59 protein-coding genes (2 of these 59 cut by a window edge) are annotated in these 54,832 nt (G+C 66.7%); 22 read left to right on the top strand and 37 right to left on the bottom strand.

The genetic code is table 11. The features are described 5' to 3' along the window. Nucleotides 1-566, top strand: the 3' portion of a protein-coding gene (locus JYG32_RS32520; protein ID WP_213266345.1) for a DUF2848 domain-containing protein. 136 nt of this gene lie to the left of the window's left edge; only the last 566 of its 702 coding nucleotides appear in the window; the start codon falls outside the window, past its left edge; it ends in the stop codon at nt 564-566. Between the two features lie 97 nt (nt 567-663). Here JYG32_RS32520 and JYG32_RS32515 read toward each other — a convergent pair whose 3' ends face one another. Continuing rightward, a complete protein-coding gene (locus JYG32_RS32515) occupies nt 664-1,644 on the bottom strand; it encodes an NAD-dependent epimerase/dehydratase family protein (RefSeq protein WP_213266344.1) in 981 nt (326 codons plus the stop codon). 98 nt (nt 1,645-1,742) lie between these two features. On the opposite strand from JYG32_RS32515, the gene JYG32_RS32510 reads away from it, so the two are divergent. Beyond that, nucleotides 1,743-2,645 (top strand): LysR family transcriptional regulator, encoded by a 903-nt coding sequence (locus JYG32_RS32510; RefSeq protein ID WP_213266343.1) that lies wholly within the window; start codon nt 1,743-1,745, stop codon nt 2,643-2,645. Between the two features lie 38 nt (nt 2,646-2,683). Here JYG32_RS32510 and JYG32_RS32505 read toward each other — a convergent pair whose 3' ends face one another. Genes JYG32_RS32505 through JYG32_RS32495 form a run of 3 tightly spaced genes read right to left on the bottom strand, consistent with a single transcriptional unit; the run spans nt 2,684 to nt 4,218 of the window. Continuing rightward, nucleotides 2,684-3,004, bottom strand: coding sequence for a DUF7660 family protein (locus tag JYG32_RS32505; RefSeq protein ID WP_213266342.1), 321 nt, complete (start codon nt 3,002-3,004; stop codon nt 2,684-2,686). A gap of 21 nt (nt 3,005-3,025) precedes the next feature. Then, nucleotides 3,026-3,292, bottom strand: coding sequence for a hypothetical protein (locus JYG32_RS32500; protein ID WP_174384103.1), 267 nt, complete (start codon nt 3,290-3,292; stop codon nt 3,026-3,028). 53 nt (nt 3,293-3,345) lie between these two features. After that, a complete protein-coding gene (locus tag JYG32_RS32495) occupies nt 3,346-4,218 on the bottom strand; it encodes a LysR family transcriptional regulator (protein ID WP_174384102.1) in 873 nt (290 codons plus the stop codon). A gap of 147 nt (nt 4,219-4,365) precedes the next feature. Between JYG32_RS32495 and JYG32_RS32490 the strand changes: the two genes are divergently transcribed. Continuing rightward, on the top strand, nt 4,366-5,826 hold the full coding sequence (locus tag JYG32_RS32490) for an MFS transporter (protein WP_213266341.1): 1,461 nt from the start codon (nt 4,366-4,368) through the stop codon (nt 5,824-5,826). Nucleotides 5,827-5,902: 76 nt separating this feature from the next. Here the strand turns inward: JYG32_RS32490 and JYG32_RS32485 are convergent, their stop codons facing one another. From JYG32_RS32485 to JYG32_RS32465, 5 genes are all read right to left on the bottom strand, one after another. Then, nucleotides 5,903-6,100 carry an oxidoreductase-like domain-containing protein gene (locus JYG32_RS32485; protein ID WP_174384107.1) on the bottom strand — a complete coding sequence of 66 codons (198 nt, stop codon included), beginning with the start codon at nt 6,098-6,100 and terminating at the stop codon, nt 5,903-5,905. Between the two features lie 445 nt (nt 6,101-6,545). Then, a complete protein-coding gene (gene creD / locus JYG32_RS32480; protein ID WP_213266340.1) occupies nt 6,546-7,937 on the bottom strand; it encodes a cell envelope integrity protein CreD in 1,392 nt (463 codons plus the stop codon). Between the two features lie 103 nt (nt 7,938-8,040). Continuing rightward, on the bottom strand, nt 8,041-9,492 hold the full coding sequence (gene creC, locus JYG32_RS32475) for a two-component system sensor histidine kinase CreC (RefSeq protein WP_213266339.1): 1,452 nt from the start codon (nt 9,490-9,492) through the stop codon (nt 8,041-8,043). Between the two features lie 14 nt (nt 9,493-9,506). Then, nucleotides 9,507-10,223, bottom strand: a complete 717-nt coding sequence (gene creB, locus JYG32_RS32470) for a two-component system response regulator CreB (RefSeq protein WP_213266338.1) — start codon at nt 10,221-10,223, stop codon at nt 9,507-9,509. Nucleotides 10,224-10,301: 78 nt separating this feature from the next. Next, entirely contained in the window at nt 10,302-11,015 is a 714-nt protein-coding gene (locus tag JYG32_RS32465; protein ID WP_213267526.1) for an SDR family NAD(P)-dependent oxidoreductase, read from the bottom strand. 393 nt (nt 11,016-11,408) lie between these two features. Here JYG32_RS32465 and JYG32_RS32460 point away from each other — a divergent pair, with 393 nt between their 5' ends. After that, a complete protein-coding gene (locus JYG32_RS32460; RefSeq protein ID WP_213266337.1) occupies nt 11,409-12,116 on the top strand; it encodes a dihydrodipicolinate reductase in 708 nt (235 codons plus the stop codon). Between the two features lie 98 nt (nt 12,117-12,214). Here the strand turns inward: JYG32_RS32460 and JYG32_RS32455 are convergent, their stop codons facing one another. Together JYG32_RS32455 and JYG32_RS32450 are read right to left on the bottom strand one after the other, a co-directional pair. Next, entirely contained in the window at nt 12,215-13,024 is an 810-nt protein-coding gene (locus tag JYG32_RS32455; RefSeq protein WP_213266336.1) for an SDR family oxidoreductase, read from the bottom strand. Continuing rightward, complete coding sequence (locus JYG32_RS32450; RefSeq protein ID WP_213266335.1) at nt 13,021-13,854, bottom strand: MoaF C-terminal domain-containing protein; 834 nt, start codon at nt 13,852-13,854, stop codon at nt 13,021-13,023. The genes JYG32_RS32455 and JYG32_RS32450 overlap by 4 nt, the downstream gene beginning before the upstream one ends. Before the next feature lie 170 nt (nt 13,855-14,024). Here JYG32_RS32450 and JYG32_RS32445 point away from each other — a divergent pair, with 170 nt between their 5' ends. From JYG32_RS32445 to JYG32_RS32435, 3 genes are all read left to right on the top strand, one after another. After that, nucleotides 14,025-14,819 carry an AraC family transcriptional regulator gene (locus JYG32_RS32445; protein WP_213266334.1) on the top strand — a complete coding sequence of 265 codons (795 nt, stop codon included), beginning with the start codon at nt 14,025-14,027 and terminating at the stop codon, nt 14,817-14,819. 282 nt (nt 14,820-15,101) lie between these two features. Further along, nucleotides 15,102-16,070, top strand: coding sequence for a DMT family transporter (locus tag JYG32_RS32440; protein ID WP_213266333.1), 969 nt, complete (start codon nt 15,102-15,104; stop codon nt 16,068-16,070). Between the two features lie 199 nt (nt 16,071-16,269). Next, nucleotides 16,270-16,842, top strand: a complete 573-nt coding sequence (locus tag JYG32_RS32435; RefSeq protein WP_213266332.1) for a permease — start codon at nt 16,270-16,272, stop codon at nt 16,840-16,842. Nucleotides 16,843-16,941: 99 nt separating this feature from the next. Here JYG32_RS32435 and JYG32_RS32430 read toward each other — a convergent pair whose 3' ends face one another. Continuing rightward, entirely contained in the window at nt 16,942-17,076 is a 135-nt protein-coding gene (locus JYG32_RS32430; RefSeq protein ID WP_009688930.1) for an entericidin A/B family lipoprotein, read from the bottom strand. Between the two features lie 233 nt (nt 17,077-17,309). Here JYG32_RS32430 and JYG32_RS32425 point away from each other — a divergent pair, with 233 nt between their 5' ends. Next, nucleotides 17,310-18,605: an aspartate carbamoyltransferase gene (locus JYG32_RS32425; protein ID WP_047902815.1), complete on the top strand. Its 1,296-nt coding sequence runs from the start codon at nt 17,310-17,312 to the stop codon at nt 18,603-18,605. A 131-nt stretch (nt 18,606-18,736) separates the two neighbouring features. Here the strand turns inward: JYG32_RS32425 and JYG32_RS32420 are convergent, their stop codons facing one another. Together JYG32_RS32420 and JYG32_RS32415 are read right to left on the bottom strand one after the other, a co-directional pair. Then, a complete protein-coding gene (locus JYG32_RS32420; protein WP_213266331.1) occupies nt 18,737-19,156 on the bottom strand; it encodes a type II toxin-antitoxin system VapC family toxin in 420 nt (139 codons plus the stop codon). Beyond that, complete coding sequence (locus JYG32_RS32415) at nt 19,153-19,392, bottom strand: FitA-like ribbon-helix-helix domain-containing protein (protein ID WP_174381958.1); 240 nt, start codon at nt 19,390-19,392, stop codon at nt 19,153-19,155. Before JYG32_RS32415 ends, JYG32_RS32420 begins: the two co-directional genes overlap by 4 nt. Before the next feature lie 312 nt (nt 19,393-19,704). On the opposite strand from JYG32_RS32415, the gene JYG32_RS32410 reads away from it, so the two are divergent. The 3 genes from JYG32_RS32410 to JYG32_RS32400 are packed head-to-tail and all read left to right on the top strand — an operon-like array spanning nt 19,705 to nt 23,387. After that, nucleotides 19,705-21,948, top strand: coding sequence for a TonB-dependent receptor (locus tag JYG32_RS32410; RefSeq protein ID WP_213266330.1), 2,244 nt, complete (start codon nt 19,705-19,707; stop codon nt 21,946-21,948). 3 nt (nt 21,949-21,951) lie between these two features. After that, nucleotides 21,952-22,707, top strand: coding sequence for a tetratricopeptide repeat protein (locus JYG32_RS32405; RefSeq protein ID WP_213266329.1), 756 nt, complete (start codon nt 21,952-21,954; stop codon nt 22,705-22,707). Then, a complete protein-coding gene (locus JYG32_RS32400) occupies nt 22,704-23,387 on the top strand; it encodes a Fe2+-dependent dioxygenase (RefSeq protein ID WP_213266328.1) in 684 nt (227 codons plus the stop codon). Before JYG32_RS32405 ends, JYG32_RS32400 begins: the two co-directional genes overlap by 4 nt. Before the next feature lie 81 nt (nt 23,388-23,468). Here JYG32_RS32400 and JYG32_RS32395 read toward each other — a convergent pair whose 3' ends face one another. From JYG32_RS32395 to JYG32_RS32375, 5 genes are all read right to left on the bottom strand, one after another. Continuing rightward, nucleotides 23,469-23,891 carry an amino acid-binding protein gene (locus JYG32_RS32395; RefSeq protein WP_174381948.1) on the bottom strand — a complete coding sequence of 141 codons (423 nt, stop codon included), beginning with the start codon at nt 23,889-23,891 and terminating at the stop codon, nt 23,469-23,471. A gap of 76 nt (nt 23,892-23,967) precedes the next feature. Beyond that, complete coding sequence (locus JYG32_RS32390; RefSeq protein WP_174381947.1) at nt 23,968-24,963, bottom strand: NADP-dependent oxidoreductase; 996 nt, start codon at nt 24,961-24,963, stop codon at nt 23,968-23,970. A 100-nt stretch (nt 24,964-25,063) separates the two neighbouring features. Beyond that, nucleotides 25,064-26,038: an SDR family NAD(P)-dependent oxidoreductase gene (locus JYG32_RS32385; RefSeq protein WP_213266327.1), complete on the bottom strand. Its 975-nt coding sequence runs from the start codon at nt 26,036-26,038 to the stop codon at nt 25,064-25,066. Nucleotides 26,039-26,150: 112 nt separating this feature from the next. Further along, nucleotides 26,151-27,095: an alpha/beta hydrolase gene (locus tag JYG32_RS32380; protein WP_213266326.1), complete on the bottom strand. Its 945-nt coding sequence runs from the start codon at nt 27,093-27,095 to the stop codon at nt 26,151-26,153. A 20-nt stretch (nt 27,096-27,115) separates the two neighbouring features. Further along, nucleotides 27,116-28,579, bottom strand: coding sequence for a flavin-containing monooxygenase (locus tag JYG32_RS32375; protein ID WP_213266325.1), 1,464 nt, complete (start codon nt 28,577-28,579; stop codon nt 27,116-27,118). Between the two features lie 130 nt (nt 28,580-28,709). Here JYG32_RS32375 and JYG32_RS32370 point away from each other — a divergent pair, with 130 nt between their 5' ends. From JYG32_RS32370 to JYG32_RS32345, 6 genes are all read left to right on the top strand, one after another. Continuing rightward, nucleotides 28,710-29,639 carry an AraC family transcriptional regulator gene (locus JYG32_RS32370; RefSeq protein ID WP_249744803.1) on the top strand — a complete coding sequence of 310 codons (930 nt, stop codon included), beginning with the start codon at nt 28,710-28,712 and terminating at the stop codon, nt 29,637-29,639. A 190-nt stretch (nt 29,640-29,829) separates the two neighbouring features. Beyond that, a complete protein-coding gene (locus JYG32_RS32365) occupies nt 29,830-30,069 on the top strand; it encodes a type II toxin-antitoxin system Phd/YefM family antitoxin (RefSeq protein WP_174381943.1) in 240 nt (79 codons plus the stop codon). Further along, a complete protein-coding gene (locus JYG32_RS32360; RefSeq protein WP_174381956.1) occupies nt 30,066-30,461 on the top strand; it encodes a type II toxin-antitoxin system VapC family toxin in 396 nt (131 codons plus the stop codon). Before JYG32_RS32365 ends, JYG32_RS32360 begins: the two co-directional genes overlap by 4 nt. A 209-nt stretch (nt 30,462-30,670) precedes the next feature. Then, nucleotides 30,671-31,213, top strand: a complete 543-nt coding sequence (locus tag JYG32_RS32355) for a M15 family metallopeptidase (RefSeq protein ID WP_249744802.1) — start codon at nt 30,671-30,673, stop codon at nt 31,211-31,213. A 197-nt stretch (nt 31,214-31,410) separates the two neighbouring features. Beyond that, nucleotides 31,411-31,995, top strand: a complete 585-nt coding sequence (locus JYG32_RS32350) for a nucleotidyltransferase family protein (RefSeq protein ID WP_174381941.1) — start codon at nt 31,411-31,413, stop codon at nt 31,993-31,995. Between the two features lie 71 nt (nt 31,996-32,066). Continuing rightward, entirely contained in the window at nt 32,067-32,339 is a 273-nt protein-coding gene (locus JYG32_RS32345; protein ID WP_213267537.1) for a hypothetical protein, read from the top strand. 88 nt (nt 32,340-32,427) lie between these two features. Here the strand turns inward: JYG32_RS32345 and JYG32_RS32340 are convergent, their stop codons facing one another. From JYG32_RS32340 to panE, 8 genes are all read right to left on the bottom strand, one after another. Further along, nucleotides 32,428-33,186: an SDR family oxidoreductase gene (locus JYG32_RS32340; RefSeq protein WP_213266324.1), complete on the bottom strand. Its 759-nt coding sequence runs from the start codon at nt 33,184-33,186 to the stop codon at nt 32,428-32,430. Next, on the bottom strand, nt 33,183-34,730 hold the full coding sequence (locus tag JYG32_RS32335) for an FGGY-family carbohydrate kinase (protein ID WP_213266323.1): 1,548 nt from the start codon (nt 34,728-34,730) through the stop codon (nt 33,183-33,185). The genes JYG32_RS32340 and JYG32_RS32335 overlap by 4 nt, the downstream gene beginning before the upstream one ends. Before the next feature lie 29 nt (nt 34,731-34,759). After that, nucleotides 34,760-35,848, bottom strand: coding sequence for an alcohol dehydrogenase catalytic domain-containing protein (locus JYG32_RS32330; RefSeq protein ID WP_213266322.1), 1,089 nt, complete (start codon nt 35,846-35,848; stop codon nt 34,760-34,762). Nucleotides 35,849-35,894: 46 nt separating this feature from the next. Next, the gene (locus JYG32_RS32325) at nt 35,895-36,911 is read right to left on the bottom strand and encodes an ABC transporter permease (protein WP_213266321.1); all 1,017 of its coding nucleotides are present in this window, start codon (nt 36,909-36,911) and stop codon (nt 35,895-35,897) included. After that, entirely contained in the window at nt 36,898-38,418 is a 1,521-nt protein-coding gene (locus JYG32_RS32320; RefSeq protein WP_213266320.1) for a sugar ABC transporter ATP-binding protein, read from the bottom strand. The genes JYG32_RS32325 and JYG32_RS32320 overlap by 14 nt, the downstream gene beginning before the upstream one ends. A gap of 62 nt (nt 38,419-38,480) precedes the next feature. Beyond that, nucleotides 38,481-39,416 carry a substrate-binding domain-containing protein gene (locus tag JYG32_RS32315; protein ID WP_174381935.1) on the bottom strand — a complete coding sequence of 312 codons (936 nt, stop codon included), beginning with the start codon at nt 39,414-39,416 and terminating at the stop codon, nt 38,481-38,483. A gap of 118 nt (nt 39,417-39,534) precedes the next feature. Then, a complete protein-coding gene (locus JYG32_RS32310) occupies nt 39,535-40,494 on the bottom strand; it encodes an AraC family transcriptional regulator (protein ID WP_213266319.1) in 960 nt (319 codons plus the stop codon). Between the two features lie 274 nt (nt 40,495-40,768). Beyond that, nucleotides 40,769-41,716, bottom strand: coding sequence for a 2-dehydropantoate 2-reductase (gene panE, locus JYG32_RS32305; protein ID WP_213266318.1), 948 nt, complete (start codon nt 41,714-41,716; stop codon nt 40,769-40,771). Between the two features lie 264 nt (nt 41,717-41,980). On the opposite strand from panE, the gene JYG32_RS32300 reads away from it, so the two are divergent. Continuing rightward, nucleotides 41,981-43,534 carry a methyl-accepting chemotaxis protein gene (locus JYG32_RS32300; RefSeq protein WP_174381932.1) on the top strand — a complete coding sequence of 518 codons (1,554 nt, stop codon included), beginning with the start codon at nt 41,981-41,983 and terminating at the stop codon, nt 43,532-43,534. Nucleotides 43,535-44,131: 597 nt separating this feature from the next. Here the strand turns inward: JYG32_RS32300 and JYG32_RS32295 are convergent. Next, entirely contained in the window at nt 44,132-44,494 is a 363-nt protein-coding gene (locus JYG32_RS32295; protein WP_249744801.1) for a M35 family metallo-endopeptidase, read from the bottom strand. Between the two features lie 247 nt (nt 44,495-44,741). Beyond that, complete coding sequence (locus JYG32_RS32290; protein ID WP_174381931.1) at nt 44,742-45,419, bottom strand: response regulator transcription factor; 678 nt, start codon at nt 45,417-45,419, stop codon at nt 44,742-44,744. A 372-nt stretch (nt 45,420-45,791) separates the two neighbouring features. Here JYG32_RS32290 and JYG32_RS32285 point away from each other — a divergent pair, with 372 nt between their 5' ends. Beyond that, nucleotides 45,792-46,283: a hypothetical protein gene (locus JYG32_RS32285; RefSeq protein WP_174381930.1), complete on the top strand. Its 492-nt coding sequence runs from the start codon at nt 45,792-45,794 to the stop codon at nt 46,281-46,283. Between the two features lie 18 nt (nt 46,284-46,301). On the opposite strand, the gene JYG32_RS32280 is transcribed toward JYG32_RS32285, so the two are convergent. The 4 genes from JYG32_RS32280 to JYG32_RS32265 all read right to left on the bottom strand — a co-directional run bounded on the left by JYG32_RS32280 (nt 46,302) and on the right by JYG32_RS32265 (nt 50,482). Continuing rightward, nucleotides 46,302-46,808: a hypothetical protein gene (locus JYG32_RS32280; protein WP_213266317.1), complete on the bottom strand. Its 507-nt coding sequence runs from the start codon at nt 46,806-46,808 to the stop codon at nt 46,302-46,304. A 140-nt stretch (nt 46,809-46,948) separates the two neighbouring features. After that, the gene (locus JYG32_RS32275) at nt 46,949-48,370 is read right to left on the bottom strand and encodes a sigma-54 dependent transcriptional regulator (protein ID WP_213266316.1); all 1,422 of its coding nucleotides are present in this window, start codon (nt 48,368-48,370) and stop codon (nt 46,949-46,951) included. Between the two features lie 112 nt (nt 48,371-48,482). Beyond that, nucleotides 48,483-49,067, bottom strand: a complete 585-nt coding sequence (locus JYG32_RS32270; RefSeq protein WP_213266315.1) for a hypothetical protein — start codon at nt 49,065-49,067, stop codon at nt 48,483-48,485. A gap of 155 nt (nt 49,068-49,222) precedes the next feature. Then, nucleotides 49,223-50,482 carry a chemotaxis protein CheA gene (locus JYG32_RS32265; protein ID WP_249744800.1) on the bottom strand — a complete coding sequence of 420 codons (1,260 nt, stop codon included), beginning with the start codon at nt 50,480-50,482 and terminating at the stop codon, nt 49,223-49,225. Between JYG32_RS32265 and JYG32_RS39195 the strand changes: the two genes are divergently transcribed. After that, nucleotides 50,463-50,777: a hypothetical protein gene (locus tag JYG32_RS39195; RefSeq protein ID WP_249744799.1), complete on the top strand. Its 315-nt coding sequence runs from the start codon at nt 50,463-50,465 to the stop codon at nt 50,775-50,777. The genes JYG32_RS32265 and JYG32_RS39195 overlap by 20 nt on opposite strands. Here JYG32_RS39195 and JYG32_RS32260 read toward each other — a convergent pair. The 3 genes from JYG32_RS32260 to JYG32_RS32250 form a co-directional block, all read right to left on the bottom strand. Then, nucleotides 50,761-51,042, bottom strand: a complete 282-nt coding sequence (locus tag JYG32_RS32260; RefSeq protein WP_213266313.1) for a hypothetical protein — start codon at nt 51,040-51,042, stop codon at nt 50,761-50,763. The two genes, JYG32_RS39195 and JYG32_RS32260, sit on opposite strands and share 17 nt — an antisense overlap. A 72-nt stretch (nt 51,043-51,114) precedes the next feature. Continuing rightward, the gene (locus tag JYG32_RS32255) at nt 51,115-51,705 is read right to left on the bottom strand and encodes a hypothetical protein (protein ID WP_213266312.1); all 591 of its coding nucleotides are present in this window, start codon (nt 51,703-51,705) and stop codon (nt 51,115-51,117) included. Nucleotides 51,706-51,815: 110 nt separating this feature from the next. Then, on the bottom strand, nt 51,816-52,139 hold the full coding sequence (locus JYG32_RS32250; RefSeq protein ID WP_213266311.1) for a hypothetical protein: 324 nt from the start codon (nt 52,137-52,139) through the stop codon (nt 51,816-51,818). A gap of 755 nt (nt 52,140-52,894) precedes the next feature. Between JYG32_RS32250 and JYG32_RS32245 the strand changes: the two genes are divergently transcribed. Both JYG32_RS32245 and JYG32_RS32240 read left to right on the top strand, forming a co-directional pair. Beyond that, entirely contained in the window at nt 52,895-53,197 is a 303-nt protein-coding gene (locus JYG32_RS32245) for a hypothetical protein (RefSeq protein WP_213266310.1), read from the top strand. Between the two features lie 145 nt (nt 53,198-53,342). Continuing rightward, nucleotides 53,343-53,879, top strand: a complete 537-nt coding sequence (locus JYG32_RS32240; RefSeq protein ID WP_213267536.1) for a hypothetical protein — start codon at nt 53,343-53,345, stop codon at nt 53,877-53,879. Nucleotides 53,880-54,315: 436 nt separating this feature from the next. Here the strand turns inward: JYG32_RS32240 and JYG32_RS32235 are convergent, their stop codons facing one another. Further along, nucleotides 54,316-54,832, bottom strand: partial view of an AraC family transcriptional regulator gene (locus JYG32_RS32235; RefSeq protein ID WP_174384017.1) — the 3' portion only. It continues 407 nt past the right edge of the window; the window shows 517 of its 924 coding nt (coding positions 408-924); its start codon lies beyond the right edge, outside the window; its stop codon occupies nt 54,316-54,318.

The following is a 54,832-nucleotide window of genomic DNA, read 5'->3' as shown; positions in this document are numbered from 1 at the left end:
CGGCGCTCGGCGTCGCGCCGCCGTCTACCACGCCGTGCTTCTATCGCGTGTCGTCCGCGCTGCTTACGCAGGCGCCGTCGATCGGCGTGCTCGGCGCACGCTCGGGCGGCGAGATCGAATGCGTGCTGGTCGACAGCCCGGCCGGCACGCTGCTCGCGGTCGGCTCCGATCATACGGATCGCGAAGTCGAGGCGTACGGCGTCGCGGTGTCGAAGCAGGTGTGTGCGAAACCGCTCGGGCGCGATGCGTGGCGATATGCGGACGTCGCCGATCACTGGGATGCGATCGAGATGCGTTCGTGGTTGATCACGCGCGGCGGCGAACGGATTGCGTACCAGCACGGCGCGGCCAGCGGCCTGCTCGCGCCGGACGCGCTGTGGCAGCGCTTCGACGCCTGCCGCACGATGCCCGCACGCTGCGCGATGTATGGCGGTACCGTCGCCGTGCATGGCGCGATCGCGGCGATGGGCGACGGCGACGCGTTCGAGATGGAACTGCACGACCCGGTGCTCGGGCGCAGCCTTCGGCACCGGTATGCGGTCGAGGTGTTGCCGGTTGTCGCGTGACGGGGGACGGCGGGCCTGACGGATGCCGGAGTGAAAGGCGTGCACGCATGCTTTCATGCCGGCACGTTCCGTTCGCCTCCGCATCCGGTGCCGCCGTTCACCGCAGACACCCCAGCCCCGCCAGCGTCGCCTCCACCGCCGTATCGAGCGGCGTCAACGGCTCGCGGCCGAGCACTGCCGTCACCCGCGCGTTGTCCATCCTGAGCGGCTCGCGCCACAGGTAGCGCATCTCCAGCATCTCGCGCAGCGTCGTGACGAACGGCGCAGCGGCCCACACGAGCCACCACGGGAATTTGCGCACTGCAGGCCGCATTCCGTGCCGCTGCGCGACGCGACTGATGGCCTCGGCCATCTGCGTGCCGTCCGCGTCCCAATGCCCGCCGAGATGGAAACGCGCAAACGGCTCCAGCGTGTCGCGCCGCTCGATCAGCTCGACCATCGTGCGCGCGACGTCCGGCAGATACGCCCACTGATGGCCGACGCCCGGCCGCCCCGGCACGCTGATGGTCGAGACGGGCCGCCCCGGCTTGATCAGCCCCTGCGCAAACCAGTTGTTGCCGGCACGCACCCCGAAGAAATCGCCCGCGCGCACGATGATCGTCCGGACGCCCTGCGCGGTCGCCTCCTGCAGCCGCCGCTCCAGTTCGACGCGGATCGCGCCCTTGCGGGTCGCCGGATGCTGCGGCGCGTCTTCGCGCAGCACCGGAAACGCGTCGGCGCCGTAGTTGTAGACCGTGCCGGGCAGCACGACGGTCGCCTGCGCCACCGTCGCCGCCGCGATCGTGTTGTCGATCATCGGCAGCACCTGCGTCGGCCAGTTCCGGTAGCCGGGCGGGTTCACCGCGTGCACGATCACGCTGCAGCCACGCGCGGCCCGCACCACCGCGTCGCGATCCAGCGCGTCGCCGCGCATCCACGTCATCCCGTCGCGCTCCACGACATCGGTATCGAGCCCGCGCTTGAGCGCGCGCACCTGCCAGCCGGCATCGCGCAACTGCCGCGCGACTTCCCCGCCGATCCCGCCGCTCGCGCCGAGCACAAGTGCCTGTCGTTGCGTCCCGCCTGCGTTCGTCGCCATTGCCGCTCTCCTTGAATGAACCGTCGTGAGAGGCATTCTGGCGCACGGACGGCTAACAAGGAATTGCTTAACCTGGTCGATCGGCTATACATTTATGCATGGCCACCGATCTGAACTGGGAACGCTACCGCACCTTTCTCGCCGTGCTGACGGAAGGCTCGCTGTCCGGCGCGGCTCGCGCGCTCGGCATTACGCAGCCGACGGCCGGCCGCCACGTCGCGGCGCTCGAAGCCGCCTTCGGCCAGACGCTGTTCACGCGCTCGCCGACGGGCCTGCTGCCGACCGAGGCGGCACTCGCGCTGCGCGGCCATGCGGAGGCGCTGCGCAGCGCGGCGGCCGCGTTCGAGCGCGCGGCCGCGAGCCACGGCGCCGGCGTGCGCGGCACCGTGCGGATTTCAGCCAGCGACGTGATCGCCGTCGAGGTGCTGCCGCCCATGCTCGCGCAATTGCGGCGCGACCATCCGGGGCTCGTCATCGAACTCGTGCCGACCGACCGTATCCAGGACGTGCTGAACCGCGAAGCCGACATCGCGGTGCGGATGGCGCCGCCCGCGCAGGACGCGCTCGTCGCGCGGCGCGTCGGCGCGATCGAAGTCGGGATGTATGCGCGCGACGACTACTTGGCGCGCAACGGTGCGCCCGCGACGATCGACGAACTCGCGCATCACGCGCTGATCGGCTTCGATACCATCACGCCGTTCATCCGCTCGGCGGGGCGCGGAATGCCGCTGTGGAAGCGCGACGCGTTCGCGCTGCGCACCGACAGCAACCTCGCGCAACTCGCGATGATCCGCGCCGGCTACGGTGTCGGCTTCTGCCAGACGGGGCTCGCGAAACGCGACACGCGGCTCGTGCGCGTGTTGCCGGACGGGCCCGCAATGAAGCTGGAAACCTGGGTCGTGATGCACGAGGACCTGCGGACGAGCCCGCGCTGCCGGGCCGTGTTCGATGCGCTGGCGGACGGGCTGCGGGCCTACGTCGACGGAGAAGCCGCCGAGTAGACGGCTCGAAGCGGCATGCGCGAATCGCCCGGACGGTACTACTCGTAGATTTTCCCGGCGAACAGGATGTCGGCCATGCGCCGCCACGGATTGTCCGGCACGTCGTAGAAGCGCAGCCCTTCCTCCGACGCTTCGGCCCAGTCGACCATCGCCTCCAGGTACTCGCCGATCGAGCGGTTTTCCCAGCCGAGCGCGGCACGCGCGTAAGGCGACGGCGGCAGGTCGGCCTCGAGCTGCCGCTCCTTGTTCCAGTCATGGCCGAGCACGCGCAGGAAATGGATCAGCGAGCGCTCGTCGACCACGCGCTCCAGCGCGTCCTGCAGCCTTTCGGCCATCTGGTTTTTCAGTTCGTCGTTCATGCGTAGGCCCCCGCTCTCCGTTCAGAAAGCTTCCAGCGCACACCACCCGGGATAGTTCTCCTCGACGATAAAGAAATCGTCGAAGTAGGTCAGGCCCAGTCCCTCGAGCGATCGCATGCAATCGTCGGCTGCATCGCCGCCAAAGAACGGGCCGAGCGACACCAACCGTTCCGATTCGTCGAAGCAGTGGGTGAAATTGAATTCGAGCAGGATTGTCGAGAGGTCGACACCTTTCTCGGCCAGCGCCGCCCGCCGCACGACAATCCCGAAATCTCTCGCTATTTTCATCGGCACAACCTCCCGTCGAATGCGTGTCGTCGCATCTCACGACCACGCCTGACTCACATCAGCAACTGCCGCGACAGCACCTCCCGCGCCTGCGTGACGGTCTCGCGTTCGCCCGGCATCGGCGGCGTCAGCGAAAACACCGCATCGGGCAGCGCCGGCAGCCGGTATTTCGCACCGAGCCGCATCATGCCGTCGCCGATCGCCGACGCGCACAGGCAGCCGACACCGAGCCCCGCCGCGAGCATCGACTGCAGCCCCGCGACGCCCGACGCACTGTGCACGAGCACGTACGGCGTGTGCTGCTCGTCAAGCGAGCGCACCGCGATCTGATGCATCATGCAGTCGTCCGGCAACAGCACGAGCGGCAGCGGCTCGGGCAATTGCTCGGCCAGCGCCGGCGACGCGACCCACGACAGCGGCTCGCGCCGCAACACCCAGCGCGTATCGGCCGATGCCGGCCGGAACGGCCCGCTCGACAGGTTCATCACGACGCCGAGATCGATCTGCCCCCTCGCGTGCGCCGCCTCGATGTCCGCACTCTTCATCGCGCTCACGTGCAGGCTCAACTGCGGATAGCACTCCCGGAGCCGCGCCAGCATGCCCGCAACTTCATTCGTCCGGTAGTAGTCGGTGATCGCGACGCGCAGCTCGCCCTTGATCGCCTGCCCGCGCAGCTCGTCGAACGCGGCCTCGTTCAGCGCGACGATGCGCCGGGCGTGCTGCAGCAGCCGCGTGCCCGCCGGCGTCGGCTCGACGCCGCGTTTGCTGCGCACGAACAGCGGCACGCCGGCGCGCGATTCGAGCTTGCGCACCTGCTCGCTGACCGTCGACTGCGACAGGTGCAGCAGCGGCGCCGCGGCCGTCAGGCTGCCGGCGTCCGCGACCGCCGCGAAAGTGCGCAACTGGTCCAGGTCGAAACCGCGCATCGCCGTTCTCCATCCATCGATTAACCCGATGGATTCTACCGCTCTTTCCCGCTTTTCCGAATCATGGGGCGCACCCAGAATACGGGGTCAATGGCCGGCCTGCGCCGCTCGCGCATACGGCCCTCATTCTTTTCGGATCCTTCGTTCATGACGAACCACACCCTTGCCCCCTGCGTGCCGGCCGGCGCGGCTGCCGCGGCGACGCCGCGCAGCCATCACGGCTGGGCGCTCGTGGTCCTGCTGGTCGGCGCCATTCTGCCGCCGCTCGACTACTTCATCGTGAATCTCGCGCTACCGGCCATCCGCGACGGCATCGGCGCGCGCCCGGCCGAGCTCCAGCTCGTCGTGTCGGCCTATGCGTGCGCGAGCGCGGTCGTGCAGATCACGGGCGGCCGCCTGGGCGACCTGTACGGCCGCAAGCGCATGTTCATGCTGGGCATGGCCGGCTTCGTGCTCGCGTCGACGCTGTGCGGGCTCGCCGGCAGCGGCACGGTGCTCGTCGGCGGCCGCGTGCTGCAGGGCCTGTTCGCGGCGATCCTCGCGCCGCAGGTGCTCGCGACGATCCGCAGCGTGTTCAGCCCGCAGGAACAGGTGCGCGTGATGGGCTTCTACGGTTTCGCGTTCGGCCTCGCGGCCGTGATCGGCCAGCTCGGCGGCGGCGCGCTGATCAGCCTGCATCCGTTCGGGCTGGGCTGGCGCGCGATCTTCCTCGTCAATCTGCCGATCGGCATCCTCGCGCTGATCGGAAGCTGGCGCTTCATCCCGGAAAACCGGCCGCCGCGCGGCCAGCGCATCGACGTGCCGGGCACGGTGCTGATGTCGCTGTTCCTGCTGATGCTCGTGTACCCGCTCACGCACGGCCGCGAGGCCGGCTGGCCGCTGTGGATGATCGCGTGCCTCGTCGGCGCGCTGCCGATGCTCGGCGCGCTGCTGGCAGTCGAAGCGCGCAGGCTCGCCGGCGGCCGCGATCCGCTGCTCGACGTGCGCCTGTTCCGCAACCCGGTCGTCGCGCTCGGGCTGATGCTCGCGTTCCTGTTCTACATGCTGAGCGCGTTTTTCCTGAGCTACGGGATCTATCTGCAGGGCTGCCTGAACTGGTCGCCGCTCGCGTCCGGGTTCGCGATCCTGCCGCTCGGGCTCGGCTTCCTCGCGAGCCCGCTGCTGATGCCGCGCCTCGTCGGCCGGTTCGGCGGTTATCGCGTGCTGACGCTCGGCTACGTCATGCTCGCGGCCGGCGTCGCGACCGCCGCCGCGCTTGCCCGCGCAGGCGCGCCGGGGCCCGCATTCTACGCGGGCATCGCGGCGATCGGCATCGGGCAAGGGCTCGTGCTGCCGTCGGTCGTGCGGATCGTGCTCGCGGAAGTCGATACGGCACGCGCGGGCGTCGCGTCAGGGATGGTCAGCGCGATGCTGCAGATCGGCGCGGCCGTCGGCGCCGCGACGATCGGCGGCGTGTTCTTCGCGCGGCTCGGCGTGCATCCGGCCGCGGTCGATTACGTGCAGGGGTTCCGGGCGTCGATGTTCACGCTGACGGTCGTATTGCTTGCGTGCATCGCATTGTCGACGGCGCTCGGGCCGCTGCATCGGCGGCTGCACGTGGGCGCGTGACGCGGGACGGAGATCACGCCGCCGGCAGGACCCGAAGCAGGCATCGTGAAGGCGCGGCCGCTTGCCGGCATCCGGCTCATCGGTGTTGTTTGCGTTGCACCTGCCGCGCTTCCCACTCGGCCAGCTCGATGCGATAGCGCGCCAACGCTTCGTCGTACAGGTCGAAGACGCACGGCGAGCAGCCGCTGTTGCAGCAGTCTTCCAGTTCAGGTTGCTCGGGCGGGGTCGGACGGGGATCGTCCGCGGACGGATCGGTGGGGGCAGGCGTGGGCACGGCGAAGATCGAATGACGAGGAACGTCCACCAGTATAAGTGGATGCCGCCCGGCCTGCCGGCAGCGCCGCCCGACCGGTGCCGCGTCACATCCCCGGTATCGTCACCTGATCGTGGCGAATCCGGACATCGTTCGTCCATGCATCGACCTCGGCGATCACGTCGACGAGTGCGGCGCGGCTCTCGTCCAGACGACCGACGCAAACCGTCGCGAATCGCGGAAGATGAAGCCGAGCCGGTCGAGCGCCGCGAGATCCCGGATGCCCCCGGGATATCGTCCATGCGATGCCGTCGTGGTCGCGGCGCGGCGATCATGCGTCGCCACGCGTTCATCCATAATGGCGCGGTTGTCGACGAAGCGGGCCGCGCGTGAATCGCGGCCGTCCCGCGCGGCATTGCGCGCCGGCCGGGGCACACCCGGCCGGCAGCGCACGCGAAACCCGCGCTTACTTCGCCGGCGCGTCCGGCTTCACGGCACCCGCGCCCGACTTGTCGGCCAGCGGCTGCCACGCGGCGCCGAGCGCATACCAGTCGATGCGGCGCGTGAGCGTCATGATGCCGGCGAGGATCGCGAACAGCAGCAGCGAACCGAGCATCAGCGCGTTGTCCTCCGACAGCAGCAGCCCGTAGAGCGCCGCGTACAGCATCGCGAGCAGCGCCGCGAACGTCGCGCCGCGCTTCACGCTGTGCAGCACGAACGACAGGTAGAAGCCGAGCAGCCCGATGCATGCGCCGCTCGCCGCGAGATACGCATGACCGAACGCGATGTGCTCGGACAGGCTCAGCAGCAGCAGGAAGAACAGCGCGAGCGACAGGCCGACCAGCAGGTACTGGATCGGGTGAATGCGCAGCCGCTTCACGAGTTCGTACATGAAGAAGCTCGCGAACGTGAGCATCACGAACAGCGCGCCGTACTTCGTCGCGCGTTCGGCCTGCAGATAGACGTTCACGGGTTCGATCACCGACACCGACGCCATCTCGATCGCGCCTTCCCCGTTGCCGGTCGCGACCTGCTCGCGCGCCTTCGTGTTGAACGACGTCACGTGCCAGTTGCTGGTGAACCCGTGCGCATCGATCGTGCGCTCGCCTGGCAGGAACGCGCCGCCGAAGCTCGGATGCGGCCACGTCGACGTCAGCGAGAAATCGTTCTGGTCGGCCACCGGGGCGAACGCGACCGATTCCGCGCCCGCCAGCGGCAGGTCGACGCTGAACGGCACGACGGCCCCCGCGTTTGCGTCCGCCAGCGCCGCGAGGTCGATATTCGCGTGCACGCCCTGGCGCAGGCTGTCCAGCCGCGTGCCCTGCTCGACGTCGAACTGCTTGCCGCCGACGCGCAGGTCGGGCTGCGCTTTCAGCCCGCGAATATCGCCGATGCCGATCGCGACATACGCGCTGTCGACCGCGAAGCTCACGTGGCCGTCGGCCTGCGGCAGCTTCTTCAGGTCCGGCAGCGCCAGCGTACCGGTCAACCGGCTGTCCAGCCCGTACACGAGCGCCTTGTGGATGCCGCGATAGCGCACCTCGACCTTGAGCGTGCCGTCGACCTTCAGCGTCTTCGGAAACACGAGTAGGCGTTTCGTCTCGCTTTTCAGGCTCGTTTTCGCCGCGCCGCCGGCCCGCGTGTCGTCATGCACGCGCGTGACTTCCGTGTAATGCACGACGAGCACCGGCCCCGTCACCGTCTGCGGCCCCGCGTAGCTCGCCCAGATGCTCTGCAATGCGCTCGCGCGATACTCGGCGCGTTCCTGCACGATGCTTTGGACCATGTGCAGCGGGATCAGGATCGACAGCGCGAGAAACGCGGTGATCACGGACTTGAACAACAGGACTCGATTCATTGCTGACGGGTATCGGAGTGGAAGATACGATCAGCATGAGCGGGCCCGGTGAGGGCCGATTGAAGCCGGTGTGAAGCGAATGTGTGGCGAACGTGAAGGGCGCTCAGCCCGGCAACGGCAGCGTGAGCGTCGCGCACGCGCCGCCTTCGTCGCGGTTCGCGAGCGCGACCTGGCCGCGATGCAGCATCGCGACTTCGCGGACGAAACACAGCCCGAGGCCCGTGCTGCGATCCTGCCCGTCGGGGCGCGGCAGCGAATAGAAGCGTTCGAACACGCGCGACAGCGCGTAGTCGGGCACGCCCGGGCCGTCGTCGGCGACGCGCACGACCGCGACATGCGCCCTGCCCGCCGGCTGCCGTTCGAGCGCGATCCGGATCGTGCTGCCCTGCGGCGCGAAATCCAGCGCGTTGTCGAGCAGATTGCCGAGCGCCTGGCGCAGCAGGAACGGATCGCCTTCGACTATTGCCGGATCGGCCGCATCGCTCGCATCGATCCGCAGGCTCACGCCGCGCTGGCGCGCACGCGGCTCGATATCCTCGACGAGCTGTTCGAGCACCGGCAGCAGCGCGACCGGTTCGTGCACCGACAGGCGCTGCTTCTGCTCGACTTCGGCCAGCGCGAGCAGCTTGCGGATCATCTGTTCGAGGCGGCCGGCCTGACGGCGGATGTTCTCGGTGAAGCGCCGGCGGTTCGCGACCGGCATGTCTTCCTGCAGCAGTTCGGCCGCGCCGCTGATCGCGGCCAGCGGGCTTTTCATCTCGTGCGTGAGCGTGTGGATGTAGGTTTCGACGTACTGCCGGTCTTCCAGCCGCTGGTGCATGCTTTCCACCGCGCGGCCGAGCTCGGCCAGTTCGTTCGCGCCCTGCAGCGGCATCGCCGCGCGCTCGCCCGCCGCGATCGCGCGCGCATAGCGCTGCAGGCGCCGCAGCCCGAGCACCAGCCACCATGTGCAGGCGGCGCCGATCAGGATCGCACCGCCCATCAGCAATGCGCCGTACAGCATGATCTTGCGCTGACTGCGCGCGATGAACGGTGCAACGGTCTGGTTCGGCTTCGCGATCGTCAGCACGCCGATGATTTCGTTCCCGCGCCGGATCGGCGCCGCGACGTGCATCACCGTGCTGTTGTCGTCGTTCGGATCGGCGCGCGTGCTGCGTGCGCCGTATTCGCCGCGCAGCGTCCGGTAGACGTCGTTCCAGCGCGAATAGTCCTGCCCGACCGCGCCGCCGGCCGAGTCGTAGCGCACGATGCCGTGCGCGTCGGTGATGTAGATGCGGTAGCTGATCGTGTTCTTGTGCATGCCCCACACGTTCGCGCTGACCGGGCTCTCGTGCAGTTTTTCGAGCTGCCGCGCGAAGGCGCCGTCGGCGATATGCCCGTTCGCCATGTCGTCGGCGGCCAGCGTCGCGAGCACCTGCGCGGTATCGACGAGGGTGTCTTCCATCGCCTCGCGCACGCCGGGCTTCACCTCCTGCACGAACACGCGCAACGTGATCAGCGCGGCGAGACCGACGATCAGGAAAAAACCGAAGAAGATGCGCAGGCCGATATGCATGGCGGTGCCGGTCGTTACGGTTGCAGCGAATAACCCATCCCGCGATGCGTGCGGATCGGGTCGCGCTCGGGATCGATCGCGCGCAGCTTCGCACGCAGCGTCTTGATGTGCGTGTCGACCGTGCGGTCGGCCGAATCGAGCGCCTCGTGCCACACGAGGTCCATCAGTTGCTCGCGCGAATAGATCCGCCCCGGATGCCGGACCAGCAGCGCCAGCAGGCCGAATTCGTAGCGCGTGAGGTCCAGCGCGTGGCCGAGCCACGACACGCGCGCGCCGTCGGTGTCGAGCACGAAGCCCGGCGCGGTCGTCTCGGCCTGCACCGCTGCCGGCGCGGGCGCGGGCGCGGGTTGCGGTGTGGCCGTCCGGTAGAAGCGCCGCAGGATCACGCGCACCCGCGCGGCCAGCTCGCGCGGCGAAAACGGCTTGACCACGTAATCGTCGGCGCCGATTTCGAGCCCGACGATCCGGTCGATTTCGTCGTGCCGCGCGGTCAGGAAGATCACCGGCACGTCCGTGAACGTGCGCAGCCGCCGGCACACTTCGAAGCCGCTGAGGTCCGGCAGGCCGACATCGAGCACGACCAGGTCGAAGCGCGTGTCGCGCAGATGGTCGAGCGCCGCCTGCCCGAGCGTGCAGTGGACGGTCTGCATGCCGTCCGTGCCGAGGGCGTAGACGATCGTGTCCGCGATCGCCATTTCATCTTCGACGATCAGGATATTGGGCTGATTCATGGTCTCAGGCTGGGCTCGCGCGTTTCCGGTGCGACATTGTACGCACGGCCGCGACGCGGCGAGCCCCGACCGGGCGCGCTACGCCACGCGGCCGTTCACCGGAATCGACGCGCCGGTGATCGCCTGCGCGTCGGCCGACAGCAGGAACCCGATCGTCGCCGCGATCTGTTCCGGCCGGACCCAGCGCGTGAAATCCGCGTCGGGCATGTCGGCGCGGTTCGGCGGCGTATCGATGATGCTCGGCAGGAGCGCGTTCACCGTCACGCCGCGGTCGAGCAGTTCGGCCGCCAGCGCCTCGGTGAGCCGCGCGACGCCGGCCTTCGCGGCCGCATAAGCGCCCATGCCCGCGCCGGCCTTGAACGCCGCGCCCGCACCGATGTTGACGACGCGGCCGGCCGGGCTCGCGAGCAGGTACGGCAGCGCGGCCTTCGATGCGTTCAGCGCGGTCTTCACGTTCAGTTCGTACATGCGGTCCCACGTGGCGGCGTCGCCGTCGGCGATCTTCTGCCACACGAATGCGCCGGCGATGTTCAGCAGCGCATCGACCCGGCCGAATTCGCGGTGTACCGATTCGAGCCCGCGTGCGGCAGCCTGAGGGTCGACGAGGTCGATGCCGCCGATGCGCAGCGCGTCGACCGGCACGCCGGGCAGCGCCTGCGCAGCCGGGGCCGCGCCGCGGCCGATCAGCGCGACGCGTGCGCCGCGCTCGCCCAGCCACGCGGCCGTCGCGACGCCCAGATGACCGAATCCGCCGGTGATCGCGACTGCCTTGCCTTTCAGGTCGTGTTCCATCGATGTGCTCTCCTGGGTCGAAGATGGGTGGTTGATGCGTGATGCAGGGGTCGTGCCGGCCGCGGCACGGACGTGCGCAGCCGGCAATTCGACAGCGTAGCGCCGTTCACGCCAGCGTGCGCGCGACGCCGCAACGAGGCTGCGGCGACGCAGTTCCTCCGTCGTTTCGCCCAGGTTGCCCGGACGCCAGCCCGGCGGCAGCGTCGCGAAGCGGATCGCGGTCCACACGTCGCCGGCCGTCGCGACGTCGCGGGCGAGACCCGGCACGCACGCATGCGGGCGGCCGGGCATAATGCGCGAGGCCGGTTCGGCGTGGCGCGCCGCGACCGGGCCGGACTACCCGACGCCCTCGCCGATCCCGTATCGAATCCTGAACCTCAACCCGTCAATCCCATGCAAGTACTCGTCGTTGGAACCGGCAAGCTGGCCAATGAGCTGCTCGGCGCGCACAAGCTCGACCCGGCAACCTGTCGCGTGATGTCGTGGTCGGACAGTGCGCGAACCGATGCGCGGCGTAGCGACGCCCGACGTAGCGACGCCCGATCGATCGTCGTGCATGCCGGTTCCGGCCGCGAACTCCCCGCCGTAGTCGCGTTCTGCGAGGCCACCGCGTCGCCGCTCGTCGAACTGTCTACCGGCTCCGACCTCGAAACCGGATCGCACGACTTTCCGGTCGTGCTGTGTCCGAACACGAACATCCTGATGCTCAAGTTCATGAGCATGCTGGAAACCAGCGGCTACCTGTTTCGCGACTGCGAGATCAGCCTGACGGAGTCGCATCAGGCAGGCAAGACGTCCGTCCCCGGCACGGCCGTCGGCATCGGCCAGTCGCTCGGCCTGCGGCCGGAGGAGATCCGCTCCGTACGCGATCCGGACCTACAGCGCAGCGAATTCGCGATCCCCGACGATCAGCTCGGCCGCCATGCGGTTCACCGGATACGCATCGACGACGGTGCGTGCAGCCTGCAGTTCGAATCGCGCGTGTACGGTGCGACACCCTACGCGGATGGCGTGTCGCGCATCGTCGAGGCCGTCCGGCAGCACGATCTCGAGCACCGCCGCTATTCGATCGTCGAGTTCATCCGCAACGGCTGGCTGTAGTCGCGGCGATCTGCGGCGGGCCGGCGACAGCGCCGCCGCGGGAACCTGCCGGCCGCGATCGCGCCGCGGCCACATCTGACGCCGGTTCGACGCCGACGTTACGCGTCTCCCAGCACCGCGCCGCTCTCCGGCAAGGTCGCGCCGCCATCGACGACGATCGTCTGCCCCGTGATGTACGCAGCGTCGGCCGATGCGAGAAACAGCATCGCGTTCGCGATGTCCTCCGGCTCGCCCATCCGCGCGAGCGGAATATCGCGCGCAATCTGCGCCGCGACCGACGCGTCGCCGAGATTGTCGGCCGCCGGCGTGCGAATCATCCCCGGCTCGACACCGTTGACCGTCACGTTGCGGCGCGCGAGCTCCAGCGCCGCCGCGCGAATGAAGCCGTTCACGCCGGCCTTCGACGCCGCGTAATGCGCGAGCCCCGGATAGACGACGCGCGGCCCCGTCACCGACGACGTGACGAGCAGCCGGCCCGCCCCCGCGCGCTCGAATGCCGGCAACGCGGCCTGCGCGAGCCAGAACAGCGCCGACAGGTTGACCGACAGCGTTCGCTCGAGCATCGGTTCGTCGATCTGCGCAAACGGCGTCAGCGGAAAATACGCGGCGTTGTGGACGACGACATCGAGCCGGCCGCCGTCGCGCTCGACCGCCGCGACCAGCGCGCGCAGTTCGTCGCGGCTGGCGGCATCCACCCGATACGCGCGCGCATCGCCGCCCGCACCGGCAAGCGCATCGGCCTGCGCGGCGGCGGCCTCGCCGTTCAGGTCGGCGAGCGCGACGAACGCGTCGGATTCCGCGAAACGGCGCGCGATCGCCGCGCCGATCCCTTGCGCGGCGCCCGTGACGAGCACGACGCGCCCGCTGAAATCCGCACGCAGGCGGCCGCTGCCCGGCACGGCATTCATCGCTGCGCCTCGCCGCCGAGCGGATGCACGGTTTCGTTCAGCACCTGCGCATGGGCGCCGATCGGGAAATTCGACAGCGTGCCGAAATCGCCACCCTGGTAACCGAAGATCTTGCCGTCGGTCTTGCGCTGCGCGAGGTCGATCAGCACGACGCCGAGCGTCGGCACCACCTTTTCGCGCCACACGAACAGATACAGTTCGTCGGCGATCCTGAAGTAATGGCAGCGGTCGACGTCGGCCAGCCCGCCTTCGACGCCCTGCAGGCACTGCCACGCGTAGAAGTTCTCGTTCAGGTAGATGTGCTCGTAGCATTCGGTCGGGCTGTAGCGATACATCGTCCGCTTGCCGATCAGTTCGCGCGTCGGCCCGTGCAGCGGCCCCGGCTGTGCGTGACCACCGAGCGTGCCGTGCCGGAACGTCGCGTCGACGGCCGTCAGTGGCAGCCCGCGCGCGACGCGCGTGAACGCGTCGATGCGCGTGTCGGCTTCGGTCGGCAGCGCGCCGACGACAGACGTCCATACGCCGTGGTCGAGATCGATCACGAGACTGACCGACGTCGCGCGGGCGGCCGTGTCGATATGGTCGACGAAGTACAGCCCGTCGCGCAGCCGCGTTACGCGGCACGGCTCGCGGCCGCCCGTGTCGGTCGCCGCATCGCGCCACTGCAGCGCACCCGGCTCGAACGTATAGACGCGCCACGCGCCCGATGCATCGCCAAGCGCCAGCGTACGCCCGGCGAGCGCGTCGACGGGCGCGAGGATGTTCGCTTCCGGCGCGAAGCCGTCCGCGAGCGCGCCAACCTGAATGAATACCGGATCCTGTCGTTCCACCTGCCGTCTCCCGCGCAGCTTCAGGCCCGGCGGGCCGTGTACGCTGCTGACGTGCACATGGTGCGGGCTGCGCGCGCCGCGCGGTATCGGCCAAAAGGATGAAGGGCGCGCGGCGCCGGAACGCGCTAAAGTTCACGTCATCCGCGCCGCACCCGGCGCGAGGAGCGCACATGCACCGCGTCACCCACTACCGACGGACTGCCGAAGGCATCGAGGCGATCAGCCTCGAATCCGACCGCGCGTTTCCGCGCCACTCGCATGACGAATTCGGAGTCGGTGTGATCGTCAGCGGTGCGCACCGCTCGTGGAGCGGCCGCGGGCAGGTCGACGCGCTGGCCGGCGACGCGATCATGGTCAACCCGGGCGAAATGCACGACGGCTCGCCGATCGATGCCGGCACGGGCCGGCGCTGGCGGATGCTGTACCTCGCGCCCGCGCTGGTTGCGGGCGTCGCGGCGGAAGAAGGCCTCGGCGGCGTCGAGCTTGCGCATCCGGCGGTGCGCGATGCGCGGCTCACGGCCGCCGTCGGCCGGTTGCATGCGCGCATCGTCGCCGGGGAAACCCAGCCGCTCGCCCGCGACGAGGCGCTCGTGATGCTCGTCGCCGGGTTGCTCGCCCGGCACGCGAACCGCACGCTGCCGGCGGCCGGCGTCGCGCCGGCGATCCGTGTCGCCCGAGAACGGCTCGACGCGGCGCCGGCCGCCCGCGTTTCGCTCGCCGAACTGGCCGGCCTGAGCGGCGTGAGCCGCTTCCAGTTGTTGCGCGGGTTTGCGCGCGAACTCGGCATCACACCCCACGCCTACCTGATCCAGTCGCGCGCGCGGCTGGCGCGTGCGTTGCTCGCCAGCGGCCTGCCGATCGCAGATGCCGCGGCCGAAGCCGGTTTCGCCGATCAGAGCCACCTGACGCGCGCATTCGCGCGCCAGTTCGGGATCACGCCGGGGCGGTTCACGCAGGCCGGTTGACGCCGCCGTCGCCCCGCGCAACGCCATCGAAGGCGATTCCCGCGTCGACAGCGGCGACTGGCGCTGCGGCTGCGGCTGCGACTGCGGCTGCGGCTGCGACTGCGACTGCGACCGCGACTGCGACTGCGACTGCGACTGCGACTGCGACTGCGGCTGCGGCTGCGGCTGCGGCTGCCGCCGTCGCAGGCACGCGAAGCCCCGCGCACCGCACTCGCCGCGCCCTCGCGCCCGCTGCAATTTCGTTCAAGACGCACACCGCCGCCGTACGCGACGATGCGGCGCATGAAGACACGACTGATTGGCTATCTCTACCTCGCCGCCGCGATGGCGGGCGTCGGCAGCACCGTCATCGCGAGCCGTCTCGCGGCCGGCGGCCTGCCGCCGTTCGCGGCCACGGCGCTGCGCTTCCTGATCGCGACACCGCTGCTGTTCGCGCTGATGCGTGCGCAGCGAATGCGCTGGCCGCGCATCTCCACGCGCGACGCCGTGCTGCTCGTCATCCAAGCCGCGGCGGGCGGCGTCGGCTATACGGTGCTGCTGATCAGCGGCACGAAGCTGTCGTCGCCGCTCGATGCGGGCGTAATGCTGGGCACGCTGCCGGCGATGTCGACGCTGATCGCGGCCGTCGTGCTGCGCGAGCGGCAGACGCCGCGCGACTGGGTGGCCGCCGCGCTCGCCACGGCCGGCGTGCTGTTCGTCACGTTCGCGCCGGGCCAGACGATGCCGTCGCTCCAGACGCTGGCCGGCGATGCGCTGGTGCTGGCTGCCGTCGCATGCGAAGCCGTCTTCATCCTGCTCAACCGGCGGCTTGCCGCACCGTTTCCGCCGCTCGCGCTGTCCACCGCGATGTCGGGCCTCGGCTTCGTGCTCGCCCTCGTGCCGGCCGCGTTCGAGTGGTGCGCGGTGGCAAACGGCTGGACCGCTGGCGCCGTGTCGGCGATCGCCTACTACGCACTGGTGCCGACCGTGCTCGGCTACCTGTGCTGGTATGCGGGCTCCGCGCGCACGAGCGGCACCGAGGCCGCGCTGTTCACGGCGGTCGCGCCGGTCTCGGCCGTGCTGTTCGCGATCGCACTGTTCGGCGAGACGCTGACCGGCACGCGTGTCGCCGGCATCGCGCTCGTCGTCGCGGGCATGCTCGTCGGCGCGACGCGGCGGCGCGCACCGCCCGCTCGCGCACGCGATGCGCAGCCGGCGAAACCGGTACAGCCGGCCGGTTCCGCGCCGTCGGCGCAAACCGCCGCCGACTGATTCGCGCTCATCGCGTTGTTGAAGAAACGCAGGCCGCCTGTTCCCGCCACATAGCCGGCGATTCCCGCGTTCGCGCGACGCCGCCGGCGGCTGTAGGAATGTGTCCGCGCGCCGCAAAACCGTTGCACGCCACCGCGCAAGATGCAATATTCGCGTGGCCGGAACCTTTGACAACCGTCCAACAACAATCCGCCACGCAATGAACAGGAAGGAAGCCAAAACAAGAATCGCGGTGCTGCTGTCCGCGGGAACGAGGAAAGCCGACGTGCTGGCCGAGCTGTCCGGGCAAGGGCTCAAGGATCACGTGATCGCAGGCCTGATCGCGTCGCGCCCCGATCCGGAACGCTGTCGCAAGAACAAGGTGCACACCTGGATCCTGATCGCGCTCGGCACCCTCCAACTGGCGATCAGCCTCATGCTCGCGTATTACTTCTCCGCCGCCGCCGGCGACCTTGGCGCGTCGGGCGCGCTCGGCAACGGCCTCGTCGTGGTGTTCCTCGCGCTGACCGTGCCGCTGTCGCTGCTGTTCATCTGGGGCTTCGCGACTCATCGCGTCGGCGCGTACCACGCGTTCATCCTGCTGTCGCTGCTGCAGTTGCCGAAGACCATCGCCGAGCTCGGACGCGATCCGTCGACTGCGCTGCCGAGCCTCGCGGTCACGCTGGTGCTGGTGGGCTACGTGTGGTTCGTGCGCAACCGGATGTTCCCCGACTACGGCTGGTTCACGCCGCGCAAGGTCGAAGGCCGCTACGCGTTCGTGGAACACGCCTGACGCCACCGGCGTCAACGCCACGCCGTCCAAAAAAAGGCGCCGGGCCGCCCCGCAATCGCGGAACGGCCCGGCGCCTTCTGCATTCCGAAACCGGTCGGCTTACTTGGCCTTTTCAGCCGTATCGCTGATCGCCTGGCCGCCCTTCGAAATGTCCTGGCCCATGCCGGCGACCGTATTGCAACCGGCGAGCGCGGCGGTCACCACCAGCAACATTGCAGCAATCGTACGCGTCATTCTCATTCTCCTTCGAATCAACAAGCCCGACCGGGCGAATCGTTTGCGGCATGGTGCCCTGCCGATGCAGGGCACGGGGCCTGACCAGATTATACGGAGACGTTCGCCGAGCGCCAGTACGAACCCGTCGAGTGTGATGCGCGCCGCACAGTCCGGTCGCGCAGATTTTCCTTGACTTCACTGCGCCAGGAACTAATATACGCACCGCGTATATTTTCCGTCAGGAGCCGCCGATGACCGTTCCGCAACAAGCCTTCCTCCGCGACGCGATGCGCCGCCTCAACATGACCCGCGAAGCGTTCGCCAATCGCATCGGCGTCAGCCGGCGTGCGCTGGATACCTGGCTGCTGCCCGACGATTCGCAGGAATCGCGCGGGATGCCCGAGATCGTCGAGCGCTTCGTCTCGGAAATCGTCGAGCGTTCGGCACCGGAAGGCGGGGCCTATACGCAAAGCGTAGATAATCAGGGGCTCGCAAAGCAGTTCCTGTTCGAAGGCAAGCCGCAGTTGCTGTCGGTCGACCAGTTCTCGCGGGAATCGGTCGAGGCGCTGTTCCGCGTGGCCGACGTGATGCAGCCGATCGCGCGGCGCCACAAGATCTCGCGCGTGCTGGAAGGCGCCGTGCTCGGCAACCTGTTCTTCGAGGCCAGCACGCGCACGCGCGTGTCGTTCGGCGCGGCGTTCTGCCGGCTCGGCGGCTCGGTGTGCGACACGACGGGCTTCACGTTCTCGTCGATGGCCAAGGGCGAATCGATCTACGACACGAGCCGCGTGATGGCCGGCTACGTCGACGCGCTCGTGATCCGCCATCCGGAGAAAGGCTCGGTGGCCGAGTTCGCGCGTGCGACCAACCTGCCCGTGATCAACGGCGGCGACGGCCCCGGCGAGCACCCGAGCCAGGCGCTGCTCGATCTCTATACGATCCAGCGCGAGTTCTCGAGGCTCGGCAAGATCGTCGACGGCGCGCACATCGCGCTGGTCGGCGATCTCAAGTACGGCCGCACCGTGCACTCGCTCGTCAAGCTGCTCGCGCTGTACCGCGGGCTCAAGTTCACGCTCGTGTCGCCGCCGATGCTCGAGATGCCGGCCTACATCATCGACCAGATCTCGACGAACGGCCATGTGATCGAGCAGACGACCGACCTCGCGGCCGGGCTGCGCGGCGCGGACGTCGTCTACGCGACGCGGATCCAGAAAGAGCGCTTCACCGACGAATCGTTCGAAGGCTATACGCCGGATTTCCAGATCAACCAGGCGCTCGTCGACTCGGTCTGCAAGCCCGACACGCTGATCATGCACCCGCTGCCGCGCGACAGCCGGCCCGGCGCGAACGACCTGTCGGTCGACCTGAACCGCGACCCGCGCCTCGCGATCTTCCGCCAGACCGACAACGGCATTCCGGTGCGGATGGCGATCTTCGCGGTGCTGCTCGGTGTCGAGAATCTCGTCCAGCATTCGATGCGCGACGCGACGTGGCGCCCGCCCGCATACCTCGGGCCGGAGGATGCGGTGTTTCACGGGGTCGATTGAGCCGCACCGGAGGTCTCGCGCCCGCCCGCCATCGCTTCACGGGCCGGGCGCGCATGCCTGACGCAGAACGCGCCGCATAACACGGCGCGTTTTCAATTTCGGCGCAGGTGATGGATGCCGGCAACCGGGCTCTACCGCCCCCACGGATCGATCACGCGAAGCCCCATCGCCTCGAACGGTGCGACGTCGCGCGTGGCCACGATCAGGCCGTTCGCCTCGGCCGTGGCGGCGATAAAACCATCGACAGGCGCGATCGCGCTTCCAGTGACACGGGCCCGCGCTCGAATGCTCGCGTACGCATTGCTCGCTGCGTCGTCGAACGGCAGGATCCGGCCTCGAAACAGCGGCACGACACGCTGTTCGATGCTTTGATGCAGCCACTCGCGCCTTCGCCCTTCCGGCAATATCGCCACGCCGAATCGCATCTCCGCGAGACTGATCGCGGCAAGAAATAGTGTCTCGATGTTCTGGGCGTCGAGCCACTCGATCACGGCCGCGCTCGGCTCGCGTCGCAGCGGTTCGGAAATGACGTTCGTATCGACAAGGATCATTCGAAGCTCATCGGATCGGTTGACGTCTTGTCGCGCCGAGCGTCGAAATCGACTCCCCCAGCCTCCCGCCCGATTTCCGCCAGCAACGTTCCCAGCTTGAGCCGCCCACCTGGCAGGACAGCCTGTTCCAGAATGTCACGTACCTCGGCTTCGGTGCTGCGCCCGTGCTGGGCCGCGCGAATCCGAAGTGCGCGATGCACTTCATCGGGCAAATTTCGAACGGTGATCACCGGCATGATGCGCCTCACTGATATTGCTTGCAATGCAGTCATATTAGCATCTTGCTGTCATACCGAGTGAACCACGACACAGCCACTCTAACCGGCCCGACGAGCCCGTCACATCTGGCCATTTGGCCAATCCTCCCCGCTCCACCCACCCCGCAACATTCGTCAACAATTCCCTTACAAACACGAACAAGAATGCTTCTCATTTAACAAGAAATTACATAGAATGCCGTCTGAAAACAAATCGTAATAATTCCCGGTGGCATGCACATTTCCGTAGCGCACCGCCCCCGGGGCCACATCGCGAGGTCGAAGCGCACCATGAAATCCCGTCCCGACGAGCTGAAGCTCGGTAAATTCACCACCCTGTGCAGCGTGCTTGCCGCAAGCCCCGCATTCGCCGACGGCACGCCGCCTTCGGCCCCGGCCAGCACCGAAGGCCATCTCGCGCCGATCGAGATCCAGGGCAAGACCGAGCACAGCTACAAGGCCGACTTTTCCGCTTCCGCGAAATTCACCGCGCCGCTCGTCGACACGCCGAAGTCCGTCACCGTGATCCCGCAGGAACTGATCCGGAACAGCGGCGCGTCGACGCTGACCGAGGCGCTGCGCACCGTGCCCGGCATCACGTTCGGCGCCGGCGAAGGCGGCAACCCGCTCGGCGACCGTCCGTTCATCCGCGGCTACGACACGCAGGGCAGCATGTTCGTCGACGGCATGCGCGACACCGGCGCCACGACGCGCGAGATCTTCAACACCGAACGCGTCGAGATCACCAAGGGTTCCGACGGCGCATACGGCGGCCGCGGCGGCGCCGGCGGCAGCATCAACCTGATCACGAAAGCCCCGCACCTCGGCACGACGGCCAGCGCAAGCGCGGGCCTCGGCACCGACCGCTATCGCCGCTTCACCGCCGACGGCAACTGGCAGTTCGCCGATCACGCCGCATTCCGCCTGAACCTGATGAGCCACAACAACGACGTCGCCGGCCGCGACGCCGTGAACAACGAGCGCTGGGGCGTCGCACCGTCGATCGCATTCGGCCTCGGTACGCCGACACGCGTGACCGCGAGTTACTACCACCTGTCGACCGACGACATGCCGGACGGCGGCATCCCGTACTTCTATACGACGTCGAACAAGCCCGCGAACGTCGGCACGATCTATCCGGCGCCCGTCGATCGCCACAACTTCTACGGGCTGATCGACCGCGATTTCCGCAAGACCACGTCGGACATCAGCACGATCAAGATCGAGCACGACATCACGTCGTCGCTGACGATCCGCAACACCACGCGCTACACGGAATCGACGCAGGACTACATCTGGACGCAGCCGGACGACAGCCAGGGCAACGTGGTGAACGGCAAGGTCTGGCGCCGCAACAACAACCGCGCCAGCTCGATCAACAGCCTCGCGAACCTGACCGAGCTGTTCGGCGAATTCCGCACCGGCCCGTTCAAGCACAGCTTCACGACCGGCATCGAGCTGACGCGCGAATGGGGCAAGCGCGACACGTACAACGTCGCGACGGATAACGGCAAGATCTGCCAGAAGGGCATCGGCGCGGCGTCGGGCTACAACTGCACGAGCCTGTGGTCGCCGAACCCGAACGATCCATGGGCCGGCTCGATCACGCGCAACAACGACTACGCGCATGCGCGCACCACGACGAAGTCGATCTACGGCTTCGACACGATCGAGATCACGCCGCGCTGGCAGGTCAATGCAGGCGTGCGCGTCGACGACTACTCGACCCGCTTCACCGACACGAAGGCCAACGGCGGCAAGACCTATACACGCGACGACACGCTCGTGAACTGGCAGGCCGGCCTCGTGTTCAAGCCCGCGCAGAACGGCAGCATCTACGCGTCGTATGCAACGTCGTCGACGCCGGCCGGCATGTTGCTCGGCGAAGGCAGCGAAACGCAGTCGCTCACGCCGGGCCGCGGCGGCGTCGGTCCAAACGCCGATCAGCTGTCTCCCGAGAAGAACCGCAGCATCGAGCTCGGCACGAAGTGGAACGTGCTGCACGACAAGCTGTCGCTGACCGCCGCGCTGTTCCAGATCGACACGACGAACGCGCGCGTGACGCTGCCGAACAACCAGTACGCGATGGTCGGCAACAAGCGCGTACAGGGTCTCGAGCTCGGCGTCGCCGGGCAGATCACGAAGCAGTGGCAGGTGTTCGGCGGCTACACGTACATGAAGAGCGCGCTGCGCGACAACGGCAAGGACAGCGCGAACGACGGCAACCGCTTCCCGAACACGCCGAAGCACAGCTTCACGATGTGGTCGAACTACGACGTGACGCCGAAGTTCACGGTCGGCGGCGGTGCGTTCTACATGTCGGAAGTATTCGGCGATCCCGCGAACCTGCGCGCCGTGCCGTCGTACTGGCGCTTCGATGCAATGGCGCAGTACCGGATCAACAAGAAGCTCGACCTGCAGCTCAACGTGAACAACCTGTTCAACCGCACGTACTTCGACCAGGCGTATCCGGCGCACTACGCGTCGATCGCACCGGGCCGCTCGGCGTTCGTCACGCTGAACGCGCGCTACTGATCGATGGAGGCTGTATCGCTGAAGGCGCTCGCGTCGGTATCGCCGCGCGAGTTCGCCGACATCCTGGCCGGGCCGCCCGAGCGCGCCGCCGCGTGGGTCGCGGCGGCGGCCGACAACGGCATCGTCGATGCGCAGGCCGTCTACGGGCAGTACCTGCTCGACGGGCACGGCGTTGCGCGCGATCCGGCTGCCGCGTTCAACTGGTTCGGGCACGCCGCGCGGGCCGGTCATCCGATGGCCATGAACATGCTCGGCCGCTGCTACGAGTTCGGCTGGGGCACGGCCGCGTGCGCGCCGGTCGCCGTGTACTGGTACCGGCTCGCCGCGCAGGAGGGGCTCGACTGGGGCATGTACAACTACGCAACGGCGCTCGCGCTCGGCAACGGCGTCGACGAGAACCGCGCCGACGCGCTCGGCTGGTTCCGCCGCGCGGCCGCGCTCGGCCATGCGAAATCGATCAACCTGATCGGCGGCTTCTACGAGGACGGCTGGGTCGTGTCCGTCGACACCGACGCCGCATTCGACCACTATCGCCGCGCGGCCGTTGCCGGCGACTTCCGCGGCCAGTTCAACTTTGCGCGGCTGCTCGCCGAGCGCGGGCACATCGACGAGGCGCTCGTCTGGCTCGCGCGCGTGCCGGCCACCGCGACGCCCGCGTTCATCGCGAAGATGCGCGCGTATCTCGCGTCGTCGCCGGTCGACGCCTTTCGCTCGGCGGCCATGCAACTGCCGCCGCACGCAATGGAATCCGCAACATGATGCTTCATATCCCCGGCGTATTGACCAAGACGCAGGTCGCGCAATGCCGCGACCTGCTCGATGCGGCCGAATGGGTCGACGGCAACGCGACGTCCGGCGCGCAGTCGGCGCTTGCCAAGCGCAACCGGCAATTGCCGGAAGGCTCGCCGGATGCGCGCGCGGTCGGCGACGCGATCCAGGATGCGCTCGCGCGCAATCCGCTGTTCTTTTCGGCGGCGCTGCCGCTCAAGGTGTTTCCGCCGCTGTTCAACCGCTATGAAGGCGGCGAGACGTTCGGCACGCACGTCGACAATGCGATCCGGCTGCTGCGCGGCACGGATTTCCGCGTGCGCAGCGATCTGTCGGCGACGTTGTTTCTCGAGGAACCCGATACATACGACGGCGGCGAGCTGTGCGTGGAAGATACGTACGGCGTGCATCGCGCCAAGCTGCCGGCCGGCGATCTCGTGCTGTATCCGGCGTCGAGCCTGCATCACGTGACGCCCGTTACGCGCGGCGAGCGCGTCGCTTCGTTCTTCTGGATCCAGAGCATGGTGCGCGACGATGCCGATCGCACGCTGCTGTTCCAGCTCGATACGCAGATTCAGCAGCTCTCTGCGGACAAAGGTGCGCACGACCCGGGCGTGATCGCGCTCACCGGGATCTATCACAACCTGCTGAGACGGTGGGCGGATACCTGAGCCATGTGGCGGGGCCCCGCAACGTGCCGAAACGCATGCCCCCTTCCGGCCACGGCCCGTCCACCGTCCAACGCAGCCGCCTTATGCCCGCTGCAGGATATCGATCGCCTTGTCTGCATCGTCCAGCGAATCGACCGCGAAATAGGCAATGAACTGGGAACCCAGCACGGCGGCCGAGACGCCACGGAGATTGATCGCGCCGTCCGCGAGCATCTGGGTCAGTTGCCCGATGATGCCCATTTGATCCAGACCCATTACGCGGACGGAATGAACGCTCGGGGTGACGCTGAACCCCACCTGCGTGGCCGCGCGAATCACCGCGTCTCCCTGCAGTGGCGCGACAAACACGACGCCCTTGCCCGGCGCCTCCGATGTGCGGCGTGCGACGATGAACTGCAAGTCTGCGCCGGCAGTCCGCAGAGCGCTTAATACTGCCGCGAGGCCGCCCGGCTTGTCCTCGATGGTCGCCGCCCAGACATCGACACGTTCTACGCTCAGTTCCATGGCAGTCCCTCCCGCCTGAGAACCCGGATAGAAAAAATCTAGATCACGGCAAGCACGCAAGCAAGGCGCCGTTCGGTCATGCGACCTTGACCATCCGCTTGCCGACGTTCTCGCCCCTCAGCAAACCGACCAGCGCCTCCGGCAGGCGCTCGAAACCATCGAGCACATCCTCGCGTATCACGAGCTGGCCGGATTCGACCCAGCCCTGGAGTTCAGCGATTGCCTGCGTGTGCCGATCGAGGTAATCCGCCAAGAGGAACCCCTGCAACGTCAAACTCTTGATGATCACCAGCCCGGGCACCCCTTGCGGACCGGCGCCGGGTGCACTCCCGTCGTAATGCGAAACGGCGCCGCAACACACGATGCGACCGTAGCGCGCCATGTTGAACAAGCTTGCTTCCAGGATGTCGCCTCCGGTGTTGTCGAAGTACACGTCGATGCCGTCCGGACATGCCGTGCGCAGGCGATCGGCAATATTGCCCGCCTTATAGTCGAGCGACGCATCGAAACCGAATTCGCGAGTCACCAGATCGCACTTGACGGCACCACCCGCGATGCCTACCGTTCGACACCCTTTGATTCCGGCGATTTGCCCTGCGATGGACCCGACCGCTCCGGCCGCGGCCGAAATCACGACCGTTTGGCCGGCTTCCAGTCGACCGCATTCCAGCATGCCGAAATAAGCCGTCAATCCAGGAACACCATAGACGCTCACCAAATGCGTAAGCGGTTCGATTCTGGGTAATCGGGTGAGATTCCGGGCGGGTACCGCTGCCAGGACTTGCCACCCTGTTTCGGCGAACACCAGGTCGCCGACCGCAAGTTGCGCGGATCGCGATTCCACGACTTCGGCCAGTGCCATGCCAGCCATGACGTCGCCGGCTTGAAGGCCGGCACGATAAGTCGCACCTTGCATCCATGCCCTGCTGGCCGCATCGAGCGATATGTACAAGGTGCGGAGCAGCACTTCCCCGTCTGCCGGACGCGGTCTGTCTGCCTCCCGGATAGCGAAGTGCTCGGGACCGAGCCTTTCCCGGGGAATCTCGGCTAGCAGGATTTGACGATTGCTCATGACTTTCACCTGATCTTGGATCTGTCTTATCCGTCGTCGAGTCGGGATCGACCCTAAGCCGGAAACCATGCATGCAGGGGGCGCCTCCGATCGAACCTCGTTACGACCTTCCAGCGAACGCATCGATACCCGTAAGCTTCGCCGATAGTGCCCAAAGGCGTTCGGCTTCCGCCGGATCGATCGCATACGGCTTCACTCCCGCGGAGTGCTCCTTGGTCACGCTCGTCCAGAGGCGCGCAATATCACAGTCTTCGCAGTACACGCCGCCATACCCTGCCAGCATCGGAGAGGTCGCGGCCCATACCTGAGTCGCGGCACCCTGCCCAGGCGTCTTGAGTGCTTCCGGATGGGCTGGATTGCCTTCGTTATCCATCCATCCCAGCGCAATCATCTCCGCCCTCGAAACATGGCGCTGCAGCGGGGTGGGGATCATGCCGGGATGAAGCGAGAATGCCCGCACTCCGTTCTGCCGGCCCAGCTTGTCCAGATGGACAGCAAATAGCGCGGCAGCGGTTTTCGATTGACCGTAGGCCAGCCATTTGTCGTACCCACGCGTAAACTGCACGTCGTCCCAGCGAATACCCGAAACGTGATGGCCCAGCGAGGACACCATGACGACCCGCGCGCCCCCTTCCAGCACCGGCAACAGCAAGTTCACCAACACGTAGTGTCCCAGATGGTTGATTGCGAACTGCGCTTCCCAGCCCGGACCCACGCGGGTTTCCGGGCAAGCCATCACGCCGGCGTTGCCGATCAGGATGTCCAGGTGCCTGCCGGTTGAAAGAAAACCTTCCGTAAAGTGTCGAACGCTCGCGAGGTCCCCGAGATCCAGTGCCCAGATTTCGACATTCCTCCCGATGTCGGCCACCGCGTGCTCGGCCGCGCGCGGATCGCGTGCCGCAACGATCACCCGCGCACCGGCGCCGGCCAGGGCCCGCGTCGTTTCCAGGCCGAGCCCGGAATGCCCGCCCGTCACGAGGGCGGTGACGCCGGACAGATCGAGCCCGTTGAGCACCTCCGCTGCCGTCGACGCTGCACCGAAACCCGAATAGATCGGTTTTTGTATCGTTTCCATCAAACACCCTCACGTATAGGAACACCCTGTCGGATCGAGGAGACGATTCGTTGCGAATGCAAGCGTTTCCGATCGTCTGTCGAGACCCTTCCAATCGATTGCACATACCGGTTCACCGCGCTGCCCGAATCACTTCGCCGAATCGCCTGCAACTCCGTTCGATCGCGCGTTGGGCTGCCGGCGACAACTGCCCCATCTCGAAAAAGCCATGTATCAATCCCTGGCCCGGCTCGACATGGACCGGCACGCGCCCGGCACTCAACGCCTCTGCATAGGCCAGGCCGACGTCTCGCAACGGATCGAATTGCGCGGTCACGATGACGGCCGGAGGTAGCCCGGAGAAAGTGCCGGCATGAATGGGCGTGATGCGAGGGTCATCGAGGCGCTGTCTTCCACCCGAATAGTGGTGAAGAAACCATTCGATCAACGGCCTGTCGAGAAGATATCCCGTCGCATTCTGCTGCCAGGAAAGATGCCGTGTGCCCGGTAGATCCGTAGCGGGATAGATCAAGAGCTGGCCGGCCAATTCGACTCCATCCGCACGGAAAGCGTGAGCGACCACCGCCGACAGATTGCCTCCCGCGCTGTCTCCTGCGACTGCCACGAGCGCGTTGCCGCCGAGATCGGGCGCATGGTCGACGACCCACTGCGTCGCGGCGACAGCGTCGTCGACCGCGGCCGGAAACGGATGCTCGGGTGCGAGTCGATACGCCACCGAAACGACGACGACCCGGCTCTCCCGACAAATCGCCCGGCAGACGTTGTCGTGCGTATCCAGATCGCCGATCACCCAGCCACCGCCGTGGAAAAACGCGGTGGTGGGACATGGTCCGTTCCCCTCAGGACGGTAGACGCGGGCAGGCAATTCCCCCAAGGCACCGTCAACGACGATGTTTTCGACGCTGCCGACGGAAATCGTCGTCCCCGGCGGATGCAGGCCGGCCGCCAGGGTACGGTAGCTGGCCCGCGCTTCTTCGGGCGTGCCTTCGTACAGTTTCTTTTCGCCGGACTTCTCCAGTGCATCCAGGAAGGCAGCGATAGGTGGATCGACAAGCATTTGATCTCCCTATACCCGATTCAGCGATAAACCAGAATGCCGTCGTCCAGCGTCGCCGCAGGAAGCTCGTGGCGCTCTTCGGCATATTCGCGCAGACTCTGCCAGGGCGCGTGGTCACCTTGCCGATACATGATGTGCTGGGCGCGCATGATGTAACCCGGATTGAAATTGTCCGGATTGCAGAACGGCAGACGGGGCATGCGCCGTTCCTGGGGCCGCAGCACCGGAACAACCGTCTTCGCCCCCCGCTCGTCCATGTACCCGAGCAACCGACAGACAAACGCGCTCACCATGTCCGCGCGCATGGTCCAGCTCGTGCGCAGATAGCCGAGGGTGTACGCCATGTTCGGTACGTCATTGATCATCAATCCCCGGTAGGTGACGTGCCCGGTGAAGTCCACCGGTTTTCCGTCGAGGCTGAAGGACACGTCGCCGAACAGACACAGATCGAAACCCGTCGCCGTCACCACGATATCGGCCTCGAGATATTCCCCCGAGGACAGCACGATCCCCTTTTCGTCGAAGCACTCGATCGTGTCCGTCACGACGGAAGCCTTGCCGTCGCGCACGGGCACGAAGAAATCCCCGCCGGGAACGAAGGCCAGCCGCTGCTGCTGCGGCTTGTAGCGAGGACTGAAGTGCTTTTCGACGTCGAAATCGTCGGGAAGGTGCGCGCGGATCGCATCCAGCAATTGCTTGCGCAAATCCTCGGGTTGCTCCAGCGACATTCTGTTGAGTTCGAGATTCTGGGCGATATAGGCCCTACGCAGGATCTCGTACGTCCACGCTTCGGGAATATCCAGCGCACGCAGCGGCGCGGCCAACGCGTGTTCCGCCGGCTCGACGACAAAAAACGTGGGCGATCGCTGCAACAGCGTGACGTGTTGCGCCTCCTCCGCCAACGCCGGAATCAGCGTCGCCGCCGTGGCGCCCGAACCGATCACGACGATTCGTTTCCCCTTCCAGTCCAGATCTTCAGGCCAGTTCTGCGGGTGAACGACTGTCCCTCGGAAGCTCTCCAGCCCCGACCAGTCCGGCACATGCCCTTGCCGATGACGGTAGTAGCCTTGGCATTGCCACAGAAAACCGGCCGTCAATCGCAATGTCTCGCCGGTGTCCAGGCGGATCGCCTCGACGGTCCAACGGCTGTCGTCGGTCGACCAGCTCGCCGTCGCCACCCGATGCCCGTAACGGATATGTCGACCAAGATCGTTTTCCTCGATGACCTCCCCGAGGTAATTGCGGATCTCGCCGGCAGTCGCAATGGACGACCCCCGCCAGGGTTTGAACGAATATCCGTAGGTGAACAGATCGCTATCGGATCGCGCCCCCGGGTAGCGATGCGTCCGCCACGTGCCGCCGAATCCGTCCATCGCATCCAGTATCAGAAAACTCCGCCCCGGACACCGTTGGCACAAGTGATAGGCCGCATCTATGCCCGAGATTCCCGCACCAATGATAAGTACATCAAAATGTTCTCCCATGTGGCCACGTCTCCGATGGTTCGAGTCCTTGCCGGCAGCACACAACTGCAGCACTCGATCGGAATTGTCGTGGGTATACTGAAAATTGTGAATGCAAGGACATCCTAATTTCTATCGAGATCATCCGAAAATGAACATCGACCCACTATCGGAAGTCCTTTCCTTGCTGAGTAACCAAAGCTCCTTTTTCGGTGGACTGCAGGCAGGTGGCGACTGGGCCGTGCGCTTTCCAGCGCCGGAAGGCGTCAAGTTCAACGTGCTTGTACGGGGAACATGCTGGCTGGCCGTGGAAGGAGAAGCGGAACCGCTACAGTTGGAGGCAGGCGACTGTTTCCTGCTCTCCCGCGCGCGCCCCGTCTTGATCGGCAGCGATCTTGCGCTGCCGGCGCTCGATGCCGATGAACTCTATCGTCATGCCGTGAACGGCGTGGCGCACTGCGGCAGCAACGACGACTGCTTTCTGGTCGGCGGGCGCTTCGCCTTCGGCGACGAAGCCGGGCTTCTGTTCGACAGCCTGCCGCCGGTAGCGGTGATCAAGAGCGAGTCGGATCAGGCCTCCGTATTGCGCTGGGCGTTGCAGCGGTTGGCGCACGAACTCGCCGCCCCGTCTCCGGGCGGCGCACTGATGGTCCAGCATCTGGGCCACATCATGCTGGTGCAGGTGCTGCGCATTTACCTGGCGCAGGAAGGCGCCACTACACCGGGTTGGCTCTCGGCGCTGTCCGAGCCGCGCATCGGCGCCGCCATTCAAGCGATTCACACCAGCCCGGCCAGACGCTGGACGGTCGAGGCCCTGGCCGAAGTGGCGGGCGTCTCGCGCTCGACACTGGCGTTGCGTTTCAAGCAGATAGCGGGCTTTTCGCCGCTGGAATACGTCCTGCGTTGGCGCATACAACTGGCGACCCGGTCCCTGAGAAACCAGCACCTCACGATTTCCTCGATCGCTCAGGCCGTCGGTTACGAATCCGACAGCGCTTTCAGCAATGCCTTCAAGCGCATCATGAAATGCTCGCCCAGAGACTATCGGGACAGCAAGATCAACGCTGCACGTTCGAGCTAATCAGGCTTTCGAAGCACGGCGCAAGCAAGACGCGGATTGATCGCCACCTGTCGAGGAAGTGGGCGGACGCGTAGCATGATCCGGTCGTGCGGTGCGCGTGCTGCCAGACACGTCCGGCATGCACTCACCCGCTTGCGTCATGCTCGGGTGCGCCATAAAATGACCATCGTCAAATGACCATGCTCATATCATGATGCCGCACGATCCCGTTTCGAAATCCGAGTTCAAGGCTCGCGCACTCGAATATTTCCGGCTGGTCGAGGCGTCGGGCGAAAGCCTGATCGTCACCGATCACGGCAAGCCGACGCTCGAGATCCGGCCGTATCACGCACGCGAGGCTCAGCCGTTGGACATATTGCGCGGCTCGGTCATGCGCTACGACAATCCTCTCGATCCGATTGCGGAAGATGATTGGGAGGCGTCGCGGTGATCGTGCTGGATACGCATGCATTGGTGTGGTGGGTAGCGGGCGATCCGTCGCTCAGCAGAAAAGCGCGAAGCGCGATCGACCGCGCGCGGGGCGAAGGCGCGCTCGCCGCATCCGCGATCTCCGCGTGGGAGATTGCGATGCTGGTGCGCAACGACCGCCTCGCACTGACGATGGATGTCGACGCGTGGCTCGCCACCGTCGCGCAGATCGACGGCATGCGCTTCGTGCCCGTCGATGCCGACATCGCCGCGAAATCCACCGCGCTGCCCGGCACGTTTCACAAGGATCCGGCCGACCGGATGATCGTCGCCACCGCGCGGCGGCTCGGCGCACCGCTCGTCACCCGCGACGAAAAAATCCGCGCTTACGCGCACGTGAAGACGCTCTGGTAAGCATCGCCCGCCCGCAAGCCAAACCACGACACATCCTCCGCCGGACTCTGGCATATTGGCGATTCGTCTGACCAAAACGCCCGGGATCGGCCACCTGCGACAGAGCACGCATCCCGGGCGGCCGGCTCACGGCCCGCAACCGTCGTCGCGCCACGCCGCTCGCTATCGTGATACCGCTCTCCGATCCCGTTGTCCGGTCGATCGCCCTGATGGAATCGCACGAAGGGTTTGTCGATCTCGCCGCATTCGATGAACGCATCGCCGTCGACCTGTCGCGCAGCGTCGTTTCGAACACGAGCCCGCATTTCCTGAAGGTGCGCCGCGGTGTCGCCGAACGACTGGTTGCCGCCGCGCACACGCTCCCCGCCGGCCTGCGCCTGTACATCAAGGAAGGTTATCGCCCGCTCGCACTTCAGCGCGAATACTTCGCCGACCATCTCGCCGAACTGCGCGGCACGCTGAATCCGCTGCCGTCCGACGATACGCTGTACGAACTGGCGAGCCGCTACATCGCGCCGCCGGAAGTCGCCGCGCATCCGACCGGCGCCGCCGTCGATCTCACGCTGAGATCGGCGCACGGCATCGAAGCCGACATGGGCAGCATCATGAACGCCACCGACCAGGAATCGTCCGGCGCGTGCTACACGCACAACGCATTCATCAGCCGACCGGCGACGCGCAACCGCCACGTACTGATCGCCGCGATGACCGGCGCCGGCTTCACGAATTACCCGTCGGAATGGTGGCACTGATCGTTCGGCGACCGCTATTGGGCCGTCATGCAGCGGGAATCGCACGCGATTTACGGCCCCGTCGAGGAAAACATGCTCGACGAAGGTGCGCGATGAACGTCTTTCCGATCTGACGGGCACGACTCGGTAACATCCTCACTTGCCGATCCCCGCCCGCTCCCGCACAATCGCGGCACCTGTCTCACTCCCCCGCGCCGATGTCCTATGCGTCACTCGCCACCGGCGTCCTGCTCGCCGGCGGTCTCGGTCAACGCTTCGACCCGAGCGGCCTGCACAGCAAGCTGCTCGCGCTGCTGCCCGACGGCACGCCGGTCGCGGTCGCGGCCGCCCGCCATCTCGCGGCGGCCACGGCCGACGTGATCGCCGTCGTGCGTCCCGGCGCCGAAAAACTCGCGATTCTGCTGAACGAAGCCGGATGCCAGGTCGTCTACGCTCCCGACGCGTTGCGCGGCATGGGCGCGAGCCTCGCGGCCGGCGTGCGCACGACCCCCGAAGCGAACGGCTGGCTCGTCGCGCTCGGCGACATGCCGTGGATCGCACCATCGACCTACGAAGCCGTCACGCGTGCGCTCGACGCCGACGATGCGTCGATCGTCGCGCCCGCGCATCGCGGCGTGCGCGGCCATCCGGTCGGCTTCGCCGCGCACCATTTCGATGCGCTCGCCGCCCTCGACGGCGACACGGGCGCCCGCGCGCTGTTCGCCAGCGCGGCGGTGAAACTGCTCGACGTCGACGATCCCGGCATCCTGCGCGACGTCGATACGCCCACGGATTTGCGCTGACCGCGATCGCGCGGGCCCCGGCGACGCATCGCCCCGCTCCCGCGTCGCAGAATCCCGCGCGATAGTCGTCAATGCACGAATTTCGGCAGCGCCAGACACCCCGCCGCAAGAATCCCGCTGCAAACGCGCGCCCGATTGCCTATAACGAAGACGAGGCGCGCCCACCGCGCCGCCGCCGTCACGCATTGCGCGAGCTCTCCATGACCGATCACACGACCCCGACGCCCGAGCCACCGGCCGACCCGAACCGCGATCCGGAAGACGACCCGCTGTCGCCGCCACCGGGTCATCACCACGACAATCCGCAACAACCGGACGGACCACCGAGCAAAGACCCGGTTTAGTTGCGCGCCGGCCGCTCCGCACATTCGCCCCTATTTCCCGTCATGTGCGGTCGATGGCAGCCGGCAGCCCGTCGCCGCATGACGCGGCCTATCGCGCCGTATACCCGCCGTCGATCGGCAACGACACGCCGCTGATCATCGACGCCGCATCGCTCAGCAAAAACAGGATCGGCTCGACGATCTCGTCCGGCTCCGCAAATCGCCCGAGCGGAATCGCCGCCAGCATCGGCGCGCGCTTCTCCGGTTCGCTCCACGCGAACTGTGCCATCGGCGTGAGCGTCACGGTCGGGTTCACGCTGTTCACACGAATGCCGTGCGGCCCGAGTTCGATGCACAGCACGCGCGTGATCGCGTCCATCGCCGCCTTCGACGCGCAATAGCTCAGATGCGCGGGCAAGCCGACGAGCGCGGCCTGGCTCGATACGTTGACGATGCTGCCCCGCGCATGCGCGGCGCCGCGTCCGTCACGCGCGATCATCTTCCGCGCAACGGCCCTCGCGACGAGCGCCGCGCCGCGCGCATTGACGGCCATCGCGCGATCGAAATGCCCGGCGCTGACCTCGAGCGCCGGTTCGAGCGACGCGATCCCCGCACAATTGACGAGGCCATCGAACGCGTCGTGCGCGGCCAGCGCGGCATCGAGCGCGTGTTCGTCGCCGCCGACATCGATGCGCAACGTATCGCATACAGTCTCGCCGGCAAGCGCATCGAGCGCGGCCATGTCGCGCCCCGCCGCGACAACCCGCGCGCCCGCATTCGCCAGTGCGACCGCGCACGCGCGCCCGATCCCGCTCGATGCACCCGTGACGAGCACCCGCGAACCGCTGAAATCGAATCGTGCGTTCATGATGGTGTGTGCAGGTCGTGCATGATCGGCTTGAGCGCCGGATACAGCGCCGTATAGAGCGCGAAGCGCGCCGCATACGCTTGCGCGCGTTCGGCATCGGGTCGCGCGCGCTCGACGAGCGTGACCCATCCGCCCTGCGCGTCGTCGTGCGACACGAGCCCTGCCCCGACACCCGCGAGCAGCGCGGCACCCATCGCGGCTTCGACGTCCTGCTCGATCGTCCACACCGGAAAGCCCGTCACGTCCGCGATGATCTGCATCCACAACGCCGAATGCGCGGCACCGCCGACGACGATCAGCCGGTCGTCCAGCGCCACCGCCCCGCGACGGCCGGCCTCGATGTTGTGCCGCAACGCGAACGCGACGCCTTCGAGCACCGCGCGATAAAGATGCGCCCACGTATGCGCAAGACTCAGCCCGACGAATGCGCCGCTCGCCTTCGCATCCCACACCGGACTGCGCTCGCCCATCAGGTACGGCAGGAACAGCACGCCGTCGGCACCGGCCGGCACGCGTTCGGCCGCTTCCTCGAGCAGCACGTGCGGATCGCCGTGCGGCAGCAGGCGCGCCGCATCGATTTCCGCATGACAGAACTGGTCGCGAAACCACGCGACCGATGCGCCGGCCGTGATCGCACCGCCGAACACGTACAGGTCGCGGTGACCGTTGAACACGTGCGGCATGCTGACGAGCCCGTGCCGCGCATCGACATGCCGGTTCACGTAGCCCCAGCACATGCTGGTGCCGATCATCGCGACATGCTGCCCGGTACGCGTCGCGCCGGCCGCGAAGGTCGCGACGGCCGCATCGACGCCGCCCGCGACGACGGGCGTGCCGGCCGGCAGCCCGAGCTGCTCGGTCCATTGCGACAGCAACCCGCCGACGATCTCCGTCGAATCGACGAGCCGCTCGGGCATCATCGTCGCCGGAATGCCGAGCATGTCGAGCGCGTCGTCGGACCACTCGCGGCGCGCGACGTCGTACACGCCGCCGATGTTGCCGGCCGAACTGTGATCGACCGCGACTTCGCCGGTCAGCAGGTAGATCACGTACGCGTTCGGCGGCAGGAAATAACGCACGTTCGCCCACACGTCCGGCCGCTGATCGCGCAGCCACAGCATCTTCGTGAAGCCGTAGTAGCTGTCGACGCCGTTGCCCGTGATCACGCGCAGCCGCTCGACGTTCACGTTTTCATTTACCCAGTCGACTTGCGCGGTCGCGCGCCGGTCCATCCAGATCAGGCATGGATGGAGCGGCCGAATGTCGCTGTCGACCGGAATGCCCGAGCCGCCGTACAGGCTGCTCACGCACACCGCGCGGATCGCATCGGCCGGCACGCCCTGCGCGCGCGCATCGCTCATGCAGCCCGCGATGCATTCGAGCACCGCGTCGAACCACACCTGCGGCCATTGCTCGGCCCACAGCGGGCGCGGCGTATCGGGCTGGTAGCCGGCCGAACGCCGCGCGACGATCGTGCCGTGCCGGTCGACGAGCAGTGCCTTGGTGCTCTGCGTACCGATGTCGACGCCTATGACGTATTCCATGATGTCTCCGGGGAGGCGCACGCCGGCCGTCAGCGGGCCGGCTTCAGCAGCACCTTGATCGATTCGGGCGATTTCGCGACGCGGATCGCGTCGTCCCAATCCTCGAGCGCGAAACCGTGCGTGACGATGCCTTTCGACGTGACGAGCCCGCGCGCGAGCAGGTCGATCGCGACCGGATAGCAGTATGGCCCAAGGTGCGCGCCGCGCACGTCGAGCTCCTTGCGATCGCCGATGATCGACCAGTCGACGGTCGCATCCTCGCCGAACACACTGAATTCGACGAAACGGCCGAGCTTGCGGATCAGGTCGAGCCCCTGGCTCACGCCGACCGGCGCGCCGGTCGTCTCGATATACACGTCGCAGCCGTAGCCGTCGGTCAGCGCGCGGACGATCTCGCGCGCGTCGTCGCGCTGCGGGTTGATCGTCACGTCGGCGCCATACTGTCGCGCGAGTTCGAGGCGTTCGTCGATCAGGTCGATCACGACGAGTTGCTTCGGCGTCTTCAGGTGCGCGACCTGCGTCATCATCAGCCCGAGCGGGCCCGCGCCCGCGATCACGACGACGTCGTCGAGCTGGACGTCGCCGCGGTTCACCGTATGGATCGCGCACGACAGCGGCTCGATGATCGCGGCATCTTCGAGCGATACGCCGAGCGGGATCTTGTGGACGATCGCAGTCGGCGGAATACGCATGTATTCGGCCATCCCGCCGTCGGCGACCTCGCGCTGGAAGCCGAAGATGTTGTGCACCTCGCACATCCAGTACTGGCCCGACCTGCAATAGCGGCACTTGCCGCACGGCACGATCTGCTCGGCGATCACGCGATCGCCCAACGCCACGCCGAAATGCCCGGCCGCACCGTCGCCGAGCGCTTCGACATGGCCGAAGAATTCATGGCCGGGAATCACGGGCGCCTTCACCCACGGGTTCGGGCCGCCCCAGAACATCTTCGCGCCCGTATAGCACTTGCAGTCGCTCGCGCAGATCCCGCATGCGGCGATGCGGATCACGAGTTCGTTCGTGCCGGGGCGCGGCTTCGCGACCTGTTCGACACGATAGTCCTCCGGGCCGTGGCAGACGACCGCGGTCATCCGCGGCTGGGCTTCGGGTGTCGTCATGAGTTGTCTCTTTCGTTGATGATTCGGATATCTGATCGATCGCACGTTACCGCGACCGTTCGCGGCTGATATAAATCGCGAGCAGGATGATGCCGCCCTTGATCACGTTCTGCACATACGGGTTCACGCCGATCATGTTCAGCCCGTTGTTGAGCACGCCGAGCAGCAGCGCGCCGACCAGCGTGCCGAGGATCGCGCCGCGCCCGCCGGAGATCGACGTGCCGCCCATCACGACGGCCGCGATCGCGTCGAGCTCGAAGCCCACGCCCGCGTTCGGCTGCCCGCTCATCAGCCGCCCGGTCAGCACGATCGCGGCGAGCGCCGACGTGAGCCCGGCCAGCGTGTAGACGATCAGTTTCACGCGCGCGACGCGCACGCCGGTGAGCCGCGTCGCCTGCTCGTTGCCGCCGATCGCATACACGTAGCGGCCGAACGGCATGCGCTCGAGCAGCAGCCACGCGATCGCGTAGACCACCAGCATGATCAGCACGGGCGCCTGGACGCCGAGCACCTTGCCGCTGCCGAAGAACGCGACCCAGTCGGGCAGCCCGTCGATCGGATAACCGCCCGTGTAGATCTGCGCGAGGCCGCGCGCGATGCCCATCGTCGCGAGCGTGACGATGATCGGCGGCATCCCCGCGAACGCGACGAACACGCCGTTCAGGAAGCCGAACCCGAAGCCGACCGCGATGCCGATCGCGAGCGCGGCGACCGCGTTGACGCCCGCGACCATCAGCCCGGCCGCAAGCGTGCCCGACAGCGCCATCACCGAACCGACCGACAGGTCGATCCCGCCCGTCAGGATCACGCAGGTCATGCCGACCGCGATGATCGCGTTGATCGACACCTGGCGCAGCACGTTCTCGAGGTTCGCGGCGGACAGGAAGCTCGGGCTCGCGATCATCATCGCGATACACACGACGACGAGGCCGACGAGCGGATAGAACAGCGTCGAGCGCCGCAACTGCGCCCACATCGCGCGTGGCGGCGGCGCATCGCCGGCGGCAGCCGCGAGCGTCGTGGAAGGCGTGGAAGGCGTGGAAGAAGAATCAGGCAGGTTCATGGGTCGCTCCTCGCGTGCCGGCCGTGGCATGGGTCATGACCGTGTCGGGATCGATCTCGTCGCCTTCGAGCGTCGCCTCGATGCGGCCCTGCCGGAACACGGCGACGCGATCGCACATGCCGACGATTTCCGGCAGCTCGGACGAGATCATGATGATGGCGTAGCCGCGCGCGGTGAGTTCGCGCATCAGCCCGTAGATTTCGGCTTTCGCGCCGACGTCGATGCCGCGCGTCGGCTCGTCGAAGATCAGCACGGACGTGTGATGGTTCAGCCAGCGCGCGATCACGACCTTCTGCTGGTTGCCGCCGGACAGCGTCGCGACTTCGGTATGGATCGACGGCGCCTTCACGCCGACGCGCCGCATCACGTCGTGCGTCGTGCGCGCCTCGGCGCGGCGGTCGATCAGCCAGCGCATCGACCGGTACTTGCCGAGGTTGTTCAGCGAGATGTTGTCGCGGATCGAGAACGACGTGACGAGCCCTTCCGTCTTGCGGCTTTCCGGCAGGATGCCGATGCCCGCGCGCAGCGCGTCGGCCGGGTCGCCGAGCTTCGCCGCCGCACCGCGCACGCGCACGTCCTTGCGGTGCGCGCGCGTCGCGCCGATCACCGCGAGCACGGTTTCCGTGCGGCCCGAGCCGACGAGCCCGGCGAAGCCGAGGATCTCGCCGGCCCGCAGCGCGAAGCGGTTCACCGGGCCGCCGCGCTCGATCTGCAGCGCATCGACTTCGAGCACGGCCGGCGCGTCGGCCGGCAGTGCGGGCTTCGGCGGAAAGCTGTTCTCGATGCGGCGGCCGACCATCATCCGCACGAGCTGTTCGACGTCCGTGCGCGCGACGTCGGTCGTCGCGACGTACTGGCCGTCGCGCAGCACCGTGATGCGGTCGCACACCGCGAAGATCTCGTCGAGGTGATGCGAGATGAAGATCATCGCGACGCCCTGCCGCTTCAGCTCGCGCATGATCGCGAACAGGTGTTCGGCCTCGGCCGGCGTGAGCGTGGCGGTCGGTTCGTCGAGGATCAGGATGCGCGCGTCGAGCGACAGCGCCTTGCCGATCTCGACGAACTGCTGCTGCGCGACCGACAGCGTACGGATCGGCGCATCGAGATCGATCGACACGCCGAGCCGCGCGAAGATCGCGGCCGCCGCGCGACGCATCCGCGTCCGGTCGCGCGCGCCCCAGCGGTTGCGCAGCTCGCGGCCGAGGAACAGGTTGTCGACGGCGTCCAGGTGCGGGATCAGGCTGAACTCCTGGAACACGATGCCGACGCCCGCCGCGACCGCCTCGTGATAGGTCGCGAAACGGCGCGCGGTGCCGTCGATCTCGATCGTGCCGGCATCCGGTTGATGGATGCCGCACAGAATCTTCATCAGCGTCGACTTGCCCGCGCCGTTCTCGCCGAGCAGCGCGTGGATCTCGCCGCGCGCGATTTCCAGATGAATGTCGGACAGCGCCTTCACGCCCGGAAAGCTTTTCGTGATGTGGCTGAGCCTGAGTACTGTTTCCATCGGCTTCTCCGTGCGAAGGGCACCGGCCATGCCGCCGCCCTTCGCGTCGCATCGCACGCCGTTCACCAGCTGAAGCCCTTCGCGTTGCTGCGATCGACGACCTTCACGTCGACCGGGATCGCCTTCGGCACCGTCGCGCCCCACTTGCGCGCGATCGCGATGCCGAGCGCGATGCGCACCTGGTCGGCCGGGAACTGCGCGGTCGTCTCGATGAACTTCGAGTTCGGCTTCTGGATCGCGGCGATCGCCTCGGGCGCGCCGTCGACGCTCGTCAGCCTGATGTCCTTGCCGGAACCCTCGATCGCGGCGAGCGCGCCCATCGAGCCGCCGTCGTTCACGCTGAAGATGCCCTTCAGGTTCGGATGCGCGGAGATCATGTTTTCGGTCACCGACAGCGCGGTCGCGCGCTCCTGCTTGCCGTTCTGCGTATCGACGAGTTTCACGTTCGGGAATTTCGCGAGCCCGGCCTTGCAGCCGCGCACGCGTTCGAGGATCGGCACGACCGGAATGCCGTCGAGGATCGCGACCTCGCCGCTGCCGCCGATCGCCTTCGCGAGGTATTCGCAGGACATCACGCCCGCGTCGTAATTCTTCGAGCCGACGAACGAATCGACCGGCCCGTTCGCATTCGCATCGACGGCGACGACCACCGCGCCGGCCTTCTTCGCCTGCGTGATTGCCGACTGGATCCCGGTCGAATCGGTCGGGTTCACGAGCAGGATGTCGATCTTCTTCTGCAGCATGTCCTCGACGTCGCTCACCTGCTTGCTGACGTCGTGATGCGCGTCGGTGACGACGACCTGCGCGCCGATCGTTGCGGCCGCATCGTTCAGCGCCTTCTGCATCGTCACGAAATACGGGTTGTTCAGTTCCTGGAACGTCATGCCGATCCGCAGCGGCGCGGCATGCGCGGCGGCGGGCAGCAAGGCCGCGAGCGCGGCGAGGGCTGCCATCCGGGCGGCGCGGCTGAGTGATGAAGCGGGCGATGCGTGCGTCATGACGGTGTCTCCATTTATGTGCGGCTTTTTCGTGGTTGAACGAGCCCCTCGCGACGTGAGCGACGCGATCGGCCGGGTGAAACGGTGTGGAAAAGTCAGGCGGGCGACGCCCCGGCGATCATCCGGGCTGCGGCGCGAGTTCGGGCGCGCCGGGCGTCAGCACGCGCGGCGGCATCGGGTTGCCGGTGGGCGCCGCATGCAGCGCGAGCTCGCGGCTGCGCGCGTTCAGGCGCTGCAGCGCACGGAATTCGGACGGCGCCATCCCCTTCACCGCGCGGAACTGGCGGTTGAAGTTCGATACGTTGTTGAAGCCGGCCTGGAAGCAGATGTCGGTGATGTTCGCGTCGTCGGCGAGCAGCATCTGGCATGCGGATTCGATCCGCAGCCGGTTCACGTACTGGACGAACGGCATGCCCGTCTGGCGGTGGAACGCGCGCGAGAATGCGCTGACGCTCTGCCCGGTCAGTTGCGCGAGTTCGGACTCGCGCAGCTCGGATGCGAGGTTCTTGCCGATATACGACAGCGCATGGCTGAGCCGCGTAGGCGTGACATCGGCCTGATCGTACGCGGGGCTCGCGAGCAGCGTGCGCGCGTCGGCGCCGCAAAGCCGTTCGAGGATCGTCATGAACAGCGCGATGCGGCGCATGCCGCGCGCCGCCAGCAGTTCGTCGAACAGCGGCGCGATCGCGGCGCTCGTCGCTTCGTCGAAGCCGACGCCGCGCCGCGCGTCGTCGAGCAGCGCCTGCGCATCGCGACATTCGGGAAACGCGTCCATGCAGCGGCGCACGAATGCGGGATCGAACTGGATCACGAGGTTGCGGCGCTCGACGGTTTCGCCTTCGGCCATGTCGCTGACCCAGTTGTGCGGCAGGTTCGGGCCGAGCAGCACGAGATGGCCGGGGCCGAACGAGCCGATGTGGTCGCCGACGAAATACTTGCCGCGCGTCGCGACGATCAGGTGCAGTTCGAATTCGGGATGGAAATGCCAGCGGATCGTGCGATACGGATAGCCGTGCGACCAGACCTTGAACGACTCGTCACGTCGCACTTCGACCACTTCGAGATCGGGGTGCATCATCCTGGCGTCTCCATTCCCATGTATTGTCGGCCGGCCTGTTCGGCAGTTTGCTCGTGCACCGCGTGTTTCTCACGGCGATACGACCGGTCGCATGGGAAGCAATGTAGGTCGATCGAGCGCGCGGCTCCACCAACTTTACGCCTGATTTCCGATACTTTTTTGCGCTTTCCGGCCGCAAACGGCGCCGGACGGCAAATTTGTGCAGCGCGGAACGCACCGGTGCGACCGCCCGGCGGCCAGCCGCCGGGCCCGGGCGATGCGCCGATGCCGGTGATTACGCGGCCGCGTGCTCGCGTGCGGTGCGCACTTCGTACGCCTTCAGGTGGTTGTACGCGATCCTCAGCAGCGACAGCGCATCGGCCGCCTGCGGATCGCGGCGCGCGAGCAGGTCGCCGATCACGTGATCGGCTTCGACGCGCGCATGGTTCTCGACGTCGCGCAGCATCGATGCGGTCAACGGCGACGGCGTCAGCACCATCCGCTGCATCCGCTCGATCGCCACGGGGTCGGGCCGGTAACCGTTATGTTCGGCGATCGCGCTGCATTCGCCGAGCATCGTCTCCAGCAGGCGGCGGCCGTCCGGCGCGGCGAGAATGTCGCCGACCGAGCCGCGGAACAGCGACGTGCTCGCGGCGAGCGTCGCGAGAAATACCCACTTCTCCCACATCCGCGCGGCGATGTCGTCGCTGAGCGTCGCGTCGAAGCCCGCGCCGCCGAGCACGTCGGCCACCGCGCGCACGCGCGGCGATTCGCCGCCGGCGAGTTCGCCGAACGACACGCCGTGCGTGTCGTTCAGGTGCACGATGCGCTGCTCGCGATCGAGCGTCGCCGCGATCACGCACAGGCCGCCCAGCACCTGCGCGGCGCCGAACCGGTCGCGCAGCACGTCGAGGTGACGCATCCCGTTGAGCATCGGCAGGATCAGCGTCTGCGGCCCGACGAACGGCGCGAACGATGCGATCGCGTCGTCGAGGCTGTACGCCTTGCAGCTCAGCAGCACGAGATCGAACGGCGCAACCCCGGCGCCGGCATCGACCGCGCGCACGGTCTGCACGTTCGCGAGCGTCAGGTCGCCGCGCGGGCTGCGGATCAGCAGCCCGTCGCGCGCCAGCGCGGCAGCGCGGCCGTCGCGCACCAGGAACGTCACGTCGCGCCCCGCCGCGGCCAGCCGGCCGCCGAAGTATCCGCCGACCGCGCCGGCCCCTACCACCAGAATTCGCATCGTTGCCTCCTTTCGGTTTCATTCAGCACCGTGCCGCCGCCCGCCCGGGCGCCCGGCACGCTCGCAATCGCCCCGACAGTATAGCGACCCCGTTTATGCATATGCATAGATACCCGTATCGGCATCGAAGGCATGGGCGCCAGAGTCGGCGTCAAGTCGACTCTTAGGGATTACCCGCCTACGGCGACGCGCGTTGCACGCCGTCAAGAGACTTATCCCGTCACGCCGTTCCGGCGAGCATCCTCGACCGACCGACCACATACCATGCGAAACCTTTCCCTGAATCAGAAACTCGCCTCGATGATCGTCATCCTGTGGCTCGGCCTGCTCGTGATCGCCGGGCTCGGCGCGTGGCAGACGCGCGCATCGATGATCGAAGACCGCCGCGATCAGCTTGCCGCGCTGGTCGCGCAGGCCGCGAGCGTGACCGACCATTACTACAAGCTGTCGCAGCAGAACGCGATGCCGGAAGCCGACGCGAAGCAGAAGGCGCTCGAGGCGATCGCCGCGATGCGCCACGGCGCCGACGGCTATATCTCCGTCAACGATTCGAAGCCGGTGATCGTGATGCATCCGATCAAGAGCGAGCTCAACGGCAAGGACGTGTCGAATTTCACCGATCCGAACGGCAAGCACCTGTTCGTCGAGATCGTGAAGGCCGGCAACCTGGAAGGCGGCAAGGGCTTCGTCGAGTATCTGTGGCCGAAACCGGGCGCCGACAAGCCGCAGGAGAAAACCAGCGCCGTGCAGCGCTTCGCGCCGTGGGACTGGTATCTGGTGACGGGCATGTACATGAACGACGTGCACTCGGCCGTGCTCGCGAGCATCGGCCGCTGGCTCGCGATGACGGCCGTGCTCGGCGCGATCGCGACCGCCGTGATGGTGCTGGTGCTGAAAAGCGTGCGCGCGAGCCTCGGCGGCGAGCTCGAGGTCGCGCTCGATGCCGCGCAGCGCATCGCGCAGGGCGACCTGACCGCGCGCGTCGACGTGAAGCACGACGATCGCGGCAGCCTGCTGCATGCGTTGCACACGATGCAGGGCGGGCTGATCGACATGGTGTCGCGCGTGCGGATGGGCACCGAGAACATCAACGTCGGCGCGAGCGAGATCGCGTCCGGCAACACGGACCTGTCGCAGCGCACCGAGGAACAGGCGGCCGCGCTCGTGCAGACCGCATCGAGCATGGACCAGATGACCGCGAACGTGAAACAGAACGCGGACAGCGCCGCGCAGGCCGCGTCGCTCGCCGGCCAGGCCGCGCAGGTCGCGACGCGCGGCAGCGCGGTGGTCGACGACGTCGTGCGCACGATGAACGAGATCACCGGCCGTTCGCACAAGATCGGCGACATCATCGGCGTGATCGACGGCATCGCGTTCCAGACCAACATCCTCGCGCTGAACGCGGCCGTCGAAGCGGCCCGCGCGGGCGAACAGGGCCGCGGCTTCGCGGTGGTCGCGGCCGAGGTGCGCTCGCTCGCGCAACGCTCGGCGACGGCCGCCAAGGAGATCAAGTCGCTGATCGTGTCGTCGAACGAGACCGTCGAACACGGCGCGACGCTCGTCACGCACGCGGGCGAGACGATGGCCGAGCTCGTGCAGTCGGTGCGGCGCGTGAACGAAATCCTCGACGAAATCAGCCATGCGTCGCGCGAGCAGAGCGCCGGGATCGAGCAGGTCAATCGCGCGGTGGGCGAGATGGACCAGGTCACGCAGCAGAACGCGGCGCTCGTCGAACAGGCCGCGGCCGCCGCGCATTCGCTGCGCGATCAGGCCGAAGCGCTGCGCGACGCCGTCACGCGGTTCGCGTTGCCGGCCTGATCTTGGGGAGCGTGCGTGCGCGGCTTGCCGTTGCCAGGCCCGCACGCCCTCGGCTTCGTCACATGCCCTCATGCCTGTGCCCACCGGCAGCGCGTCGAGCGCATCCACCTGCTCGCCGCGCAGCGCCGGCCAGCATTCGGAAGCGAATGGGGCGCTGTTTTGAACGATGCTTGCGCGGTGGGTCGCGCGTCATGTTACTTCCCGGTGCAGCACTTGTTAGGGCAATCGGGCAGGAAGGAAATTTCCACGCGCCGCCCGTTGTCCACGTCGCCATGCGAATAGACACGTGCGCTTGCTCGAATGGTCCCGCGTAGAAAGCCCAATTGCTCTAGCAGCGCACGCCCGACTTGCAGTCGTGATTGTGCAAGTGCCGGTGCCCCGCGTTCGTCTTCTTCAGCGTGACCACTAACTAAAGTTGTCTCTTTGGCTGTGTGATTGGCGTAAGTAATCTTTTGGTCGACCACCCAATTTGCGATGCGCACGATTTCCGAGTTCGATATGACCGCATCATTCCTATTAAAATATATATCGAAATTCTCGCTTGCAATGCATGCAAATGCCGAATTAGAAGCGGCAAGCAATATACCAAGTATTAATTTATGCATTATAAATTACGTATCCCGCAATACTGTCAGCGTTATTGATGGCTTGATCTGGGCTCTCCGATCCGAAGGTCAGGCATTCCTCGATAAAGTAGCGATGATCCTTGGTAGCCATCGTGTCATCAAAGTGACTGACCTCATGAATCAGTGTGGAAACCACGGAATCCTTCTCCCACGAAAAATGACGCATGGAACAAAAATCAGGATGTATGGCGATTGTATGAGTTGCCGTATCCGGCGCACAAACAGATGCAGCGACGCCGGATTTACTTGGATTCGGAACACATCCGAGCGTGAAGGCGCGCCGCAATCTCGGCACTGGCCACGTGTTGTCGTCGGTGCCCGTCTGCAAGTGCATCCACCTCGATCCAATTCGGTGAACTTCGGCGAGCTATCTCGTGTTGAGATTCACGGTCAATGTGCGCTCGTTATGGACGCGGCCGCAAGCCGCCTCCACGGCATCGAGCTATACGCGGCCTACGCGCGCTTCACGCAGACCGAATGGCCTGACCGGCGCGGTGCGGGTGCGCGGCGTGCCAAGTACACCCGCCCCGCCCGCGCGTTCACCCTGCGTCGCCGAACGCGCCCGCCCGGCACGCGCCAACTCACGCCGCGCCGCCGGCCCGCGGCGCGGCCGCACCGATGCCGAGCCCCAGCCCGGCCGCCCGCTGGATCAGCTCGACGTCGTTGTTCGCGCCGAGCTTCTTCATCGCGCTGATCTTCTGCGCGCTGACCGTCTGCTTGCCCTTGCTCAGGCGCTGCGCGATCGTCTTGATCGGCACGCCCGACAGATACAGGCGAATCACCTCGATCTCGCGCGCCGACAGCTTCACGGGTGCCTCGCCACGCTCGCCGATCGCATCGACCGCGCGCCTGACGCACGGCGACAGGTAGCGCCCGCCGCTGTAGCTCGAATGGATCGCCGTGACGATATGGCCGACTTCATCGAACTTGCTGACGACGCTCACGCCGCCGATCGCGAGGATCGACCGGAAGATCAGCGGGTTCTCGTTCCCGACCAGCGCGACGATCCCGGCGTTCGGGCGCGTGCGCCGCAGCCAGTCGAGCAGCGCGAGGCCGTCCATCTGCTCGTCGCCGCGGATCGAATAATCGACCAGGACGATGTCGCAGTCGACGCCGCCGAGCGACGCGACCAGCTCGGCCGCGCTCCGGTAGACCGCGACGAGCTCGATTGCGCAGGCGCTGCCGGCGACCTGCTCGATGCCGGCCAGCGTCAACGGCCAGTCGTACGCGAAGACGATGCGAACATTGAATTTCCTCATGCGCAGTTCCAGGTGGTTCACCGGCCGCGCGGCGCGGAACGCGCGCGGCCGGTTTGGCGTTGAAAGGATATTCGGGATATTTTTAGCCCGAAGATCGATTGTATGAAGCTGCGCGCGGTCGGGATATCGGACGGAATCGGGATCGGCCGTCGGGGACGTAATACGAGTTTGATATTTGCGCCGGTTCAGGCGCCCGGCATCGGCCGGACGGCCAGTATTGCGCGGCGTGCGGGCCGTGCGGCCGGCCAGCAGGTAAAATTACCGCCTTTGCATGCCACTCCGGGCACCCGGCGGCGAGCGATGCGCCGATGACGGCCGCGCGCCACCGCCCTTTTGCCGGATGCCCGTACGCCCTACTGCCCTACTGCCCTCATGACCGAATCCGACCTGCAATCCGACGACACCTCCATCCACGAAGACGGCCTCTGGCGCGACAACGGCTGGACCGCCCGCATCATCAAGAACGAAGACGACGACGGCTGGGCCGTCGAGATGATCAAGGACGGCGAGTCCGAACCCGCGCTCGTCGGGCCGTGGACCATGGGCCGCGACAAGAAGAACCCGAAGCCGATGGACGCGAACGCGTTCCGCACGCTCGTGAAGACCGCGACCGAGGTGCTGATGCGGCACGAGCAGCAGCGGCGCGCGATGCTGCACAAGGAAGTGACGGTCCAGGACGAAGCCGGGCAGGATGTGTCGGTGACGCTCGACGTCGTGCCGGACGAGTTCGAGCCGTACGCGCAGCTCAAGGCGTTCGATCCGTACGGCGAGCTGCTGGCCGACGCGAAGGTATCGGCCGGATTCAAGCTCAACAAGGCCAGCGCCGAGCGTTGGGTCGCATCGGGCTTCGAGCGGCCGGCCTGACCGGGCGGCGGCGCACGATCAGGCGCCGGCGCCCTGCCGCGCGCGCTGCAGCCGGCGCGCCGCCAGCTTGCGCCGCACGAACTGCTCGAACTGCTGCGTCGCGACCTCCGGATCGCGCGCGGCCAGCCCGAGCGCGTTGCGCGCGAGCTGGATCGGCGTCAGCACGATGCCCCACGGCAGCCCCCACCAGCCGAGCGTGGCCGATGCAAGCAGCGCGACCGCCTGCTTCTTGCGGCCGCAGCGGCGGCAGCACACGTGGCGCCGCGTCGCCCAGCGCGTGACGAACAGCAGCGATACGACGCGATGCGACGCGTGGACATCGACCGGATGCCCTTCGCGCAGGCAGATCGGGCACGGCCCGTACCGCCAGTCGTCGACGTACTGCCGGACCTTCGCGTCGGGCACCCGTTCGGCCTCGACGACGATCGGATGCGCGTGCGCGCACGCCGGATTGCAATAGCGGCGGCCGTCGATCGACTGCCCGCCGACCAGGAACGTCCTGCCGCAGTGACTGCACTCTGCCACGATAACCCCGGATAAACGTGATGCGCCGCGTGCCGGCCGCGCGCGCATCGATGCGCGGGCGGTCCGGACGGGCTATTTCATGTCTTAACGGCCGCCATCGCACGGTCTTGAGCTCACGCGCGCCGCCGCGCGTCAGCCGGTCAGCCGTGCAGCCCGTGCGCGGTCATCAGGCGGTACAGCGTCGCACGCGAAATGCCCAGTTCCGCTGCAACATCCGTGTGCTGGTTACGGTGACGCAACAGCGTTTCCTCGATCGCGTGCCGCTCGGCCTGCCGGCGCGCTTCGGCGAGCGTCGGCGGCTGTCGCGACGTGTACTGGTGCAGTTCGAGATCGGCGGCCGAGATCATCGGGCCGTTCGTCATCACGACCGCGAACCGGATCCGGTTGATCAGCTCGCGCACGTTGCCGGGCCACGCATAGTTGTGGATCGCCTCGATCGCGCACGGCATGAAGCCGCGGATCCGGTGCGAACTGTCGCCGCGATAGCGCCGCAGCACGTCATCGGCGAGCAGCATGATGTCGCGGCCGCGCATGCGCAGCGGCGGCTCGTCGATGCGCAGCACGCACAGGCGGTAGTAAAGGTCGGCGCGAAATCGCCCCGTCCGCATCGCGGCCTCGAGATCGACGTGGGTCGCCGACACGATCCGCACGTCCACCGGAAGCGACGCGTGCCCGCCGAGGCGTTCGATCTTGCCTTCCTGCAGGAACCGCAGCAGGCTCGCCTGGCTCTCGAACGGCATGTCGCCGATTTCGTCGAGAAACAGCGTGCCGCCATGCGCGGCTTCGATGCGGCCGATCTTGCGCTGGTGCGCGCCCGTGAACGCGCCGCGCTCGTGGCCGAACAGTTCGGCCTGCAGCAGCGTCGACGGGATGGCCGCGCAGTTCACGGCGACGAACGGCGCATCGGCGCGCGCCGACTGCTGGTGAATCGCCGCCGCCGTCAGTTCCTTGCCGGTGCCCGATTCGCCGGCGATGAACACGGTAGCATCCGTATTCGCGACCTTGCGGATCGTCGCGAACAGCCGGCGCATCGCGTCGCATGACCCGATCATCGTGCCGCCCGGCGGCATCGCATCCGCTGCCGGGTCGCCGTCCGCGAGCGTCAGCATCCCGTACGCATGGCCGACGAGATAGCCGATCGCCGTGTAGGCCGTCGCATGGCGTACGTAGTCGAAACAGCAGTGGCGAATCAGGCGTGCGATGGAAATATCGCGCAGCCGCTCGCCGTCGGCGAGTGCGACCCAGCCGACGCGCGGGTCGCGCAGCAGCACCTCGAACGACGCGACGTCGGGCGCCGCGAAGCTGCCGAAATCGACGATGCCCGCATGCGGGCGGTTCGCCTTGACGAGATTCAGTGCGTCCGCAACGGTTTTTGCGCGCCACACGTCCCAGCCGCGCAACGCGAGACAGTCGACGAGCGCGGCGTCGTGCTGCTGCGACAGGTAGACGAGCGGCCGCGACGGTGCGACATGGTTGTGCCGGACGGCGAGCAACGGCATCGTGCCGGCCTCCCGTTCGACATCCTGCGGGCTTGACACCCTGATCTGGCAGCAATAGTTCACGATGGCCTCGCCGCGTAGGGTTGGTTGTCGGATCGGCCGTTGCCGGATCGCGTGTGACGGGGTCTCGTGGTCCCGCGGCGCGGCGCCGGCCTGTCCTCGAATTGATGTTTCGTTATCGGCAGAAAACGACGCGCCGGGTGTAGATCTGCGGCTCGATGACCGGCTTCGCCGATCGGTCGAGATCGTCGCGATAGGCGCGGTAGGTCTTGCCGTTCACCGTCACATCCGTCGCGCGGGCCGTCTCGATCCTGTTGATCCCGTTGCGCTGCCACTCGCTCACCCGGTCCGCCGCCGACACCCTCGACTCGCCGGCGATCTTCTGCGTAATCGCGCTGCCGTCGCTCCACGGCTGCGTCTGCATGTCCTCGGCGTGCTGCATCGCGCCGACCGTCTTGCCCGTCGGCGTCGGCCCGTTCTGCGCGTTGAACGGCGCGCCGCGGCCGTACACCGGCGACTGCCACGACGGCGCGTGACCTTCCTCGGGCATCATGTAAATCATCTGCGGGTCGCCGATCATCATCATCGGCGCGCATCCCGTGTTGTCGGGCCGGCTGAGCGTCGTCAGCGCCTGCTGGACGCTCGCGGCGTTCGCGAGGGTCTGCTCGCTCAGGATGACAAAGACCGCGGGATTCTGAAAAACCAACTGCGCAGCGGCTTGCACGCTGACCAGCAGCAAAGCGACCAGAAAGATCCTCATGATTGAGGCCTCCTTGCATCCTCGTCAGGCAAAAAGAGGTGTTGACCTCGGGGATGGGACCAACACCCGTCAAACCGGCACGACCGTCGCGCATCGGGGCCGAGCGGCTGGCGTGCGACCGGTGTTCCGGTCGCACGGCTTCCCGGCCCGCGTGCTTACGACGACGTGCTCGTCGAAATGACAGCCGGCGTCGGCGCGACCGGTGCAGCCGGTGCGGCCTGCTGGTCGACCGAAGCCGGCGGCAATGCCAGCGCCGGATCGGTCAACGCCGGCATGTCGGCGGCCGGCGCAGGCGCGGCAGCGGATTCGGCCGCGTCCGGCACCTTTGCGTCGGCTGCCGGCATGTCGGCCGCAGGCGCGGCAGCGACAGGCTGCGCGGCTTCCGGTGCGGGCGCTTCGGCGGCGGCTTGCGCTGCGTTGTCGGTCGCGGCCGGCATCGGCTCCGGCGCCTTGTCGGCAACTATCAGTGCAGGCTCGGGCGCCTTGTCGGCGACGGCCGGAGCGGGCTCGGGTGCCTTGTCGGCAACTACCGGTGCGGGCTCGGGTGCCTTGTCGGCAACTACCGGTGCGGGCTCGGGTGCCTTGTCGGCAACAACCGGAGCGGGCTCGGGAGCCTTGTCGGCAACTACCGGTGCAGGCTCGGGCGCCTTGTCGGCGACAGCCGGTGCAGCGATGAAGGCTGCAGCCGGCACGGCTGCCATCGCGGCTGCCGGCGCGACCGCGGCAGCGGGTGCGGCTGCAACTGCCGGTGCGGCTGCGGCAACCGCCGGCGCCGCGACTGCCGGTGCTGCGGCAACCGGCGCGATCGCCGGCACGGGCACGGGCACCGGCACCGGGATAGGCGCCGCCTGTCCCGCCGTCGTCGCAACCGGGCGGGGCTGCGCCGGCGCGGCTGCGTCGAGCGGCGGCAGGCCCATGCGGTTGCGCACGATCGGATCGTGATACTTCACGTCGTCGGCGACGGTCGCTTCGGCGCTGGGCGCGACATTCGAACGCGCGAGCGGTGCGGTCGTGCCCGGGCACAGATGCCCGGTGGCTTCCACCGCGCGCCGGTTCGCGTCGCTCTGGCAGAGCAGCGCGAGCGCCACGTCGGTCAGGCCCATCGCGCGGAATTCACGCGCATCGAGACGACGCACGCAAGCCTGGTCGACCAGCGTCGTGCCGCCCGTCGCGCCGAACCCCGGGAACGACACGCCGACGCTCACCGACCCCATGCAGGTGTCGGACAGCGTGGTCGTGAGGCCGGGCGCCTGGATGGCCGGGTTCGTCTTGATCGTCTGCGTACCCGAGTAGTTGACGTTTTCCGACGCCTGGGTGTTGAACGGGTTGGTACCGGGCGAACCGGGCGACTGGAGCGCGCTCACGCTCTGCGGCGTCACGTTCGAGCCGCCGCTCGTGCCGGAGGGCATCGTCACGTTCACATTCACGCTCGAATTGCCGCTACCGCGAACCCCGCTGCTGCTGGTGGCATTGCCGCCGCGCGAGCTCGTGGTGTTCGTGTTCATGCTCGAGCCGCCGCCCTGGCTGATCGCCGTCGACGACGTCGAGGACTGCGCGCTCGAAGTCGAGTCGGCGGTTTGTGCCTGGGCACCGATCGTGGTCATCGCGAACATTGCCGCGCACGCCACCTTGATCCTGTTGCTGTTCATTTCACTCTCCGGACGAGGTTTGACCTCCCACCCAGGCAACCGTACTAATTCCCCTGAATGACTTCAGTTTTTGCTGCTTCCCCGAACTGCTTCCAGCCGCTGCCCAGCTGGGACCACGAGCCGGCCGACATGCCCTGCCATTGCTTAGCGTCCGGCTCGCCGATGGCACTGCCCGACGAAAGCGTTTGTTGTACTGACGGTTTGATTGTCTGGTCAGGGTTGTTTGACGTCTGCATATTCGATTGCACACCATCGGCGGCACGGTCAGCGCCATACGCCGTCAGAGACGCGAGCATCAGAGCGGCAGCAATCAGTTTCCGCTTCATGCCAACTCCTTACGTGACAACACTGCGGTAAAAGAGACCAGCGTCGCTGGGAAACTGGCCCCCCACATCTGACTAATGACTGCTTCCGGTCGCGCTCGAACTGCCCTGGCTTCCGCCTGCTGCGGACGGCCAGCCGGCCGGACCGGTACTCCACACGGTCGACGAGTTGAAATGATCCGAACCCGCGATCGCGCCTGAACCGCCACTGCCCGTGAGCCCGGCAGCACCCGCGTTGGCGATGCCCTGGTCGTTCGCACCCGTGGCCGTGTAGTGGTTCGCGCCGAGTACGATCGTGGCGGTCACCCCTCCCGACAGCGCATTCGCGTTCTCGTTCGTGCTGCCGTTTCCGCCGAACGAGCCTGCGGCACCGATACCGCCGCCTGCCGCGAACGCGCCACCGTTCGTGCCCGAACCGCTGGCCGTCGAGGTCGAATTGTGAAAAGCGGATGCCGTGCCGGCGGAACCAGCGGGTGTCACGGTACTTCCTGCATTCGCACCCGCCGTCGAAGTCGAATTGCTGGTATAGCTGCCGGAGCCGACCAGTACCGAACCGGAAACACCCGCTGCAACGGATTGCGTCTGGTTGATCGTGGACGAACCGGCTGCCAATGCAGCCGACGATATGACGGTGAGCGCTGTCGCTAATATGACGTTGGCTTTCATAGCAATCCCTTGCTGTGAGGAAGTTCGGCGGTGGCGGAACCGGGCCTGCCCGCGTGGGGTGAAACCCGGCATCCGTACCGCCAGCCAATGACGAACGCTACGCGCGCGGCTTAGTGGTGAAACGTCCAGCCGATCGAACCGGCATTCGCGCCGCTCGTGCCACCCGCCTGTGCGCCGCCGAAGCCGAAGCCGCCGACCGTCGACGTTTGCGTGTGGTCCGTGTACGAGATCGAACCGCTGCTGCCGCCACCAGCCGTTGCGCCGGCTGCGCCGAGTGCCGAGCCGGAATCGGTCGCGGTGAAGTGGCCGAACCCGGCAACCCCGGCCATCGTCTGGCCGCCGCTCGTCGAATTGCTGCTCGACACCGTGCCGCTACCTGCGAACGCTGCACCCGAAACCGCCAGAACTGCTGCTGCAATCAGAAGCTTCTTCATGGTCGACTCCATTACGGCGTGGACAGAATGAGCAAGGAAGATCGCACGCCATCAATCTTCCCGCCGCGAGCAATCCTCAGAAAATTAAGGATTACTATCAAATCAAGAAATTATTGCTGGACGTGAAACTGATATTTTTGATATTTTTGACAGACGAATCTTATTTTTAAGTTATCCAAAATTTGGAAATAGCTGTTTTCGATTAATTTTATGAATATTCAATATTTTTTCGAAAACACATTGATTCGCCAAACCGGAATGACGCGCACATCTTTCCGGCCCGCGATTTTCGATACCCCGCCGGAAACGGATGCCAGCACCGGCATCCGTTTCTGGAATCAAAAATGCGAGAATATATTTATCGCCGCAAAATGCAGTGCCGTAAAGATGCGCTCTTTAATCGAGCGATAGCGGGCCTGCATTGCGGCCTGATGGCATGTCTGCTCCCTGAGCTAGCGACGAAAGGTTTCCGGATAATCCGTCCGACGGGCGTTCGATCTAATCCAGCCGGCGCCGGTATTGGCCCGGTGCGATCGAAACGGCCTTGCACGGTCGAAGACGAATCGGCGTCACCTGTCCGGCACGAACAGGCTGATCGATCCGGGTGAGCTGAACGAGGGCGAGCACCGCTGTCGCCTGGTTGTCGCGCGGAGCAACAACCGCTCCAGCGTGCGGAGTGCGGGAAATCGGCAAAGAACGACCCGCGACGCTGGCACTGCGTCGCAAGCACTCCCCCGATCTTTCCGACTACCCCTATGGTGCGCAAAGAACGCGCGGATCAAGCTACTGCTTATGGTCTTCATCGCCGTTTCCCCGACTGGCTTATTGACGAGCTGGCCGCCCCCACATCGTTGTTGCATCGTGTCGACCGCTCGCCGGTGCGTCCAATGTCGCAAGCAGCATGCCACGCGTTATTCCACCGTTCATTGCGCGCGCCGAACGGCCGCCGCGCCGGCACGAATCGCCGGAAACGTCACTTTTTGTTTCAGGAATGTATCGCGGCAACGGTCGCGCACACGCGGCGATCGTTTAGCGTCGCGAAGCAATACCGGGATTAGACGGACGAATCCGGCCCATGGACCCTCGCCGAATGGCCAGATGAACGGGTGTTTCATACTTGAGAAGCGTGCCGCCGCGCAGGACGGGCGGCCCCCGTCTTTTCGCTTGTGAACCGTGCGTCGCAGCGCGTGCGGCCGCCCGCCAATGGTCGGACAAACGGGAATCGAAGCGTGCGGCGCACCGTCCTGCCAGCACGGTTCGGCCGCCGCCGAACCGTCGGCGACACGCATTCGTCCCGACAGTCGAAACGAATTTGATTCATCCGTGAAAATACCGACGCGATCGCATGACGATGATGTCGTCATTTCGACCGTTACCGCTGCAATAACCAAAACGAATGAAAACGTGCAATCCCGACCGAAACAGGTTCATCAGTTTGTCATTTTCGCTCGATTCTCCTTTCACACTTGGAGCCACCCGACTGGCGATAAATTGGAGAAACGTTTTCAAGCAGTTATCCGCTTGATTCTCATTGTTGAAACATGCCGATTCAACACCGATTTTTCGTTAACGATTCCGCAAAAGCCTGATTTATCGCGAGTTTCGTCGACATCAGCACAGGCGAACCGGCGCTTGCCGAAACGATGCCCTTGCAGCGGAATGGAACGTGTGCGCGCCGCCGTCGAGCAAATCGACGTGGAGTTCCTGGAGATGCTCGACGAAGGGGAAAGCCATGAATGACAGGGTCGCGCGTGTTCCAGGCTTCGAACAGCGAGATCCACGGCGACCCGTCGCGCATCCGCAGAGGGAAACCAATCGCAGCAACGCAAACACGATCGACCCGCGCGCTTGCCGCAACGAAGGCAAGCACGCAGCCGAGACGCCCTGCTGCAACCACTAACGCACGCACGGCATCGACGTGCGTGTCGCGCGCATCTTCAATACCCGAGATTCCAGCGGTCGCTGTGGCGCTATCCGCTGCTGAAGGTGGTGGTCTATTTCAACGCGGTCGATACGACGGGCGCGTGGCCGGCGCACTATGTGCCGGACTGGCGGATCGCGCCGACGTTCCTGCAGACGGCAGTCGTCGCGAAGTAATCGATAACCGCTGAGCGACGACCGCTGAGCGACGACCGGCGCCACGGCCCGGCTGCGCGTTCGGCCCTACGCCGCCGCGTCAGCCGAGCAGTTCCTTCTTCCTCAGGTGCACGACGTCGCGCATCGGCGGCGCGCCGAACAGCCGGCTGTATTCGCGGCTGAACTGCGACGCGCTCTCGTAACCGACGACGGCGGCCACCGACCCGACATCGCCGCCCTGCCGCAGCAACAGCCGCCGCGCCTCGTGCAGCCGCAACTGCTTCTGGTACTGCAGCGGGCTCAGCGTCGTCACGTGCTTGAAATGGTGGTGCAGCGACGACACGCTCATGTTGACCGCCTGCGCGAGCGACTCGACGCGCATCGGCTCCGCGTAATGATCGCGGATCCACTCGATCGCGCGTGCGATCCGGTGCGTCTGGCTGCCCGCGATCGCCATATGCCGCAACCGCGTGCCCTGCCCGCTCGTCATCAGCCGGTACAGCAGTTCCTTTTCGATCAGCGGCGCGACGACCGGAATGTCGGCCGGCGTATCGAGCAGCCGCACCAGCCGCAGCGCGGCGTCGAGCAGCGGCGGCGTCAGCTCGGCGAGCGCGATC

The organism is Burkholderia pyrrocinia, from assembly GCF_018417535.1.
GTDB classification, from domain to species: Bacteria; Pseudomonadota; Gammaproteobacteria; order Burkholderiales; family Burkholderiaceae; genus Burkholderia; species Burkholderia pyrrocinia_E.
The sequence above is the reverse complement of the archived record's forward strand: the minus strand, read 5'-3'. Positions and strand labels throughout refer to the sequence as shown.

Bases quoted from the DNA above. Each gene is read 5' to 3' on its own strand.
- JYG32_RS32515 (WP_213266344.1), bottom strand. From the start codon at position 1,644: ATGGCGACGAACGCAGGCGGGACGCAACGACAGGCACTTGTGCTCGGC.
- JYG32_RS32510 (WP_213266343.1), top strand. From the start codon at position 1,743: ATGGCCACCGATCTGAACTGGGAACGCTACCGCACCTTTCTCGCCGTG.
- JYG32_RS32505 (WP_213266342.1), bottom strand. From the start codon at position 3,004: ATGAACGACGAACTGAAAAACCAGATGGCCGAAAGGCTGCAGGACGCG.
- JYG32_RS32500 (WP_174384103.1), bottom strand. From the start codon at position 3,292: ATGAAAATAGCGAGAGATTTCGGGATTGTCGTGCGGCGGGCGGCGCTG.
- JYG32_RS32495 (WP_174384102.1), bottom strand. From the start codon at position 4,218: ATGCGCGGTTTCGACCTGGACCAGTTGCGCACTTTCGCGGCGGTCGCG.
- JYG32_RS32490 (WP_213266341.1), top strand. From the start codon at position 4,366: ATGACGAACCACACCCTTGCCCCCTGCGTGCCGGCCGGCGCGGCTGCC.
- creD (WP_213266340.1), bottom strand. From the start codon at position 7,937: ATGAATCGAGTCCTGTTGTTCAAGTCCGTGATCACCGCGTTTCTCGCG.
- creC (WP_213266339.1), bottom strand. From the start codon at position 9,492: ATGCATATCGGCCTGCGCATCTTCTTCGGTTTTTTCCTGATCGTCGGT.
- creB (WP_213266338.1), bottom strand. From the start codon at position 10,223: ATGAATCAGCCCAATATCCTGATCGTCGAAGATGAAATGGCGATCGCG.
- JYG32_RS32465 (WP_213267526.1), bottom strand. From the start codon at position 11,015: ATGGAACACGACCTGAAAGGCAAGGCAGTCGCGATCACCGGCGGATTC.
- JYG32_RS32460 (WP_213266337.1), top strand. From the start codon at position 11,409: ATGCAAGTACTCGTCGTTGGAACCGGCAAGCTGGCCAATGAGCTGCTC.
- JYG32_RS32455 (WP_213266336.1), bottom strand. From the start codon at position 13,024: ATGAATGCCGTGCCGGGCAGCGGCCGCCTGCGTGCGGATTTCAGCGGG.
- JYG32_RS32445 (WP_213266334.1), top strand. From the start codon at position 14,025: ATGCACCGCGTCACCCACTACCGACGGACTGCCGAAGGCATCGAGGCG.
- JYG32_RS32440 (WP_213266333.1), top strand. From the start codon at position 15,102: ATGAAGACACGACTGATTGGCTATCTCTACCTCGCCGCCGCGATGGCG.
- JYG32_RS32435 (WP_213266332.1), top strand. From the start codon at position 16,270: ATGAACAGGAAGGAAGCCAAAACAAGAATCGCGGTGCTGCTGTCCGCG.
- JYG32_RS32430 (WP_009688930.1), bottom strand. From the start codon at position 17,076: ATGACGCGTACGATTGCTGCAATGTTGCTGGTGGTGACCGCCGCGCTC.
- JYG32_RS32425 (WP_047902815.1), top strand. From the start codon at position 17,310: ATGACCGTTCCGCAACAAGCCTTCCTCCGCGACGCGATGCGCCGCCTC.
- JYG32_RS32420 (WP_213266331.1), bottom strand. From the start codon at position 19,156: ATGATCCTTGTCGATACGAACGTCATTTCCGAACCGCTGCGACGCGAG.
- JYG32_RS32415 (WP_174381958.1), bottom strand. From the start codon at position 19,392: ATGCCGGTGATCACCGTTCGAAATTTGCCCGATGAAGTGCATCGCGCA.
- JYG32_RS32410 (WP_213266330.1), top strand. From the start codon at position 19,705: ATGAAATCCCGTCCCGACGAGCTGAAGCTCGGTAAATTCACCACCCTG.
- JYG32_RS32405 (WP_213266329.1), top strand. From the start codon at position 21,952: ATGGAGGCTGTATCGCTGAAGGCGCTCGCGTCGGTATCGCCGCGCGAG.
- JYG32_RS32400 (WP_213266328.1), top strand. From the start codon at position 22,704: ATGATGCTTCATATCCCCGGCGTATTGACCAAGACGCAGGTCGCGCAA.
- JYG32_RS32395 (WP_174381948.1), bottom strand. From the start codon at position 23,891: ATGGAACTGAGCGTAGAACGTGTCGATGTCTGGGCGGCGACCATCGAG.
- JYG32_RS32390 (WP_174381947.1), bottom strand. From the start codon at position 24,963: ATGAGCAATCGTCAAATCCTGCTAGCCGAGATTCCCCGGGAAAGGCTC.
- JYG32_RS32385 (WP_213266327.1), bottom strand. From the start codon at position 26,038: ATGGAAACGATACAAAAACCGATCTATTCGGGTTTCGGTGCAGCGTCG.
- JYG32_RS32380 (WP_213266326.1), bottom strand. From the start codon at position 27,095: ATGCTTGTCGATCCACCTATCGCTGCCTTCCTGGATGCACTGGAGAAG.
- JYG32_RS32375 (WP_213266325.1), bottom strand. From the start codon at position 28,579: ATGGGAGAACATTTTGATGTACTTATCATTGGTGCGGGAATCTCGGGC.
- JYG32_RS32370 (WP_249744803.1), top strand. From the start codon at position 28,710: ATGAACATCGACCCACTATCGGAAGTCCTTTCCTTGCTGAGTAACCAA.
- JYG32_RS32365 (WP_174381943.1), top strand. From the start codon at position 29,830: ATGATGCCGCACGATCCCGTTTCGAAATCCGAGTTCAAGGCTCGCGCA.
- JYG32_RS32355 (WP_249744802.1), top strand. From the start codon at position 30,671: ATGGAATCGCACGAAGGGTTTGTCGATCTCGCCGCATTCGATGAACGC.
- JYG32_RS32350 (WP_174381941.1), top strand. From the start codon at position 31,411: ATGTCCTATGCGTCACTCGCCACCGGCGTCCTGCTCGCCGGCGGTCTC.
- JYG32_RS32345 (WP_213267537.1), top strand. From the start codon at position 32,067: ATGCACGAATTTCGGCAGCGCCAGACACCCCGCCGCAAGAATCCCGCT.
- JYG32_RS32340 (WP_213266324.1), bottom strand. From the start codon at position 33,186: ATGAACGCACGATTCGATTTCAGCGGTTCGCGGGTGCTCGTCACGGGT.
- JYG32_RS32335 (WP_213266323.1), bottom strand. From the start codon at position 34,730: ATGGAATACGTCATAGGCGTCGACATCGGTACGCAGAGCACCAAGGCA.
- JYG32_RS32330 (WP_213266322.1), bottom strand. From the start codon at position 35,848: ATGACGACACCCGAAGCCCAGCCGCGGATGACCGCGGTCGTCTGCCAC.
- JYG32_RS32325 (WP_213266321.1), bottom strand. From the start codon at position 36,911: ATGAACCTGCCTGATTCTTCTTCCACGCCTTCCACGCCTTCCACGACG.
- JYG32_RS32320 (WP_213266320.1), bottom strand. From the start codon at position 38,418: ATGGAAACAGTACTCAGGCTCAGCCACATCACGAAAAGCTTTCCGGGC.
- JYG32_RS32315 (WP_174381935.1), bottom strand. From the start codon at position 39,416: ATGACGCACGCATCGCCCGCTTCATCACTCAGCCGCGCCGCCCGGATG.
- JYG32_RS32310 (WP_213266319.1), bottom strand. From the start codon at position 40,494: ATGATGCACCCCGATCTCGAAGTGGTCGAAGTGCGACGTGACGAGTCG.
- panE (WP_213266318.1), bottom strand. From the start codon at position 41,716: ATGCGAATTCTGGTGGTAGGGGCCGGCGCGGTCGGCGGATACTTCGGC.
- JYG32_RS32300 (WP_174381932.1), top strand. From the start codon at position 41,981: ATGCGAAACCTTTCCCTGAATCAGAAACTCGCCTCGATGATCGTCATC.
- JYG32_RS32295 (WP_249744801.1), bottom strand. From the start codon at position 44,494: ATGCACTTGCAGACGGGCACCGACGACAACACGTGGCCAGTGCCGAGA.
- JYG32_RS32290 (WP_174381931.1), bottom strand. From the start codon at position 45,419: ATGAGGAAATTCAATGTTCGCATCGTCTTCGCGTACGACTGGCCGTTG.
- JYG32_RS32285 (WP_174381930.1), top strand. From the start codon at position 45,792: ATGACCGAATCCGACCTGCAATCCGACGACACCTCCATCCACGAAGAC.
- JYG32_RS32270 (WP_213266315.1), bottom strand. From the start codon at position 49,067: ATGAGGATCTTTCTGGTCGCTTTGCTGCTGGTCAGCGTGCAAGCCGCT.
- JYG32_RS32260 (WP_213266313.1), bottom strand. From the start codon at position 51,042: ATGAAGCGGAAACTGATTGCTGCCGCTCTGATGCTCGCGTCTCTGACG.
- JYG32_RS32255 (WP_213266312.1), bottom strand. From the start codon at position 51,705: ATGAAAGCCAACGTCATATTAGCGACAGCGCTCACCGTCATATCGTCG.
- JYG32_RS32250 (WP_213266311.1), bottom strand. From the start codon at position 52,139: ATGAAGAAGCTTCTGATTGCAGCAGCAGTTCTGGCGGTTTCGGGTGCA.
- JYG32_RS32245 (WP_213266310.1), top strand. From the start codon at position 52,895: ATGGTGCGCAAAGAACGCGCGGATCAAGCTACTGCTTATGGTCTTCAT.
- JYG32_RS32240 (WP_213267536.1), top strand. From the start codon at position 53,343: ATGGTCGGACAAACGGGAATCGAAGCGTGCGGCGCACCGTCCTGCCAG.